52 protein-coding genes and 1 tRNA gene (1 of these 53 only partly in view) are annotated in these 56,499 nt (G+C 58.1%); 35 read left to right on the top strand and 18 right to left on the bottom strand.

Annotated elements, in window-relative coordinates; genetic code table 11:
- The 4 genes from mpl to GJV78_RS16780 form a co-directional block, all read left to right on the top strand.
- On the top strand, window positions 1-253 hold the final stretch of the coding sequence (gene mpl, locus GJV78_RS16795; protein WP_155109419.1) for a UDP-N-acetylmuramate:L-alanyl-gamma-D-glutamyl-meso-diaminopimelate ligase. The gene continues 1,115 nt to the left of window position 1, outside the view; only the last 253 of its 1,368 coding nucleotides appear in the window; its start codon lies off the left edge, out of view; the stop codon is at window positions 251-253.
- A gap of 128 nt (window positions 254-381) precedes the next feature.
- Complete coding sequence (locus tag GJV78_RS16790; RefSeq protein WP_155109418.1) at window positions 382-2,127, top strand: amidohydrolase; 1,746 nt, start codon at window positions 382-384, stop codon at window positions 2,125-2,127.
- A 392-nt stretch (window positions 2,128-2,519) separates the two neighbouring features.
- Window positions 2,520-3,863 (top strand): APC family permease, encoded by a 1,344-nt coding sequence (locus GJV78_RS16785; RefSeq protein WP_155109417.1) that lies wholly within the window; start codon window positions 2,520-2,522, stop codon window positions 3,861-3,863.
- Window positions 3,864-3,905: 42 nt separating this feature from the next.
- Entirely contained in the window at window positions 3,906-4,430 is a 525-nt protein-coding gene (locus GJV78_RS16780; protein ID WP_155109416.1) for a GNAT family N-acetyltransferase, read from the top strand.
- A 119-nt stretch (window positions 4,431-4,549) separates the two neighbouring features.
- On the opposite strand, the gene yjgA is transcribed toward GJV78_RS16780, so the two are convergent.
- Entirely contained in the window at window positions 4,550-5,101 is a 552-nt protein-coding gene (yjgA, locus tag GJV78_RS16775; protein ID WP_155109415.1) for a ribosome biogenesis factor YjgA, read from the bottom strand.
- A 94-nt stretch (window positions 5,102-5,195) separates the two neighbouring features.
- Between yjgA and pmbA the strand changes: the two genes are divergently transcribed.
- The 10 genes from pmbA (at window position 5,196) to GJV78_RS16725 (ending at window position 14,273) form a co-directional block, all read left to right on the top strand.
- Window positions 5,196-6,548, top strand: coding sequence for a metalloprotease PmbA (gene pmbA, locus GJV78_RS16770; RefSeq protein ID WP_155109414.1), 1,353 nt, complete (start codon window positions 5,196-5,198; stop codon window positions 6,546-6,548).
- Between the two features lie 293 nt (window positions 6,549-6,841).
- Window positions 6,842-7,180: a glycine dehydrogenase gene (locus GJV78_RS16765; protein WP_167519614.1), complete on the top strand. Its 339-nt coding sequence runs from the start codon at window positions 6,842-6,844 to the stop codon at window positions 7,178-7,180.
- A gap of 10 nt (window positions 7,181-7,190) precedes the next feature.
- On the top strand, window positions 7,191-7,553 hold the full coding sequence (locus tag GJV78_RS16760) for an SFCGS family glycine-rich protein (RefSeq protein ID WP_155109413.1): 363 nt from the start codon (window positions 7,191-7,193) through the stop codon (window positions 7,551-7,553).
- A gap of 2 nt (window positions 7,554-7,555) precedes the next feature.
- Window positions 7,556-7,855: a DUF4312 family protein gene (locus GJV78_RS16755; RefSeq protein ID WP_155109412.1), complete on the top strand. Its 300-nt coding sequence runs from the start codon at window positions 7,556-7,558 to the stop codon at window positions 7,853-7,855.
- A 22-nt stretch (window positions 7,856-7,877) separates the two neighbouring features.
- Complete coding sequence (locus GJV78_RS16750) at window positions 7,878-8,654, top strand: DUF4311 domain-containing protein (RefSeq protein ID WP_155109411.1); 777 nt, start codon at window positions 7,878-7,880, stop codon at window positions 8,652-8,654.
- Between the two features lie 11 nt (window positions 8,655-8,665).
- Window positions 8,666-9,310 carry a DUF4310 family protein gene (locus GJV78_RS16745; protein ID WP_155109410.1) on the top strand — a complete coding sequence of 215 codons (645 nt, stop codon included), beginning with the start codon at window positions 8,666-8,668 and terminating at the stop codon, window positions 9,308-9,310.
- A 16-nt stretch (window positions 9,311-9,326) separates the two neighbouring features.
- Window positions 9,327-10,460 carry an amidohydrolase/deacetylase family metallohydrolase gene (locus GJV78_RS16740; RefSeq protein WP_155109409.1) on the top strand — a complete coding sequence of 378 codons (1,134 nt, stop codon included), beginning with the start codon at window positions 9,327-9,329 and terminating at the stop codon, window positions 10,458-10,460.
- A complete protein-coding gene (locus GJV78_RS16735; protein WP_155109408.1) occupies window positions 10,444-11,568 on the top strand; it encodes a DgaE family pyridoxal phosphate-dependent ammonia lyase in 1,125 nt (374 codons plus the stop codon). Before GJV78_RS16740 ends, GJV78_RS16735 begins: the two co-directional genes overlap by 17 nt.
- Window positions 11,559-12,299, top strand: a complete 741-nt coding sequence (gene dagF, locus GJV78_RS16730) for a 2-dehydro-3-deoxy-phosphogluconate aldolase (protein ID WP_155109407.1) — start codon at window positions 11,559-11,561, stop codon at window positions 12,297-12,299. Before GJV78_RS16735 ends, dagF begins: the two co-directional genes overlap by 10 nt.
- A gap of 63 nt (window positions 12,300-12,362) precedes the next feature.
- A complete protein-coding gene (locus GJV78_RS16725; protein ID WP_167519613.1) occupies window positions 12,363-14,273 on the top strand; it encodes a BglG family transcription antiterminator in 1,911 nt (636 codons plus the stop codon).
- Here the strand turns inward: GJV78_RS16725 and nrdG are convergent.
- Together nrdG and nrdD are read right to left on the bottom strand one after the other, a co-directional pair.
- Window positions 14,270-14,746, bottom strand: coding sequence for an anaerobic ribonucleoside-triphosphate reductase-activating protein (nrdG, locus tag GJV78_RS16720; protein WP_155109405.1), 477 nt, complete (start codon window positions 14,744-14,746; stop codon window positions 14,270-14,272). The two genes, GJV78_RS16725 and nrdG, sit on opposite strands and share 4 nt — an antisense overlap.
- A gap of 902 nt (window positions 14,747-15,648) precedes the next feature.
- The gene (gene nrdD / locus GJV78_RS16715) at window positions 15,649-17,787 is read right to left on the bottom strand and encodes an anaerobic ribonucleoside-triphosphate reductase (RefSeq protein ID WP_155109404.1); all 2,139 of its coding nucleotides are present in this window, start codon (window positions 17,785-17,787) and stop codon (window positions 15,649-15,651) included.
- Window positions 17,788-19,209: 1,422 nt separating this feature from the next.
- Here nrdD and GJV78_RS16710 point away from each other — a divergent pair.
- Window positions 19,210-19,719 (top strand): TRAP transporter small permease, encoded by a 510-nt coding sequence (locus tag GJV78_RS16710; RefSeq protein WP_155109403.1) that lies wholly within the window; start codon window positions 19,210-19,212, stop codon window positions 19,717-19,719.
- Between the two features lie 30 nt (window positions 19,720-19,749).
- The gene (locus tag GJV78_RS16705; protein WP_155109402.1) at window positions 19,750-21,036 is read left to right on the top strand and encodes a TRAP transporter large permease; all 1,287 of its coding nucleotides are present in this window, start codon (window positions 19,750-19,752) and stop codon (window positions 21,034-21,036) included.
- Between the two features lie 50 nt (window positions 21,037-21,086).
- On the opposite strand, the gene ridA is transcribed toward GJV78_RS16705, so the two are convergent.
- From ridA to pyrL, 4 genes are all read right to left on the bottom strand, one after another.
- Window positions 21,087-21,473: a 2-iminobutanoate/2-iminopropanoate deaminase gene (gene ridA / locus GJV78_RS16700; RefSeq protein ID WP_155109401.1), complete on the bottom strand. Its 387-nt coding sequence runs from the start codon at window positions 21,471-21,473 to the stop codon at window positions 21,087-21,089.
- A gap of 163 nt (window positions 21,474-21,636) precedes the next feature.
- Entirely contained in the window at window positions 21,637-22,098 is a 462-nt protein-coding gene (pyrI, locus tag GJV78_RS16695) for an aspartate carbamoyltransferase regulatory subunit (protein WP_155109400.1), read from the bottom strand.
- Between the two features lie 15 nt (window positions 22,099-22,113).
- On the bottom strand, window positions 22,114-23,049 hold the full coding sequence (gene pyrB, locus GJV78_RS16690; protein ID WP_155109399.1) for an aspartate carbamoyltransferase: 936 nt from the start codon (window positions 23,047-23,049) through the stop codon (window positions 22,114-22,116).
- 2 nt (window positions 23,050-23,051) lie between these two features.
- Entirely contained in the window at window positions 23,052-23,186 is a 135-nt protein-coding gene (gene pyrL, locus GJV78_RS16685) for a pyr operon leader peptide (protein ID WP_155109398.1), read from the bottom strand.
- 601 nt (window positions 23,187-23,787) lie between these two features.
- On the opposite strand from pyrL, the gene GJV78_RS16680 reads away from it, so the two are divergent.
- Complete coding sequence (locus GJV78_RS16680) at window positions 23,788-24,240, top strand: YhcH/YjgK/YiaL family protein (protein ID WP_155109397.1); 453 nt, start codon at window positions 23,788-23,790, stop codon at window positions 24,238-24,240.
- Between the two features lie 46 nt (window positions 24,241-24,286).
- Here GJV78_RS16680 and argF read toward each other — a convergent pair whose 3' ends face one another.
- Window positions 24,287-25,291, bottom strand: a complete 1,005-nt coding sequence (gene argF, locus GJV78_RS16675) for an ornithine carbamoyltransferase (RefSeq protein ID WP_155109396.1) — start codon at window positions 25,289-25,291, stop codon at window positions 24,287-24,289.
- Window positions 25,292-25,453: 162 nt separating this feature from the next.
- Between argF and rraB the strand changes: the two genes are divergently transcribed.
- Window positions 25,454-25,870: a ribonuclease E inhibitor RraB gene (gene rraB, locus GJV78_RS16670; RefSeq protein ID WP_155109395.1), complete on the top strand. Its 417-nt coding sequence runs from the start codon at window positions 25,454-25,456 to the stop codon at window positions 25,868-25,870.
- Between the two features lie 202 nt (window positions 25,871-26,072).
- Here the strand turns inward: rraB and GJV78_RS16665 are convergent, their stop codons facing one another.
- Window positions 26,073-26,573 (bottom strand): GNAT family N-acetyltransferase, encoded by a 501-nt coding sequence (locus tag GJV78_RS16665; protein ID WP_155109394.1) that lies wholly within the window; start codon window positions 26,571-26,573, stop codon window positions 26,073-26,075.
- A gap of 389 nt (window positions 26,574-26,962) precedes the next feature.
- Between GJV78_RS16665 and GJV78_RS16660 the strand changes: the two genes are divergently transcribed.
- Window positions 26,963-28,141 carry a YjgN family protein gene (locus GJV78_RS16660; RefSeq protein ID WP_167519612.1) on the top strand — a complete coding sequence of 393 codons (1,179 nt, stop codon included), beginning with the start codon at window positions 26,963-26,965 and terminating at the stop codon, window positions 28,139-28,141.
- Window positions 28,142-28,215: 74 nt separating this feature from the next.
- Here the strand turns inward: GJV78_RS16660 and GJV78_RS16655 are convergent, their stop codons facing one another.
- From GJV78_RS16655 to pepA, 3 genes are all read right to left on the bottom strand, one after another.
- Entirely contained in the window at window positions 28,216-31,071 is a 2,856-nt protein-coding gene (locus tag GJV78_RS16655; protein ID WP_155109392.1) for a valine--tRNA ligase, read from the bottom strand.
- A complete protein-coding gene (gene holC, locus GJV78_RS16650; RefSeq protein WP_155109391.1) occupies window positions 31,055-31,513 on the bottom strand; it encodes a DNA polymerase III subunit chi in 459 nt (152 codons plus the stop codon). Before holC ends, GJV78_RS16655 begins: the two co-directional genes overlap by 17 nt.
- Window positions 31,514-31,707: 194 nt before the next feature.
- The gene (gene pepA, locus GJV78_RS16645) at window positions 31,708-33,219 is read right to left on the bottom strand and encodes a leucyl aminopeptidase (protein ID WP_155109390.1); all 1,512 of its coding nucleotides are present in this window, start codon (window positions 33,217-33,219) and stop codon (window positions 31,708-31,710) included.
- Between the two features lie 278 nt (window positions 33,220-33,497).
- Between pepA and GJV78_RS23680 the strand changes: the two genes are divergently transcribed.
- From GJV78_RS23680 to GJV78_RS16630, 4 genes are all read left to right on the top strand, one after another.
- Entirely contained in the window at window positions 33,498-33,548 is a 51-nt protein-coding gene (locus GJV78_RS23680) for a hypothetical protein (RefSeq protein ID WP_230979170.1), read from the top strand.
- Between the two features lie 62 nt (window positions 33,549-33,610).
- Window positions 33,611-34,711: an LPS export ABC transporter permease LptF gene (gene lptF / locus GJV78_RS16640; RefSeq protein ID WP_167519611.1), complete on the top strand. Its 1,101-nt coding sequence runs from the start codon at window positions 33,611-33,613 to the stop codon at window positions 34,709-34,711.
- The gene (gene lptG / locus GJV78_RS16635; RefSeq protein ID WP_155109389.1) at window positions 34,711-35,796 is read left to right on the top strand and encodes an LPS export ABC transporter permease LptG; all 1,086 of its coding nucleotides are present in this window, start codon (window positions 34,711-34,713) and stop codon (window positions 35,794-35,796) included. The genes lptF and lptG overlap by 1 nt, the downstream gene beginning before the upstream one ends.
- Before the next feature lie 105 nt (window positions 35,797-35,901).
- A complete protein-coding gene (locus GJV78_RS16630; protein ID WP_155109388.1) occupies window positions 35,902-36,054 on the top strand; it encodes a fimbria/pilus outer membrane usher protein in 153 nt (50 codons plus the stop codon).
- 24 nt (window positions 36,055-36,078) lie between these two features.
- Here GJV78_RS16630 and GJV78_RS16625 read toward each other — a convergent pair whose 3' ends face one another.
- Complete coding sequence (locus tag GJV78_RS16625) at window positions 36,079-37,575, bottom strand: helicase HerA-like C-terminal domain-containing protein (protein ID WP_155109387.1); 1,497 nt, start codon at window positions 37,573-37,575, stop codon at window positions 36,079-36,081.
- 85 nt (window positions 37,576-37,660) lie between these two features.
- Window positions 37,661-38,482 (bottom strand): TIM barrel protein, encoded by an 822-nt coding sequence (locus GJV78_RS16620; RefSeq protein WP_155109386.1) that lies wholly within the window; start codon window positions 38,480-38,482, stop codon window positions 37,661-37,663.
- Window positions 38,483-38,828: 346 nt separating this feature from the next.
- Between GJV78_RS16620 and GJV78_RS16615 the strand changes: the two genes are divergently transcribed.
- Together GJV78_RS16615 and iolB are read left to right on the top strand one after the other, a co-directional pair.
- Entirely contained in the window at window positions 38,829-40,334 is a 1,506-nt protein-coding gene (locus tag GJV78_RS16615) for a CoA-acylating methylmalonate-semialdehyde dehydrogenase (RefSeq protein ID WP_155109385.1), read from the top strand.
- A gap of 17 nt (window positions 40,335-40,351) precedes the next feature.
- Window positions 40,352-41,161: a 5-deoxy-glucuronate isomerase gene (iolB, locus tag GJV78_RS16610; RefSeq protein WP_155109384.1), complete on the top strand. Its 810-nt coding sequence runs from the start codon at window positions 40,352-40,354 to the stop codon at window positions 41,159-41,161.
- Between the two features lie 97 nt (window positions 41,162-41,258).
- Here the strand turns inward: iolB and GJV78_RS16605 are convergent, their stop codons facing one another.
- Both GJV78_RS16605 and GJV78_RS16600 read right to left on the bottom strand, forming a co-directional pair.
- Entirely contained in the window at window positions 41,259-42,110 is an 852-nt protein-coding gene (locus tag GJV78_RS16605; RefSeq protein WP_155109383.1) for a MurR/RpiR family transcriptional regulator, read from the bottom strand.
- A 132-nt stretch (window positions 42,111-42,242) separates the two neighbouring features.
- On the bottom strand, window positions 42,243-44,156 hold the full coding sequence (locus GJV78_RS16600; protein ID WP_155109382.1) for a bifunctional 5-dehydro-2-deoxygluconokinase/5-dehydro-2-deoxyphosphogluconate aldolase: 1,914 nt from the start codon (window positions 44,154-44,156) through the stop codon (window positions 42,243-42,245).
- Window positions 44,157-44,685: 529 nt separating this feature from the next.
- Between GJV78_RS16600 and iolD the strand changes: the two genes are divergently transcribed.
- The 5 genes from iolD to GJV78_RS16575 all read left to right on the top strand — a co-directional run bounded on the left by iolD (window position 44,686) and on the right by GJV78_RS16575 (window position 51,184).
- Window positions 44,686-46,626: a 3D-(3,5/4)-trihydroxycyclohexane-1,2-dione acylhydrolase (decyclizing) gene (gene iolD, locus GJV78_RS16595; RefSeq protein WP_155109381.1), complete on the top strand. Its 1,941-nt coding sequence runs from the start codon at window positions 44,686-44,688 to the stop codon at window positions 46,624-46,626.
- A gap of 38 nt (window positions 46,627-46,664) precedes the next feature.
- Complete coding sequence (locus tag GJV78_RS16590) at window positions 46,665-47,678, top strand: Gfo/Idh/MocA family oxidoreductase (protein WP_155109380.1); 1,014 nt, start codon at window positions 46,665-46,667, stop codon at window positions 47,676-47,678.
- 42 nt (window positions 47,679-47,720) lie between these two features.
- Window positions 47,721-48,605 (top strand): sugar phosphate isomerase/epimerase family protein, encoded by an 885-nt coding sequence (locus GJV78_RS16585; RefSeq protein ID WP_155109379.1) that lies wholly within the window; start codon window positions 47,721-47,723, stop codon window positions 48,603-48,605.
- A gap of 23 nt (window positions 48,606-48,628) precedes the next feature.
- A complete protein-coding gene (iolE, locus tag GJV78_RS16580) occupies window positions 48,629-49,528 on the top strand; it encodes a myo-inosose-2 dehydratase (protein WP_155109426.1) in 900 nt (299 codons plus the stop codon).
- A gap of 156 nt (window positions 49,529-49,684) precedes the next feature.
- Complete coding sequence (locus tag GJV78_RS16575; RefSeq protein WP_155109378.1) at window positions 49,685-51,184, top strand: sugar porter family MFS transporter; 1,500 nt, start codon at window positions 49,685-49,687, stop codon at window positions 51,182-51,184.
- Window positions 51,185-51,268: 84 nt separating this feature from the next.
- On the opposite strand, the gene ahr is transcribed toward GJV78_RS16575, so the two are convergent.
- On the bottom strand, window positions 51,269-52,288 hold the full coding sequence (ahr, locus tag GJV78_RS16570; RefSeq protein WP_155109377.1) for an NADPH-dependent aldehyde reductase Ahr: 1,020 nt from the start codon (window positions 52,286-52,288) through the stop codon (window positions 51,269-51,271).
- Between the two features lie 197 nt (window positions 52,289-52,485).
- Between ahr and GJV78_RS16565 the strand changes: the two genes are divergently transcribed.
- From GJV78_RS16565 to GJV78_RS16555, 3 genes are all read left to right on the top strand, one after another.
- Window positions 52,486-52,570 (top strand) — tRNA-Leu (locus GJV78_RS16565).
- Between the two features lie 218 nt (window positions 52,571-52,788).
- Entirely contained in the window at window positions 52,789-54,048 is a 1,260-nt protein-coding gene (locus GJV78_RS16560) for a tyrosine-type recombinase/integrase (RefSeq protein ID WP_155109376.1), read from the top strand.
- 14 nt (window positions 54,049-54,062) lie between these two features.
- Window positions 54,063-55,343: a hypothetical protein gene (locus tag GJV78_RS16555; protein WP_155109375.1), complete on the top strand. Its 1,281-nt coding sequence runs from the start codon at window positions 54,063-54,065 to the stop codon at window positions 55,341-55,343.
- 139 nt (window positions 55,344-55,482) lie between these two features.
- On the opposite strand, the gene GJV78_RS16550 is transcribed toward GJV78_RS16555, so the two are convergent.
- Window positions 55,483-55,737, bottom strand: coding sequence for a helix-turn-helix transcriptional regulator (locus tag GJV78_RS16550; protein ID WP_154777802.1), 255 nt, complete (start codon window positions 55,735-55,737; stop codon window positions 55,483-55,485).
- A gap of 118 nt (window positions 55,738-55,855) precedes the next feature.
- Here GJV78_RS16550 and GJV78_RS16545 point away from each other — a divergent pair, with 118 nt between their 5' ends.
- Window positions 55,856-56,143 (top strand): helix-turn-helix domain-containing protein, encoded by a 288-nt coding sequence (locus tag GJV78_RS16545; RefSeq protein WP_155109374.1) that lies wholly within the window; start codon window positions 55,856-55,858, stop codon window positions 56,141-56,143.
- A complete protein-coding gene (locus tag GJV78_RS16540; RefSeq protein WP_155109373.1) occupies window positions 56,115-56,381 on the top strand; it encodes a DUF2442 domain-containing protein in 267 nt (88 codons plus the stop codon). Before GJV78_RS16545 ends, GJV78_RS16540 begins: the two co-directional genes overlap by 29 nt.
- Window positions 56,382-56,499 lie beyond the last annotated feature (118 nt).

Below are 56,499 nucleotides of genomic sequence, written 5' to 3'. Positions count from 1 at the left end.
CGATCTGGCACCGTCGTTAGGACGGGCCGATGAGGTATTTCTGCTGCAGCCCCAGCACATCCCGTGGCAGGTTTCCGAGGTGGCCGACGCCTGCGTACAGCCCGCCCACTGGAGCAGCGATGTGGATGCGCTGGCGGATATGGTGGTGAAAACCGCCCAGCCGGGCGATCACATTCTGGTGATGAGCAACGGCGGCTTCGGCGGCATCCATCAGAAGCTGCTGGATAAACTTGCAGCAAAAGCTCAACGATAAGCCAAAAATTTGTTTTACTATGCGGCCAGACGGCGATCCGTCTGGCCTTTTTTATTCCCTTGTCCCGGCGGCAAGGATTTATTTTCAATACCTTATGGATGAACAGCGTTTCCAGGAACCTACTTGCTATGACTGACTCCCTGAATCCTGATGTGATTTACCACCACGGTAAAATTTATACGGCGGATCGAAACGATTCGTTCTGTGAAGCCATCGCTTTCAAAAATGGCTATATCACCGCCACCGGAGCCAGCCGCGAGCTACTGAAGCTGGCGGGGCCGCTGACGGAGATCGTCGATCTCAACCAGCGGGTAGCCCTCCCCGGCCTTATCGACAGCCATATGCATCCTTTTTGGGGCGGTAAGCAGCTGCGGGGCTGCCATCTTGACTACGCGGCGCTGACCGTGGAAGAGACCCTTGCGCGCATCCAGAAACACCTGGACGCCGATCCGCTGAAAGAGCAGGACGACTGGCTTACGGTACGCGCCTGGCAGCGTCAGGCGATGGTGCCCGCCGGGGCGGACATGAGCCGCAGGGCGCTGGATACCCTGAACACCCGTCGGCCGGTGGTGCTGTTCTCCAATGACTGCCATACCCTGGCGGCCAACAGCCGTGCCCTGCAAATGCTGGGTATTGACGAGAGCACGCCGGTGCCGGCGGACGGCAAGATCGGCCGGGATGCGGATGGCCGCCTGAACGGCATTCTGGAGGATGCGCCCGCGATGCGGGCTTTCGACAGTATTCCGACCGGCACGCCGGCCCAGTGCGCGCTCATTGCCCGCCATGTGCAGCAGGTGCTTAACCAGCAGGGGGTAACAACGGTCATGGACACCAGGGTTGATGAAGAGCCGCTGCGGGCGTTTGCGGCGCTGCGCGATGGCGGTGAGCTGACGATTCGCCTGTGCGGAGCGCGCGAAATTACCCCGGACAGCGTCAGCGGGCCGGAGGACGCGCGGCGGGCGCTGGAGGAGATCGTGGCGTTTAACCAGCGCTGGAACGATCCGGTCTGGCAGCCTGCGCCGGGCTTTGGCCTCAGCCACGTGAAGTTCTTCGTCGACGGGGTGCTGCAACCGCCGACCATGACGGCGTCGCTGCTGGAGCCGTACCGTAAAAATCAGGGCACCCACGCGCGGCCGGACTGGCAGCCAACGGCAACGGACAGCTACGGCGATCTCTACTTTTCCCGCGAGGTGCTTAACGCGCTGATTCACGAGTGCGGGCGCGCGGGCGTGCATCCGCATCTGCATACGGTGGCGGAAGGGGCTATTGAAATGGCCCTCGACGCGCTAAGCGCGATGCGCCAGGCCTGGCCGGAAAAAGACGTTCGTCCCGGCCTGGCGCACAATGAGCTGGTGGCGGCGCATCAGTACGCGCGCTTCGCCGCGCTGGGGGCCGCGGCGGTGCTTTCCTACCAGTGGGCCGGGCTACCGGCGGTGCTGATCGACGAGGAGCGGGCGATGCTCGGGGAAGCGCGTTTTCAGCATCTGGAGCCGCAGGGGCGCTTCCTTGATGCCGGCGTGCGGCTGGCCTACGGCAGCGACTGGCCTATCGATCGGCTTGACGAGTGGTACAACCTGCAGGTCGCCATGACGCGCCGCGCCTGGGACAGCGAAGGCCAGCCCGCCGGGCCGCGGCTGGATAACGATCGCAACCTGACGCTGACGGAAGCGCTGCGCTCCGCCACCATCGACGCGGCCTGGATGATTGCCCGCGACGGTGAAATCGGCTCCCTGGAGCCGGGCAAGCTGGCCGATATGATTATCCTGCAGGACGATATTTTCAGTCGCCCGCCGGAGACGCTGTTCAGCACCCGCGTGGCCTGTACGATCGTCGGCGGTAAGGTTGTCTGGCAGGCCCGGGCCGCGACCCTCTGATTATTTCCGATAACCTGCTGTCCGGCACATCCTGGCCAGTAATAAGGGCTTCGGCAGGCCTGGGCCTGCCGCTTCGCCGCGCCTGTAAACGGCTTCACACTTTTTTTCCGGTGCCGCTGAATTTATTTTTTATTTAGCCGATGTATGTTTTTAGCGGGAATTTAATAAACGTAACTTATATATATCCTAAATAATTTGGGTTGCATGAAGGCGGTAAGCGAGCGCAGCCAACGCATATGCAGCCTGAAGTATGACGGGGATAAAAGCGATAGCGTTTAGGGGGGGCTTTTGTTCTTTCAAAACGCCGCGCCATATGTAAAAATTCGCGGTCTTTTTCACGATGATAAATACTTTTTAACGGTGCCAGAGCTGCGCCAGGAGATGATAAGGGAATGCCACAAACACATCAGTTACGAAGAGTGCTTAAAACGCCTGCGCTGGTCGCTTTTGGCCTGGCTTATATGGTTCCGCTGGGTGTCTTCACCACCTATGGCCAGGTTACCGTTCTGAGTAAAGGCCATTTACCCATTGCCTATCTTGTCACTATTGTGACCATTCTTTTTACCGCCTTAAGCTATTGTCGGATGACCAGCACGCTGCCGCTGGCGGGGTCCGCTTATTCATATGTACAGCGCTGTTTTGGCGGCAAAATGGGTTTTCTGGTTGGCTGGGCGCAAATTCTGGACTATTTATTCCTGCCCATCCTCAACTATCTTGTTTTAGGCATTTTTCTGCATGAGGCATTTCCGGCTATCCCGGCATCCGTCTTTGTGCTGGCGTCAATTATATCGGTAAGTATGCTGAATATACTTGGCGTACGGCTAATGACCTCCGTTAACGTTACGCTGATTACGGCGCAGTTTATTTTTATTGCGCTGTTTATTGCGCTCTCATTTAGCCAGGCGGATTTAAGCCCCGACGCGCTGCTGCGTCCGCTGCTGGTGAACGGCGAACATCTGAGCGGCCTGCTGGCCGGCGCGGCGGTGCTGTGCCTGGCGTTTCTCGGCTTCGATGCCATCGCCACCATGGCGGAAGAGGCGGACGACGCCAAACGCACGCTGCCGCGCGCCATTATCATCACCGTCCTGCTGGCCGGGGTGATTTTTATCGCCGTCTCCTACGCCGCGCATCTGGTCTATCCGGACTGGCAGTCGCTGATCCCGGTGCAGGATACCGCCAGCCTGGTGGTATCGGAAAAGGTGGGCGGCCGCTGGATGTATAACTTCTTTATGGCGGCCTACCTGACCGGCGTATATGCCTCGGCGATGACCGCCCAGACCGGCGTATCGCGTATCTTCTATGCGATGGGGCGCGAAGGCGTGCTGCCGCGTAAGGTCTTTTTCCATCTGCATTCGCGCTTTCATACGCCGTACCGGGCGATTCTCTTCGTGGCGGCGATTTCGCTGACCGCCCTGGAGCTGAGCCTGGAGCTGGTGGTGTCGATGATTAGCTTCGGCGCGCTGGTGGCGTTTACCTTCGTCAACCTCAGCGTGATCAAACACTTCCTGATTAACGAAGGGCGGCGCGGCCCGCGGGCGCTGTTCCACTATGGCCTGCTGCCGCTGGTGGGGGTAGGCATGTCGATATGGCTGTGGACCCACCTTGCCCCGGACGCGCTGAAGGTGGGGCTGGTGTGGCTGGCCATCGGCTTTGTCTGGCTGCTGTATATGACGCGCGGCCTGCGCCGGTCTCCGCCGGCGGTGGACTATGACGAAATTGCCCATCTCATTAAATAAGGACGCGGCCTGCGGGCCGTTTTTCCAGGTCGGTATCGAAATATGCTTGTTCAGGAAAAAATCATAACTTTAGATTCTGCGCTTTTCCGCCGGGTGGACGCGCTGTACGCCGGGGCGTTTCCCTGGCACGAGCAGCGGGAAACGCCCGCCAAAATCCGGGCGTTAAGCCACCCCGACTACGCGCTGGAGGCCTGGTCTGACGGCGAGATCTTTGTTGGCCTGAGCGGCAGCTGGACCTTTGACGGATACGTCTATATTGAGCATCTGGCCATTGATGGCGCGCTGCGCTCGCGGGGCTACGGCCGGGCGGTGCTGGAGCGGATTCTGGCGCGCTCGCCCCTTACCGTGCTGGAGATCGATCCTTTGACCAGCGAGATCGCGCGTCGGCGGCTGCGCTTTTATGAATCGATGGGCTTCCACGCGAACCCCTGGCCGCATACGCATCCGGCGTATCATCAGGGAATGGACGCTCATCGGCTGATTGTACTGAGCTATCCGCAGCCCATCGACGCCGGGTGCTATCGGCGTTTTAGTGAGGATCTGCGTCGTCAGGTGATGGGAGAGTAAAGTGGGGGGCGGGGCGCTCCTGCGCCGTTCCGGCAACCCCTGATTGCGTGGCGCTGCCCGCGCAGCGCTTGCGGTAAAAACGCCCGGCCAGCCCTCGGGCGGCTGGTCCGCAGAGCTGGCTACGCTTCGTTTTCCGCCAGTTCGCGCAGATACTGGAAAATCTGCCGCGCCGACTTTGGCGCTTTGTTGCCCTCTTTCTCTTTCCTGGCGTTGCGGATCAGCGAGCGAAGCTGCTGACGGTCGGCCTCTGGCCATAGCCTGAGCACGTCCGCGATGGCGTCATCCCCGTCGGTAATCAGGCGGTCGCGCAGCAGCTCCAGCTTGTGAAACAGCACCACCTGCTGGTTGTGGCGGTTTTTCAGCTTGTCCAGCGCCTGGCGAATCGGCTCCACGTCGCGGCTGCGCAGCATTTTGCCAATCAGCTGCAGCTGGCGGCGGCGGCCTTCCATCTTAATGCGCTGCGCCAGCTCCACGGCGCTACGCAGGTCGGCATCGAGCGGGATCTTATCCAGCGCGTTTTTTCCCAGATCGACAATTTCCGCGCCCAGGCGTTTCAGCTCCTCGGCGTCGCGTTTAATTTCGCTCTTGCTGACCCAGATAATTTCATCGTCTTCGTCTTCGATGTCATCACCGGGAACGTCGTCGAGCCAGTCTTCGGGCTGCTTTGTCATATCAGGCTCCTTAAAAAAGAGGCTAATGTTACCAGTTAAGATGCGCACTGAAAAACGGTTCTCTGTTAGACTTCAGAGAATCTTTTTTTACAGTATGGCATTTGCGATGAAAGTAATCTCACAAGTTGAAGCGCAGCGTAAGATTCTGGAAGAGGCGGTCTCGACGGCGCTGTCGTTAGCCTCCGGCAAGTCGGACGGGGCGGAAGTGGCCGTCAGCAAAACCACCGGCATCAGCGTCAGCACCCGCTATGGCGAAGTAGAAAACGTCGAATTCAATAGCGATGGCGCGCTGGGGATTACCGTTTACCACCAGAATCGTAAAGGTAGCGCCTCTTCCACCGATCTCAGCCCACAGGCCATCGCCCGCACCGTACAGGCGGCGCTGGACATTGCCCGCTACACCTCCGAAGATCCGTGCGCGGGCGTCGCCGATAAAGAGCTGCTGGCCTTTGACGCGCCGGATCTCGATCTGTTCCACCCCTCTGAGATTACCCCCGACGAGGCCATTGAGCTGGCGGCGCGCGCCGAACAGACCTCCCTGCAGGCGGATAAGCGCATCACCAACACCGAAGGCGGCAGCTTTAACAGCCATTACGGCATCAAGGTATTCGGCAACAGCCACGGTATGCTGCAGGGCTACTGCTCGACCCGCCACTCGCTCTCCAGCTGCGCGATCGCCGAAGAGAACGGCGATATGGAGCGCGATTACGCTTATACCATCGGACGCCGCTTAAGCGATCTGCAGACCCCGGAATGGGTCGGCGCTGAGTGCGCGCGACGCACCTTATCCCGCCTGGCACCGCGTAAGCTCTCCACCATGAAGGCACCGGTAATTTTTGCCAACGAGGTGGCGACCGGGCTGTTTGGCCATCTGGTCGGGGCGATCGCCGGCGGCTCGGTGTACCGTAAATCCACCTTCCTGCTCGATGCGCTGGGCACGCAGATCCTGCCGGCGTGGCTGACCATTGAAGAACATCCGCACCTGCTGCAGGGGCTGGCCTCTTCGCCGTTTGACGGTGAAGGCGTGCGCACCGAGCGTCGCGATATCGTGAAGGACGGGGTGCTGACCCAGTGGCTGCTGACCAGCTACTCCGCGCGCCGGCTGGGGCTAAAAAGCACCGGCCACGCGGGAGGCATTCACAACTGGCGCATTGCCGGGCGGGGGCTGAGCTTTGCGCAGATGCTTAAAGAGATGGGCACCGGACTGGTAGTGACGGAGCTGATGGGCCAGGGCGTGAGCGGCATCACCGGCGACTACTCGCGCGGGGCGGCGGGCTTCTGGGTGGAGAACGGCGAGATCCAGTATCCGGTCAGCGAAATCACTATCGCCGGCAATCTGAAGGAGATGTGGCGCAATATCGTCACCGTGGGTGACGATATTGAAACGCGCAGCAATATACAGTGTGGCTCAGTGCTGCTGCCGGAGATGAAAATCGCCGGGCAATAGCCATCGTTCGCGCCTGGCGGCTTTTTTCCGTCAGGCCGCCGCTGCATAATCCTGCCTGCATCACATTTTCGCGCTTTTTTACCGCCGCGACCGCCCGGTTTTTTCCCTCCTTTTTCAAAAAATTGCGCGATTTGTATCACGTTTTTTAGCCGATAAAGTGCGCAGCTGGCCTTTTTTGTGGTGTCGATCGTCGGCGTCGCCCGCCTTTCCGCTTCTAAGTGGCAAATAATTCGCTACAAACTTCCCCCCCTCATCGTTAGCTTTATCCTGGAACTATGAATGGGGTGAGATGAGTGAATAACGAAGCAGTAATCAACGATACGGAAGAGCAGACGGCGCGGATAGCAGAGCTGGCCGGGCGTATGCTGGCGCAGGTTTTCACCCTGCTTCGCGCTCGCCGCATCGTACCCAACGCCGTGCAGGAGAAGATGCTGACCTCCCACGTTCGCGCGATGGCGCACCGCTCGGTGACCGGGGAGCCTTTGCCGGAGGTGGAGGCCAGCCTGTTTGATGAGATCTCCGCCGAATCGATGGCCCTTGCCCGCGAGGTGGTGGCGGCCTTCGGCAACCTGCCGGAAGAGGAGGCATGGCTGCTGTCGGTACATTTCGAAGTCGCGAAAGACAACCTTTAAGGAGCAACGAATGGAACAGATTACCGTGGTGATTGGCGATCGCCTGGGGAAAGGCCAGAAGGTGGCCGCAGGCGTGAAGAAGGCCGGCGGACGCGCGGTTGTCGTGCCCGGCGTGGCGGCGGATATGAAGCTCGGTGATGTGATGAAGGCCGAAAACGCCGATTTCGGCATCTCGTTCTGCGGCAGCGGCGGCGCGGGCGCTATCACCGCCCAGAATAAGTATGGCTATAAGGCCAAACACGGGATGCGTTCGATCGATGAGGGCGTGACCGCCATCGGCGAAGGCTGCAATGTGCTGGGATTCGGCTTTATGGATAAAGAGGAGCTTGGCGAACGTCTGGTGCAGGCGTGGCAGAAAAAGTACGGCGCTTAAGTATGAAAACGCAGCTTACCACGACGGTAAGGGTTCGCGGTAAAGGCGAGGCCAAAGCTCAGGCCTTTGCCGACGCCCTGAGCCGCGTTCAGGCGGCGGTGATGACCGGTTCGCCGCATGTACTGCTGCGCATTGAGCCGCAGGATGTGCGGGTCGTTCAGGCGCGTGAAGCGGTACGTGAAGAGGCTTTTCTGCTCCTTTTTCTGCGCCGGGAGAGGCGCATCTACAGCGTGGAACTGGACGTCACCGTCAGCGTAACCGCCATCAATCCGGACGAGGTGGCGTTTGTCGTACAGCGCTGACTGGATCTAATAAGGCATAACTATGTTTATGATTATTTTAATAAAATCACTGATTATCGGCGGGCTGGTCGGCGTCGGCGTCGGTGCGGGCGCGGCGCGGATGTTCCATGCTCCCGATAGCCAGGGGATGGGGGCATTTCGTACGCTGGGGGAGCTGAACGCCTGCGAAGGCGATCCGGCCTCGCACTTCTCCTTCGGTCTGGGCTTCTTCTTTAACGCCTGGGCCTCCTCCGTGGCGGCGGGCGCATTCACTCAGGATGTCGATCATCGCATCATTCCGAACTGGGGGGCGGCGGCGCTGATGATCAAAAACCGCCGCCTCGGCGAGACGCTGCACGATCCGCGCAGAATGGCGTTTGCCTGCGGCGCTATCGGAGCGATCGTCGTCGCCTTTCTTAACCTGACCGCCTCGTCGGTGCCGGAGGCGCTGCAGGTTACCGCCGTGAAGGTGCTGGTGCCGGCGGCCAACCTGCTGGTCAATACCGTGATGCCGGTGATCTTCTGGCTGGCAGCCATCGACGCCGGGAAACGTTCGGGATTCTGGGCCACCGTCTTCGGCGGCGCGGCGCAGCTGATTATGGGCAACGCCGTTCCCGGACTGGTGCTGGGCATCCTGATTGGCAAAGGGGTGGAGGAGAGCGGCTGGAACCACGTCACGAAGGTGATGATGGCGGCCATCGTCGCGCTGTTCATCCTGAGCGGCTTCTTCCGCGGCTTTGACATGCAGATGATCCAGTCCTTCCACTTAAGCGTACCGGACTGGCTCGAGGCGATCCACAGCTCGCTCAGCGGTAAATAACGGAGGCCATAATGGAGCAAAATAGAGGGTTTTGGTACGCCGACTGGTCGTTTCCGATCTTTGTTGGCCTGCTCTCCGCCGGCGTGTTCGCCGGAACCCATATGTATTACCTGTACGGCATCGGCGCGTTTAACGAGGTGGCCTTTGTTTCTATGCTGCGGGCGGGAATGGACAGCGGGGTTTACGGCGCGGTGGCGGCGTTTGGTGCCAGCTTTCTGTTCGCCCGAATCATCGAAGGTTCGCTGGTGGGGATCCTTGATATCGGCGGCGCAATACAGACCGGCGTAGGCCTCGGCGTTCCGGCGCTGCTGCTGGGGGCGGGCATCTATTTTCCGGTGACCAACTTTATCGCCTCGCTGTTGACCGGCCTGATCCTCGGCCTGGGGATTGGTTACATCATTATTCTGGCGCGCAGATTCACTATCAGCCAGAGCAACTCCACCTACGGGGCGGATGTAATGATGGGGGCCGGCAACGCCTCCGGCCGCTTCCTTGGCCCGCTGATCGTTCTTAGCGCGATGGGCGCTTCCATTCCCATCGGCGTCGGTTCTCTGCTCGGGGCCCTACTTTTTTACCTGTGGCAGAAGCCGATCACCGGCGGCGCGATCCTCGGCGCGATGGTTTTAGGCGCAATCTTTCCGATTGCTATCAGCTAACCCTGCGGAGAGAAAGATGTTCGATTTACTCCTGCGTCGTGCGCGGCTGGTCGATGACACGGTGACCGACATCGCCCTGCGGGGGGGAAAAATTGCCGCCCTCGGCGAGCTGTCAGCCCCGGCCGCCAGGACTATCGATTTGCGCGGAAAATACTACGCCAGCGCCGGCTGGATTGATTGTCACGTTCACTGCTATCCCAACTCGCCGATATACCATGACGAGCCGGACAGCGTCGGTATCGCCGCCGGTGTGACCACCGTTATCGATGCGGGCAGCGTCGGTGCCGACGATATTGACGACTTTTACGCCCTGGCCCGCCGGGCGACCACCGACGTCTACGCCCTGCTGAATATCTCCCGCGTCGGGCTGATCGCCCAGAACGAGCTGGCGGAAATGGCCAATATCGACGCCGGGGCGGTAAAAGAGGCGGTGAAACGCCATCCTGATTTTATTGTCGGTCTGAAGGCGCGGATGAGCGGCAGCGTGGTGGGAGAAAACGGCATTGCGCCGCTGGAGCGCGCCAGGGTGATGCAGAAAGAGAACGGCGGCCTGCCGCTGATGGTGCACATCGGCAATTGTCCGCCGGATCTCGACGAGATCGCCACCCGCCTGACGGCGGGCGATATTATCACCCACTGCTATAACGGCAAGCCCAACCGCATACTGACCCCGACGGGGAAGCTGCGGACCTCGGTCAGCCGGGCGCTGGCGCGCGGGGTTCGCCTCGATGTCGGCCACGGCACCGCCAGCCTGAGCTTTGCGGTGGCGAAACGCGCCATTGCCGCGGGGGTTCTGCCCTGGACCATCAGCTCGGATATCTACTGCCGCAATCGTATCAGCGGCCCGGTGCATTCGCTGGCTAACGTGATGGCGAAATTTCTCGCCATCGGCATGACGCTGCCGCAGGTCATTGCCTGCGTGACGTCTCACGCCGCCGCCGCCCTGAACCTGAAAAGTAAAGGTCGCCTGCTGCCGGGGCTGGACGCCGACTTAACCCTCTTTACGCTGAAGCCTCAGCCCGCGGTGCTGGTGGATGCCGAACATAACACTCTGCAGGCGAATACCCTGCTGGTGCCGCTGGCCGCTATTCGGGCGGGCAGGGGTTATATGACCGAACAAGGGAGCGCGGAACATGCCTTCAATTTTTGAGAAATACAATCTGAAACAGGTAATTAATACCTCAGGGCGCATGACGGCGCTCGGCGTTTCCACCCCGCGCCCGGAGGTGGTTCAGGCGGCAATGGCCGGCATGAGCCAGTACTTTGAAATGAGAACGTTGATTAACCATACCGGCGAATACATTGCAAAGCTGCTGGACGTGGAGGGGGCGACTATCGTCTCCTGCGCCTCGGCGGGAATCGCCCAGTCGGTGGCGGCAGTGCTGGTGAAGGAGAGCGACTGGCTGCTGGAAAACCTGCACATGACGGCGATTGAAAACAACGAAATCGTGCTGGCGAAGGGCCACAACGTCAACTTTGGCGCGCCGGTCGGCGCGATGGTCGCGCTGGGGGGAGGCAGGCCGGTCGAGGCGGGCTATGCCAACGAATGTTCGGCGGCGCAGCTGGCGGCGGCGATTACCCCGCGCACGGCGGCGCTCCTCTATATTCAGTCGCACCACTGCGTGCAGAAAAGTATGCTCAGCGTGGAGCAGGCGGCGGAGGTGGCGCGTAAGCACGACCTGCCGCTGATCGTCGACGCCGCGGCGGAAGAGGATCTGCAGCGCTATTATCGCGCTGGCGCGGATCTGACGATCTACAGCGGTGCCAAGGCCATCGAGGGGCCGACCAGTGGGCTGGTGATTGGCAAAGCCCGCTACGTGGAGTGGGTGAAGCGGCAGTCGGCGGGCATCGGCCGGGCGATGAAGGTTGGCAAAGAGGGTATTCTCGGCCTCACCTGCGCCATTGAGCTTTATCTGCAGACGAAAAAAGAGAGCGGAGCGGAGATGGTGGAAAAAATGACGCCGTTTATCAGCGCGCTGAACCGGCTTGACGGCGTCAGCGCCCGGGTGGTCTGGGACAGCGCCGGCCGCGACATCGCCAGGGCGGAGATTAAATTTGATGAAGCCGTCACCGGTATTGCCGCCAGCGAGCTGGTGGAGGCGCTTAAGCAGGGTGAGTACGCCATCTACTTTCGCGGCTATAAGGCCAATGAAGGGATCGTTGAGGCGGATGTGCGCAGCGTGGACCGCCCGCAGCTGGACATTGTGGCGCGTCGTATTGGCGAGCTGCTTAATCAGGAGAAAAAGATATGCGGCTGACGCCAAATTTTTATCGCGATCGCGTTTGCCTGAACGTGCTGGCAGGCTCGAAGGAGAACGCCCGCGCCGTTTACGAGGCGGCGGAGGGGCATGTGCTGGTGGGCGTGCTCTCAAAGAATTACCCGGACGTCGCCAGCGCGGCGGCGGATATGCGCGACTATGCGGCGCTTATTGATAACGCGCTCTCCGTCGGGCTGGGGGCGGGCGATCCGAACCAGTCGGCGATGGTCAGCGAAATCTCCCGGCTGGTGCAGCCGCAGCACGTCAACCAGGTGTTTACCGGCGTGGCGGCCAGCCGCGCGCTGCTGGGGCAAAATGAGACGCTGGTCAACGGGCTGGTGTCGCCAACCGGCGTCGCGGGGTGGGTGAAAATCTCCACCGGCCCGCTGAGCAGCCGGGCACCGGACGCCATCGTGCCGGTCGATAGCGCCATTGCGTTACTGAAGGATATGGGCGGCAGCTCAATCAAATATTTTCCGATGGGCGGCCTGAGCTGCCGGGAAGAGTTGCAGGCGGTAGCGGAGGCCTGCGCCCGCCACGACTTCTGGCTTGAGCCTACCGGCGGTATTGATCCTGAGAATTTTGCGGCGATTCTGCAGATTGCTCTTGACGCCGGGGTGAGCAAAATTATCCCGCATATTTACAGTTCGATTATCGATAAATCCAGCGGCGAGACCCGTCCGGCGGATGTGCGCGCGCTGCTGGCCGTGACCAAGAGGTTGCTCAAGTAGAACGTCGCCCTCCCGCTCGCGAGAGGGCAGAGAGAATGCCCCGAAGCGTAAGAGGATAACGACGTGCGATTTCCGACCCCACGTTTAACGCGGTTATTTGAGATGCTGCAAAACGAACCGCTACCCCAGGACGAGCTGGCGCGGCGGCTGTCGGTCTCCACGCGCACCGTTCGGGCGGATATTGCCGCGCTGAACGCGCTGCTGATCCGACACGGCGCGCAGTTTGTTCTCAGCCGCAATGACGGTTACCGGCTCAAAATCGACGATCCGGACAGCTATCGGTTGTTCTCTGTTCGCCAGGGGGCCGTGCCGGAGATCCCGCGCACCAGCGAAGAACGGATGCACTGCCTGATGGTGCGCTTTCTGACCTCCGCCTTCTCTCTTAAGCTGGAGGCGCTGGCTGACGAATGGTTTGTTAGCCGTGCGACGCTGCAAAACGATATGGCGGAAGTGCGCGAGCGGCTGGGTCGCTACCAGCTGACGCTGGAAACCCGCCCGCGGCACGGCATAAAGCTGTTTGGTCGGGAAACGGCGATTCGCACCTGTCTGACCGATCTTCTCTGGACGATGAGCTGGCAGGCACCGGGCAGCCCGCTGGCGTTCCGGGAGGCGCTCAGCGCCGGAGCGCTGGAGCTGCTCCAGCCGATACTTGAGGAGATTTTCAGCCGTTGTCAGATCCAGCTTACCGACGAAGGGGCGCTGTTTTTACGTCTCTACTGCGCGGTGGCGGTGCGGCGTATCGGCGAAGGGTATCCGCTTTCGGAGGCCATAAGCGAAGCGGTGGGGGAGTCCGTCAGCCGGGCGGCGCGCGAGATCGCCCGCGCGCTGCAGCGTCTGACGGAGAAGCCGCTCTCCGCCGCCGAAGAGAGCTGGCTACAGGTGCTGATTGCCGCGCGACAGGTCGAGGAGCGGACGCCCGGCACCATAAACGCCGACGACGGAGAGGCGTTGGTCAACTACCTCCTTACCTTTGTCAATACGCGGTATAACTACAACCTGCTCACCGATCGCCAGCTGCGCGCCGATCTGCTGACCCACGTTAAGACCATGATCACCCGGGTGCGCTATCAGATCATGATCCCCAATCCGCTGCTGGAGAATATTAAGCAGCACTACCCGATGGCCTGGGATATCACGCTGGCCGCCGTCGCCGGCTGGGAGAAGTATACTCCGTACGCCATTAGCGAAAATGAGATCGGCTTTCTGGCGCTGCATATCGGGGTGGGGCTGGAGCGTAATTATGACATCGGATACCGGCGGCGGCCCAGCGTGGCGCTGGTGTGTGATGCCGGAAACGCGATGGTGCGGATGATCGAGGCGGTATTGAGGCGAAAATACCCGCAGATTAAGCTTGTGCGCGCCCTGAGACTGCGCGACTACGAGCGGCGGGAGAGCATCGCTGAAGATTTTGTCATCTCCACCGCCCGTATCGCTGAAAAAGACAAGCCGGTGGTGACCATCGGGCCGTTTCCCACCGACTACCAGCTGGAGCAGATTGGCAGGCTGGTGCTGGTGGATCGAACCCGTCCGTGGATGCTGAACAACTATTTCGACGCAGAGCATTTTCTGATCGTGGAGGAGGAGATGGACCGGACGACGCTGTTTGAAAAACTGTGCGGGCAGCTGCAGCGTGAAGGGTTTGTCGATGCGCAATTTCTTCCTTCGGTGATCGAGCGCGAGGCCATCGTCAGCACGATGTTCGGCGATGGAATTGCTCTGCCTCACGCTCTGGGCCTGCTGGCGAAGAAAACGGTAGTGTATACCGTGCTGGCCCCGCAGGGGATCGCCTGGGGCAACGAAACGGCGCGGGTGATATTTTTACTCGCCATCAGTAAAAATCAGTATGAAGAGGCGATGGCGATTTATGATATTTTCGTCGCCTTTCTGCGCGATCGCGCCGTCTCCCGGCTGTACGCCTGTCGCAGCTTTGAGGCGTTTCAGGCGACGGCGCTGGCGTGCGTGAGCCGTTTTTAAGAGGTGACCTGGCGCAGATAGTGTACGACCTGATTGCTGCTGCCGCGCCAGATCAGCATTGGATCTTTCAGATCCTGCACAAACTTGCCGTCAACCAGCACGTTGATTAGGTCCACCACCTGCATCTGCGCGGCGTTCAGCTCATCCATTTTATAACCGGTCCAGACCCAGATATCTTTGCCAGGGCACTCCGCGCGGATGCGCCGCACCAGTTGCAGGATATCCGGTACGTTTTGCGGGTGCAGCGGATCGCCGCCGGACAGCGAAATCCCCTGACGCCGAATGCGCGTGTCGTTGAGATCGCGCACAATCCGATCTGCCATCTCTGGAGTAAACGGCTTGCCTGAATTCAGCCGCCAGGTGCTTTTGTTATAGCATCCGGGGCACTCGTGGATGCAGCCCGCCACAAACAGCGTGCAGCGGGTTCCGGGGCCGTTGACGATATCGACGGGGTAGTACTGGTGATAATTCATTTTCGCTTCTCAATTGACGCCATTACTGCGTTGGCTGCGCTCGCTCACCCGGGTCACTTACTATTGTAAGCTCCCCGGGATTCACTTACTTGCCGCCTTGTCCTGGCGCCAGTTGCTTTGCGAAAAGCGTCGCTCTGCCGGGCAATAATAGTGCCTGCTTAACCGATCTGCCCGTTGCCTAAGTGCTTCACGCGGCGCTTTGACGCCATTACTGCGTTGGCTGCGCTCGCTCACCCGGGTCACTTACTATTGTAAGCTCCCCGGGATTCACTTACTTGCCGCCTTGTCCTGGCGCCAGTTGCTTTGCGAAAAGCGTCGCTCTGCCGGGCAATAATAGTGCCTGCTTAACCGATCTGCCCGTTGCCTAAGTGCTTCACGCGGCGCTTTGACGCCATTACTGCGTTGGCTGCGCTCGCTCACCCGGGTCACTTACTATTGTAAGCTCCCCGGGATTCACTTACTTGCCGCCTTGTCCTGGCGCCAGTTGCTTTGCGAAAAGCGTCGCTCTGCCGGGCAATAATAGTGCCTGCTTAACCGATCTGCCCGTTGCCTAAGTGCTTCACGCGGCGCTTTGACGCCATTACTGCGTTGGCTGCGCTCGCTCACCCGGGTCACTTACTATTGTAAGCTCCCCGGGATTCACTTACTTGCCGCCTTGTCCTGGCGCCAGTTGCTTTGCGAAAAGCGTCGCTCTGCCGGGCAATAATAGTGCCTGCTTAACCGATCTGCCCGTTGCCTAAGTGCTTCACGCGGCGCTTTGACGCCATTACTGCGTTGGCTGCGCTCGCTCACCCGGGTCTCTTACTATTGTAAGCTCCCCGGGATTCACTTACTTGCCGCCTTGTCCTGGCGCCAGTTGCTTTGCGAAAAGCGTCGCTCTGCCGGGCAATAATAGTGCCTGCTTAACCGATCTGCCCGTTGCCTAAGTGCTTCACGCGGCGCTTTACCTCTTCCTGCTTGCCGGCGTTGAACGGACGGGCGTCCGGACTGCCTAAATAGCCGCACACGCGGCGGGTCACCGAGACGCGGGAGGCGTCGTGGTTGCCGCATTTCGGGCAGGTGAAGCCTTTGCTGGTGCACTCGAACTCGCCGGTAAAGCCGCATTCGTAGCACTCGTCGATAGGCGTGTTGGTGCCGTAGTAGGGCACGTGCTGGTAGCTATAGTCCCAGACGTCTTCCAGCGCCTTCAGGTTGTGCTGGATGTTCGGGTACTCGCCGTAGCAGATAAAGCCGCCGCTCGCCAGCGGTGGATAGGGCGCTTCGAAATCGATCTTGTCGTACGGGTTCACCTTCTTCTCCACGTCGAGGTGGAAGCTGTTGGTGTAGTAGCCTTTGTCGGTTACGCCGGGCACCACGCCGAACTCGGCGGTATCCAGGCGGCAGAAGCGGTCGCACAGGTTTTCGCTTGGCGTGCTGTACAGGCTGAAGCCGTAGCCGGTCTCCTCTTTCCACTGCTCCACCGCCTCACGCAGGCGGCTGACGATCGCCACGCCCTTCGCGCGCAGCGCTTCGCTATCGTACATATGCGTTTCGCCAAACAGCGCGTTGATGGTTTCGTGGATGCCGATATAGCCCAGCGAGATCGACGCGCGGCCGTTTTTGAAAATTTCCGCCACGTCGTCGTCCGCCTGCAGACGCACGCCGCAGGCACCTTCCATATAAAGGATCGGCGCAACGCGGGCTTTTACCCCTTCCAGACGCGCGATGCGGGTCATCAGCGCTTTCCGCGCCAGCGCCAGGCGATCGTCCAGCAGCGCCCAGAAAGCCGCCTCATCACCCTTCGCCTCCAGCGCGATACGCGGCAGGTTGAGGCTGATCACGCCGAGGTTGTTACGGCCGTCGTGTACCTGCTCGCCGTTTTCGTTCTCCCAGACGCCGAGGAAGCTGCGGCAGCCCATCGGCGTCTTAAAGGAGCCGGTCACCTTCACCACCTGATCGTAGTTGAGAATATCCGGATACATACGCTTGCTCGCACACTCCAGCGCCAGCTGCTTGATGTCGTAGTTTGGATCGCCGAACTTGTGGTTCAGGCCGTCGCGAATGGCGAATACCAGCTTCGGGAACACGGCGGTTTTACGATTCTTGCCCAGCCCCGCGATGCGGTTGCGCAGGATCGACTGCTGGATCAGCCGCGATTCCCAGCTGGTGCCGAGGCCAAAGCCGAAGGTCACAAACGGCGTCTGGCCGTTGGCGGTGTGCAGGGTGTTTACCTCGTACTCCAGCGACTGGAAGGCGTCGTAGCACTCTTTCTCCGTGCGGGAGCGCGCGTAGCCGTCGGCGTCCGGAATCTGCCACTCGTCCGCCGTTTTGCGGTGCTTCTGATAGCTGGCGGCGACGAAAGGTGCCAGCACTTCATCAATGCGGTTAATGGTGGTGCCGCCGTAAATATGGCTGGCGACCTGGGCGATAATCTGCGCGGTTACCGCGGTGGCGGTGGAGATCGACTTCGGCGGCTCGATTTCCGCGTTCCCCATCTTGAAGCCCTGCGTCAGCATACCTTTCAGGTCGATCAGCATGCAGTTGAACATCGGGAAGAAGGGGGAGTAGTCGAGATCGTGATAGTGGATTTCGCCGCGTTCGTGGGCCTGCACCACGTCCCGCGGCAGCAGGTGCTGGCGGGCGTAGTGCTTCGCCACGATCCCGGCCAGCAGATCGCGCTGGGTGGGGATCACTTTGCTGTCTTTATTGGCGTTTTCGTTCAGCAGGGCGGAGTTAGTCTGCTCCACCAGGCCGCGGATCTCCTGGTTCAGGCGGCCCCGCTTTTCGCGCTGAATATCGCGATCGTGGCGATACTCGATATAGGCGCGCGCCAGCTGTTTATAGGGGCCGGACATTAGCTGATTCTCAACCGCGGTCTGGATATCGTTGATATCCACCTGGCTGCGCTCGTTCATCTGGTTGCTGACGATCTCTGCGACGGTGGCACAGTAATCTGTGTCATCGACTCCCGCTGCTTTAGCTGCACGCAGAATGGCTTCCTTAATGCGCTCTGATTTAAACGGCACTTTGCAGCCGTCTCGTTTCATCACATGCGGTGTCATGATCACTCCATATTTATAAGAACAGGTTATCCACAAAGGCAGGGAAGGCAGGCACTGGCCTATTCATCTCTGTATCCAATGACTTCCCGCAACCCTAACCCATGTTATCCACACATTCGCCCCCTGGTGGAAGCGTGGTGGTTGTTGTAATGTTAGTCGATAAATACAACATATTGGGGCGGGCGGCATTTTAATATCTATATATAGTGCTTTGCATCAAGGATGTTAGCGATTTTTTTGACGCAGCGCAAAGCAAAAAAGTGAGAGCACAGATGGCGGGCGCTGCGGTATGTGAGAAAATCTCCCAGGAGAAATCTGATTATTTATTGCACAATGACGACAGGGTGGCGCACCGTTCATCCGGACGGATAGCCCTCCTGCCGTAGCCGTATTCACCTGCTCCGGACGGAGGCGGCAGCGCCAGAAAGAGCGCCCGGTCCTCTGAGCGACGAAGGTAACGGTAGCAGCCTGCTGAGGAAGCGATTTGTCGCCGTTGCGACGGCTGCGGATCATTTATGCGATGTGGTCAGCCGCGGGCGGCTGTAAAACTTTTTAAACGTTAAAAATATATACCCTAAATAATTCGAGTTGCAGGACAAAACGCAGCGCGTTTTGAACAGCCCCCGGGCTGGCCCCGAAGGGGTGAGGCCCTCAGGCCGAATCACGCGGCGACCCAGTGACAAATTCGTCAGGAACGAATTTGAACAGCCGCAGGCTGCCTCTGGTGAGAGACAGGGATGTCTCTCATTAATCCCCGGGAGCTTACTGGAGTAAGTGACTGGGGTGAGCGAGGACAAATCGGCTTAGCCTATTTGAACGCCGCTGGCGGCGGCCCTTCAGGGTGAGGCCCCAGGGCCGAATAAAGCCAACGCACATGCAACTTGAAGTATGACGGGTATATTCTCTATTCTATTTTTATTGAACGTTAAATAGCGTAGCCGATCGCAAATTCGGCCCGCTTTTAGCGCTTTTTTTTTTCAGGAAATCGACCTTCATTGCAAAAATGAAACAGTGTGCTGAAATTTTTTTGCCCTTTTGTTTTTTATGAACATACTCTGCATAACATCCCTGAATAATCGAATGACATGACAAAGCGCGGCGGTGGGCGACGCTAATGCCCCCGCAGCCTGCCGCTCTTTTTTAGCCCGCGGTTCGAACCGCGCCAGTGGGATAAGTGTACCGGGGCTATTTTTTAAAGCCACGCGGGCAGTGGGGAATAAACGGGACAAAGAGCGTCAGGTTTTAATTTAAAAAAATGGAAGTTGTATACCTTAAATAATTCGAGTTGCAGGACAAAACGCCAAACGTTTTGCCCGGCCGCAGGCGGCGGGTTCCACTTTCGCCTGCGTAGATACCGCGCAAAGCATAACGGGGCTCGCGTCATAAAACAGGCGAGCTGTGAATATTTCGAGGGGCTTAAAGATGGGTGAAGGTTATTCTGCGGTAATGGATGTGCTTTATCGGATCGCCATGTGGGTGGCCGGGGTGGCGCTATTGGTGATGGTGGCGGTAATCCCGGTGGGGATATTTGCGCGCTACGTCATGAACAGCGCCCTGTCGTGGCCGGAGCCAATCGCCATACTGTGTATGGTGACGTTCACCTTTATCGGCGCGGCGGTGAGCTATCGCGCCGGTTCGCATATTGCGGTCAGCATGGTCACCGATCGCCTTGGCGAGGGCGCGCGGCGGTTCTGCGCGATCCTGGCCGATATAATGCTGATGGCCATCAGCCTCTTTATTCTCTGGTACGGCACCACCCTCTGCTACGAGCTGTGGGAGCAGCCCGTTGCCGAATTCCCGCTGTTGAGCGCCGGGGAAAACTACCTGCCGTTGCCGATTGGCTCGGCCATTACCCTGCTCTTTATTCTCGAAAAGATCTGCCGTGGTCCCCAGAATCAGCGTTCCGTGGTCATGCCAGGATCGACCAGCTAATCGCCGTACCGACTTTACAGAGGAAAGCAGATGGACGCCTTTATTCTCATCTTTACCCTCGCCATTATGCTGGCGATTGGGGTGCCGGTGGCCTACGCGGTGGGCATCAGCGCCATCGTCGGCGCGTGGTACATTGATATTCCGCTGGAGGCGGTGATGATTCAGCTGACCAACGGCGTGAATAAATTCTCGCTGTTGGCGATCCCGTTCTTTATTCTCGCCGGGGCCATTATGGCCGAAGGGGGGATTGCGCGCCGGCTGGTCAACTTTGCCTATATCTTCGTCGGCTTTATTCGCGGCGGCCTGTCGCTGGTGAATATCGTGGCTTCTACCTTCTTTGGCGCTATTTCGGGGTCGTCGGTGGCGGACACCGCCTCTATCGGTTCGGTGATGATCCCGGAGATGGATAAAAAGGGCTACCCGCGAGACTTCGCGGCGGCGGTCACCGCCAGCGGCTCGGTGCAGGCGATCCTGACGCCGCCCAGCCATAACTCGGTGATCTACTCGCTGGCGACCGGCGGGACGGTCTCTATTGCCGCGCTGTTCATCGCCGGGATCCTGCCGGGCCTGCTGCTGAGCTTTGCCCTGATGGTTATGTGCGTGGTCTTTGCCCGCCGCCGCGGCTATCCGAAAGGCGAGCGCGTGCCGTTTCGCCAGGCGCTGAAGATCTTCGTGGATACCCTGTGGGGGCTGATGACGGTGGTGATTATTATGGGCGGTATACTGTCGGGGATCTTCACCGCCACCGAGTCGGCGGCGATTGCCTGCCTGTGGGCCTTCTTCGTCACCATGTTTATCTACCGCGACTATACGTGGGCGGAGCTGCCGACGCTGATGTACCGCACGGTGAAAACTGTCACCATCGTGATGATCCTTATCGGCTTTGCCGCCGCGTTCGGCGCTATTATGACCTACATGCAGCTGCCGATGCGCATCACCGAAGCCTTTACCCGGATCTCAGATAATAAGTACGTTATTTTGATGTGCATTAACATCATGCTGCTGCTGATCGGCACCCTGATGGATATGGCTCCGCTAATCCTGATCCTGACCCCGGTGCTGCTGCCGGTCACCAATGCCCTGGGCATCGATCCGGTGCACTTCGGCATGATTATGCTGGTTAACCTTGGGATTGGCCTGATTACGCCGCCGGTTGGCTCGGTGCTGTTCGTCGCCAGCGCGGTGAGTAAACAAAAAATAGAGCAGGTGGTGAAAGCGATGCTGCCGTTCTATGCGGTGCTGTTCCTGGTGCTGATGCTGGTGACTTACATTCCGGCGATTTCGCTGACCCTGCCGAAGCTGTTCGGGGTGATGTAAAGCCGCCCGACAGGGCGCAAATCCGGGCGGCACAGCCCGGATTTCATCGTTTAGCGACGAACGGCAATCGCTTCAATCTCAATTTTTACGTCTTTCGGCAGACGGGCCACTTCCACGCAGGAGCGCGCCGGGAAGATGGCGTTATGCTCAGTAAAGAACGCTTCATAGGTGGCGTTAACGGTGGCGAAGTCGTTAAGATCCTTAACAAACACGGTGGTTTTTACGATGTCACCCACCTTCAGGCCCGCGGCTTCTACGATAGCCCTGACGTTTTCCAGCGACTGGCGCGCCTGTGCGGATACCTCTTCCGGCACGCTGCCGGTTTTCGGATCCACGGGGATCTGACCGGAAGTGATGATCATGCTGCCCAGATCCACGCCCTGAACGTACGGACCGATAGCTGCGGGTGCATTTTCCGTGGCGATAGTTTTGCTCATGATTTCTCCTGAATTACAGCGGTATGTTAAGGCTGCATCCATTGGATTTCGGGACGCAGCCCTCTGTTCCCGGCCATTATACACATCATCATCGGCGCTGCCTCCTCGTTGGCCGCGTTATACGACCTGGTTCAAGGAGTTAACCGACGACGGGCGGGCGCGGCTAGCCGGCCAGCACCGCGTGGTGGGAGAACTCTTTCTCGCAGTATTTGCACTTCAGGGCGATATCGCCCTCACGTTTTTTAATCGCGAAGCTGGAGGCGACCGGTTCAGCGTGGCTGATGCAGTTGCTGTTCGGGCAGACCAGCACGCTGTCAATGTGCTCCGGCAGGCTGGGGCAGGATTTGCCCACCACTTCGTAATTGTCAATGCGGTTGACCGTGGCCTGCGGGGCGTACAGGGCGAGCTGGTTAACCTGCGCGGCGGTCAGAAAGGTGTTCTCAATCTTGATCAGATCCTTGCGGCCCATCTCGCCGGACGGCAGGTTCAGGCCGATGGTGATGCGCTGATCGGTCTCGGTGAGTTTAAACAGCGTCAGCAGCTTAAAGCCCACCTGGGCGGGGATGTGGTCAATGACGGTGCCGCGCTTAATGGCTTCAACCTGCAGTTTATTATCATGAGTCATAGTGGTTTCCTCCCCTTACAGAGCTAAATCGCGATTCAGAACCAGCGCCAGCAGCGCCTGGCGAGCGAAAATACCGTTGCCGGCCTGCTGGAAGTACCAGGCGTGCGGCGTTTTATCCACGTCGGTGGCGATCTCATCGATGCGCGGCAGCGGATGCAGCACCTTCATGTTTTCCCGCGCCCCGTTCAGGTCGCTGGCGCGCAGCACGAACTGCGCCTTAACGTTGGCGTATTCGGAAGGATCGAGGCGCTCTTTCTGCACCCGGGTCATATAAAGGATATCCACCTCCGCCATCACCTCTTCGATAGCGCCGTGCAGGCTCCAGGCGATGCCCTTCTCGTCGAGCATATCGAGGATGTACTGCGGCATCGCCAGCGCGCCAGGGGCGATAAAGTAGAAGCGGTTACCGTCGAATTTCGCCAGCGCCTGGGCCAGCGAGTGTACGGTGCGGCCATATTTCAGATCGCCGACCATCGCCACCCGCAGGTTGTCCAGGCGGCCCTGGGTTTCCTTAATGGTGAACAGATCCAGCAGCGTCTGGGTGGGATGTTGGTTCGAGCCGTCGCCGGCGTTCAGCACCGGCACGCCGCCGGAGAACTCCGTTGCCAGGCGCGCCGCGCCCTCCTGCGGGTGGCGCATGACGATGGCGTCCACGTAGGTGCTGATGACTGAAATGGTGTCGGCCAGCGTTTCGCCTTTCTTGCCAAGCGACGTATTGGCGCTGTCCGAAAAGCCCACCACGCTGGCCCCCAGGCGGTGCATTGAGGTTTCAAACGACAGGCGGGTGCGGGTGGACGCTTCAAAGAAGCAGCTGGCGATCACCTTATGCTTCAGCAGCTCCGGCTGCGGGTTCGCTTTCAGGCTCGCCGCCGTCGCCAGCACCAGATTGAGGTCGTCGCGGCTGAGGTCGTTTATGGAAATGATGTGTTTTTGATATAGCGGATTAGCCATGTTTAACTCCTGACGCCAGGGCAAAAAAAAGCCCCTCGATTGAGGGGCTGTGAGCGGGTAAGCAACGGAAAGAAGAACGGCAGGTCAGCGCCTGCTATCAGACGCGGTGAGACAAACTGTCGAACACACTGGATCATGCTTCCTCCCGGCAAATTGTCCGCGATTATACTCAGCTCTGTTCCGCGATCAAGGGGTTAATGCAAAATTCCCGCCTGGCAAACGGTTATTATGAATAAACATTCGTTTTTAATGTTTTGTTAATCATGTTGCCGCCCGGTTTCATAAGGCGCGCAGGGCGGGAATGTTAAACATGCGCTGACGCAAGAGTTGGATAAATAAGAGTGGTAGAGCGGCCATTTTTTTCGTATAACCATTAAAATGAAACGGCGTTTTATACACTAAATAATTCGAGTTGCATGACAAAACGCAGCGCGTTTTGAACAGCCCCTGGGCTGGCCCCGAAGGGGTGAGGCCCTCAGGCCGAATCACGCGGCAACGCAGTGACAAATTCATCAGGAACGAATTTGAACAGCCGCAGGCTGCCTCTGGTGAGAGACAGGGATGTCTCTCATTAATCCCCGGGAGCTTACTGGAGTAAGTGACCGGGGTGAGCGAGGACAAATCGGCTTAGCCTATTTGAACGCCGCTGGCGGCGGCCCTTCAGGGTGAGGCCCCAGGGCCGAATAAAGCCAACGCACATGCAGCTTGAAGTATGACGGGTATATTTAGGGGAAGGTAATGATCGTAGGTAACATTCATAATTTGCAGTCCTGGCTGCCGGAAGAGCTGCGTCAGGCTATTGAGCACGTCAAGGCAAACGTCTCTGAGACAACGGAAAAGGGCCGCCATGATATTGACGGTGACCGCCTGTTCTATCTCGTATCTGAGGATATGACCGAGCCGTTTGAGCAGCGCCGCGCCGAGTATCATGCGCGCTACCTGGATATCCAGATCGTCCTGAAAGGCCAGGAGGGAATGACCTTCAGCACCCGCCCTGCGGGCGCGCCGGAAACCGACTGGCTGGCGGATAAAGACATCGCCTTTTTGCCGGCAGGCGCAGACGAGAAAACGCTGATCCTCAACGAGGGCGACTTCGTGGTGTTCTATCCGCAGGAGGTGCATAAGCCGCTGTGCGCGACAGGTGCGCCGGCGCAGGTGCGCAAAGTGGTGGTTAAGCTGCTGATGGCGTAAACCTTTTGCGCGTGCCGGGCAGGGTAAAACGCTGCCCGGCACAGATCTACTTCGTCAGGGTCGCCACCATCACCGCCTTAATGGTGTGCATCCGGTTTTCCGCCTGGTCGAAGACGATGCTGGCCGGCGATTCAAACACCTCGTTGGTCACCTCCATGCCGCCGTGCAGGCCAAACTCCAGGGCCATCTTTTTGCCGAGCGTCGTGCGATCGTCGTGGAACGCGGGCAGGCAGTGAAGAAATTTTACCTGCGGGTTGCCGGTCAGCGCCATCATCGCGCTGTTTACCTGATAATCGCGCAGCAGCGCAATACGCTCCGCCCACTTCTCTTTTGGTTCGCCCATCGATACCCAGACGTCGGTATAGATAAAATCGGCTCCTTTTACCCCCGCCGCGATATCTTCGGTGAGGGTGATGCTGCCGCCGTTTTGCTGCGCCATTGCGCGACACTCCGCCACCAGCGAAGCCTCCGGCCAGCAGGCCTTCGGAGCCACCAGGCGCAGATCCAGGCCGGTCAGCGCCGCCGCTTCCAGCATGGAGTTGCCCATATTGTTGCGCGCGTCGCCGGCGTAAGCCAGGGTCATCTCGTTAAAGGCTTTGCCCGGCAGGTGCTCGCGCATGGTCAGCAGATCCGCCAGCAGCTGGGTGGGGTGGAATTCATCGGTTAAGCCGTTCCACACCGGCACGCCCGCCCAGGCGGCCAGCGTTTCAACCACCTCCTGGCCGTAGCCGCGGTACTGAATGCCGTCATACATCCGTCCCAGTACCCTGGCGGTGTCCTTAATGGATTCTTTATGGCCAATCTGGCTACCGCTGGAGCCAAGATACGTGACGTTGGCCCCCTGATCCCCGGCGGCAACTTCGAAAGAGCATCGTGTCCGGGTCGAGTCTTTTTCGAAGATGAGCGCGATATTTTTGCCGGTCAGCTTCGGCTGCTCTTTACCGCTCTTTTTATCGGCCTTGAGCTGAGCGGAAAGCTGCAGCAGGGCTGCCAGCTCAGCAGAGGTAAAATCGAGCAGCTTTAAAAAATGCTTCTGGTAAAAACCTGACATAGTTCCTCCCATGGTACAGCTTATATAGTGAATTAAAATTCAATTTATCTGTATGTTTATTCATTTGCAACCCCGGAAAACAGATCTTTCCACGAAAGGTGGTGGCAACGTCGGCGGTATGTGACAATAAGAGCATCGGCAGAACATTATGAGGAATAAACCATGGCAAACCCGGAACTACTGGCAGAGCAGCGTGAAGAGACGCGGCTGATCATTGAAGAATTACTGGAAGACGGCAGCGATCCGGACGCGCTGTACACCATCGAACACCATCTCTCTGCGGATGATTTCGAAACCCTGGAAAAAGCGGCGGTGGAAGCCTTTAAGCTCGGCTATGAGGTTACCGAACCGGAGGAGCTGGAAGTGGAAGAGGGCGATACCGTCATCTGCTGCGATATCCTCAGCGAGTGCGCGCTGAATGCCGATCTGATTGACGCCCAGGTCGAACAGCTGATGAACCTGGCGGAAAAGTTTGCCATCGAATATGACGGCTGGGGCACCTATTTTGAAGATCCGAACGGCGAAGAGGGCGACGACGAAGATTACGTCGATGAGGATGACAACGGCGTACGCCACTAAACCCGACGGCCTGTGGCGCTTTTGCGGCCACGGGCCACTCCCGTCACGCCCGTAAGCGGCCTGCTTTTTGCCCGGTTCTCTGGCAGTTAGCCACTAACTCGCACCGCAGGGCCAGCGGCAGGCGTTTAAAAAAGCCGCCTGCGCGGGGCTGAAGGAGGGCGGCCTGTGGCTGGCCCGGACGGCAGGAAAATCAGCGCGTTTTTTATTTCAGCGCCCTGAGCATCCGCACTTCGCAGTCGACGTGGCCGGTGCAGCCCAGCGGCTCACTGATGTATGTAAAGCCTAAGCGCTCATACAGGCCGATTGCCTCGCGTAAAAAGGCGGTGGTTTCCAGATAGCAGCGCGTAAATCCCAGCTCGCGGGCGTGTTCCAGCGCCATCAGCGCCAGCTTTTTCGCCATGCCTTTGCCGCGAACCGAAGGCAAAAAGTACATTTTCTGTAGCTCGCAAATGTCCGGCTCGCTGCAGGAGAGCGGCGCAATGCCGCCGCCGCCCGCGACCGCGCCGTTGAGTTCAATGACCCAGTAGGCGTGCCCCGGCTGCGAGTAGACCTGATACAGTTCGTCGAGATTAGGATCGGCAACGGTATAACCCTTGTCGGCGGTAAGGCCATATTCAGCGGAAACCCGGCGGATAACCGAGGCGATGGCCTGGTTATCGTCGGCCGTCAGGCGACGTAAGGTGAGTGACTCAACAGCGCTCATGTAGAATCCCGTTCAGCTGCGCAAATAAACGGATGTAATAGCACCCTCCTTCGGGCAGTGCAAGCGACACAGACGCGCGCCGCCTCAGAGGTTATCCTATAAGGCTCTTATTTTCGTCGAGGAGATATTCAGGTAATATTCTCTGGCAGGTATTATTTATTCGCCTGTCACTCATCAAAAGTTTAAGGAAACATGCCCTGAATTATTCGGGCTGTATGCAGACGACGGGCGAGCGACAAATTCCACAGCAATACATTTGTTCAGCCGCAGTCTGCCTTCGTCGGGGGATAACATCACCTCCGGAAGCAGGGGAGCCGGCGTCGCCAACGTCTATGCAGCCTGGCGTATGACGGGTATAAAATCAGGGATATCTTATGCAAGAAACGATTATGGAACGAGAAGCTCCGGCCCATACCTTTACCTTTAAAGGCGACGGCGGAGGCTATTTTTTAATATGTCTGGTGAATACATTACTTTGTATTATTACCCTGGGTGTCTATTTTCCCTGGGCGTTAATGAAGTGCCGCCGTTATATTTATTCTAATATGTACCTGAACGGCCAGTCGTTTAGCTATAAGGTAACGGGAGGAGATATTTTCTTAAGCTGGTTTTTGCTGATGGTGATTTATATCACCGGACTTGTTACTACGATAAAATATCCGGTTATCGGCCTTGCTATTCTCGGCGCGCTGCTCCTCTCGGTGCCGGTGCTGTTTACGAAAAGCCTGCAGTATCAGGCGATCCAGACCTCCCTTAACGGCGTTCGTTTCGGCTTTCGCTGCGGCGCGCTGCGCGCCTTCTGGAATTTACTGGCGCTGCCGGGGCTGCTGGTCGTTGCGTTCGGGGGGGTGATGGTTGCCCTGGCGCTGCTCCTTATAGAGGGGAGCGGCAACGTTATCTTCTTAGCTGTGGCGCTTGCTCTGACATGGCTGATCGGCCTGATAGTGATTAGCGGGCTGGCATGGCATCGGCTAATGCTGATTGTCGGCGAAGGCGGCAGCTTTGGCATTCACCGTTTTAGGGTGCAGGTGAGCCTTCGCTACTGCATTAAAACGATGATGATCGGGGCAGGGATACTTGTTCCGTTTTTCGCGCTAATGGGCTATATGACCTTCTCGCTATGTCAAAGCATTATCGGCGAGTCTGACGCAGGTCTCTCGTCGGAACAGGTGGAAATGTTAATCTATACGCGCTATTACGGGAAGTATCTGCTGATCCAACTGGTCTATATTTTTGGCGTCGCGGTGATGTCAAGCTATCTGGCCGTGGCGTTTCGCAACCACTTCCTTAATAACCTGCAGCTGGCCGACGGGCAAATCCGCTTCCGCTCAACCCTCACCTGGCACGGTATGGTTTACCGTCTGGGGGCCCTGCTTGTTATTTCCGCGATCTCCTGCGGGCTGGCCTGGCCGCTGCTGCGGGTCTGGCTTATCGGATGGGTAGCGGAGAATACCAGCGTAGTGGGCGATCTGGACGCGCTGGAGCTGACCGACAGCGACGAAGTCGTGGATAACGGCCTGCTGTCGCGCCTCTCCCGTGGGGTGATGCCTGGCCTGATTTTTATATAAAAAAACAGGCCGGAGCGCGCTCCGGCCTGCGATCTGCTCTGGATTTCCGCAGGCGTCGCCTCCGGACCTGAGGTCTACAGCGCGGCGATGACCGCCTGCTGCTCAAGCAGCTTCGCTTTCGCTTCCGCATAACCTTCCAGTTTTTCGCGCTCTTTGGCGATCACCGCCTCCGGCGCGCGCGCCACGAAGCCTTCGTTCGCCAGCTTGCTCTCGACGCGACCAATCTCCGCTTCAACTTTCGCCACTTCCTTCGCCAGACGCGCCAGTTCGGCCTCTTTGTCGATAAGACCGGCCATCGGGATCAGCAGTTCGGCACCGTCAATGATTTTCGTCACCGAGACCGGGCCTTTATCTCCGGCCGGCAGTACGGTGATGCTTTCCAGGCGCGCCAGGGTCTGCAGGAAGCCGTGGTTATCGTTCACCCGCCGCGTCGCCTCTTCGCGGCAGCCGCGCAGCAGCAGCGCCAGCGGTTTGCCCGGCGCGATGTTCATCTCCGCCCGGATGTTGCGCACCGCGACGATCGCCTGCTTCAGCCACTCGGTGTCGGAAACCGCCGCGGCGTCAACCTGCGCCGCGTCGTAGTCCGGGAAGGGCTGCAGCATAATGGTGTCGGCGGTAATGCCACACAGCACCTTCACGCGCTGCCAGATGGTTTCGGTGATGAACGGAATAATCGGATGCGCCAGGCGTAGCAGACCTTCCAGCACCGTGACCAGCGTGTGGCGAGTGCCGCGCAGCTCAGACTCAGAGCCGCCGTTCATTACCGGCTTGGTCAGCTCCAGATACCAGTCGCAGAACTGGTTCCAGGTGAACTCATACAGAATGCCGGCGGCGATATCAAAGCGGAAGCTGTCCAGCGCCTCGCGGTAGGCCTTGACGGTCTGGTTGAACTCCGCGACGATCCACCTGTCCGCCAGCGACAGGGTCATTTCGCCGCCGCTGAAGCCGCAGTCCCGATCTTCGGTATTCATCAGCACAAAGCGGCTGGCGTTCCACAGCTTGTTACAGAAGTTGCGGTAGCCCTCCAGGCGCTTCATGTCCCAGTTAATGTCGCGGCCGGTGGAGGCCAGCGCCGCCAGGGTGAAGCGCAGGGCGTCGGTGCCGTGCGGCTCAATGCCGTCCGGGAACTGCTTCTCGGTGCGCTTGCGGATTTTTTCCGCCAGCTGCGGCTGCATCATGTTGCCGGTGCGCTTGGCGAGCAGCTCCGGCAGGGAGATACCGTCCACCATATCCAGCGGGTCAATGACGTTACCCTTGGATTTGGACATCTTCTGCCCTTCGTCGTCGCGGATAAGCCCGGTCATGTAGACGGTATGGAACGGCACCTGCGGCTTGCCGTTTTCATCCTTGATAAAGTGCATGGTCATCATGATCATGCGGGCGATCCAGAAGAAGATGATGTCGAAGCCGGAAACCATCACGCTGGTCGGGTGGAACTGACGCAGGGCGTCGGTGTTTTCCGGCCAGCCGAGAGTAGAGAAGGTCCACAGGGCGGAGGAGAACCAGGTATCCAGCACATCCTCGTCCTGGCGCAGGGCGACGTCGGCACCGAGGCCGTTCTCCTTGCGTACCTCGTCTTCGCTGCGGCCCACGTAGACGTTGCCGTTGTTGTCGTACCAGGCCGGGATGCGGTGCCCCCACCACAGCTGGCGGGAGATACACCAGTCCTGAATATCGCGCATCCAGGAGAAATACATGTTTTCGTACTGCTTCGGCACGAACTGAATGTCGCCGTTTTCTACCGCTTCTACCGCCGGTTTGGCCAGCACGTCGGCGCGCACGTACCACTGGTCGGTCAGCATCGGCTCGATCACCACCCCGCCGCGGTCGCCGTACGGCACCGTCAGATCGTGCGGTTTAATCTCTTCCAGCAGGCCGAGGGCCTCCACGGCGGCAACCATCGCCTTACGCGCGGCAAAACGCTCCAGTTTCTGGAATTCGGGCGGGATGTCGTTTGCGTAAACGTCAGACTCATTGCCCCTGGTGTCGTAGACCTTCGCGCTTTCGCGGATATCGCCGTCAAAGGTCAGAATGTTGATCATCGGCAGCTGATGACGTTTACCCACCTCATAGTCGTTAAAGTCGTGGGCCGGGGTGATCTTCACGCAGCCGGTGCCTTTTTCCATATCGGCGTGCTCGTCGCCGACGATGGGAATACGGCGGTTGACCAGCGGCAGCATCACGAATTTGCCGATCAGATCTTTGTAGCGCGGATCGGCGGGGTTAACGGCCACGCCGGTGTCGCCCAGCAGGGTTTCCGGACGGGTGGTGGCGACCACCAGGTAATCTTTACCGTCGGCGGTTTTTGCACCGTCGGCCAGCGGATAGCGAATATGCCACATGGAGCCTTTCGACTCGCGGTTTTCTACTTCCAGATCGGAAATCGCGGTGCGCAGCTTCGGATCCCAGTTGACCAGACGCTTGCCGCGGTAAATCAGATCTTCTTTATACAGGCGAACGAACACCTCTTTTACGGCGTTGGAAAGGCCTTCGTCCATGGTGAAGCGCTCGCGCTCCCAGTCCACGGAGTTGCCGAGGCGGCGCATCTGGCGGGTAATGGTGCCGCCGGACTCCGCTTTCCACTGCCAGATCTTGTCAATAAAGGCGTCCCGGCCATAGTCGTGGCGGGTTTTTCCCTCTTCGGCGGCAATCTTGCGCTCAACCACCATCTGGGTGGCGATACCCGCGTGGTCGGTGCCCACCTGCCACAGGGTGTTTTTCCCCTGCATACGCTGATAGCGGATCAGGGTATCCATGATGGTTTGCTGGAAAGCATGGCCCATATGCAAACTGCCGGTAACGTTCGGCGGCGGGATCATGACGCAGAAGGACTCTTTGCTTTCATCACCGTTGGGTTTGAAATAGCCCTGCTTTTCCCAGTGCTCGTAAAGCGGCTGTTCGATATCTTGCGGGTTATATGTCTTTTCCATTATTCCAGGTTGCCGTATTCAGGTTAAAACCGGCCACGCGGTAGGCCTTATAGCGTTCGCGCGCCGATTGTTTCAGAGATTCTTCGTAAGGGACGAAGTCTATCACTTCTGTGAAAGCGGTGGCAAAATCTGCAAAGCCTACCCGCAGGCTGATAAGAATATCCCGCGGGCTGCTGTTGCGTTTCTGCGGCCAGGCGATTTCCACCGGCGCGCCGCCGCGCGGGCCTTCGCCCGCCAGGTTGTGCGGGACAAAGCGCTCCGCCGGCCTGGCCCACAGCGCCTCGTCCAGGCGCACCGCCTGCTTTTCGTCTTCGCAGGCGATCAGCACGCGCTTGCCGCTGCGCCAACGTTCTGCGGCAATCTCACACACTAACTGCTCGACGGCGCTAAGGCCGTCGACGGCGGTGTCGTTGTCCAGAAGATAAAAGGTCGCATTTTTCATATCTATACCCGTCGTCTTTCAAGTTGCCTCTTTGTTGGCTGCCTTCGCGCACCCCAGTCACATAGTAAACTATGCTCCTGGGGATTTGCTCAGTTGCCGCCGCGATGCAACTCGAAATCCATAGGGTATAGAATTCTTATTGCCCGAGCTTGCAGGCCAGACCCGGCGTTTTGGTCGCCATTCGGTAAACAAACTTACTCGTCGCCGTTAAAGCCGGCGCGGTTGAGCAGGAACTGCGACAGCATCGCCACCGGGCGGCCGGTAGCGCCTTTGGCTTTTCCGGAGCGCCAGGCGGTGCCGGCAATGTCCAGGTGCGCCCAGTTGTAGCGGCGGGTAAAGCGCGACAGGAAGCAGCCGGCGGTGATCGCCCCGCCGGGACGCCCGCCGATGTTGGCCATATCGGCGAAGTTAGACTCCAGCTGCTCCTGGAACTCGTCGCCCAGCGGCAGTCGCCATGCGCGGTCGCCCGCCTGCTCGGAGGCACCGATCAGCTCGTGCGCCAGCGGGTTGTGGTTCGCCATCAGGCCGGTAATGTGGTGGCCAAGCGCAATCACGCAGGCACCGGTCAGGGTGGCCACGTCGATCACCGCTTCCGGCTCAAAGCGCTCAACGTAGGTTAAGACGTCGCATAGCACCAGGCGGCCCTCGGCGTCGGTGTTCAGCACCTCCACGGTCTGTCCGGACATGGTGGTCAGCACGTCGCCCGGACGATAGGCGCGGCCGCCGGGCATATTTTCACAGCCCGCCAGCACGCCGATGACGTTGATCGGCAGCTGCAGCTCGGCCACCATGCGCATCACCCCGTAGACCGCCGCCGCACCGCACATGTCGTACTTCATTTCGTCCATGCCCTCGGCGGGCTTGATAGAGATGCCGCCGGAGTCAAAGGTCAGCCCCTTGCCAACCAGCACGATCGGCCGCGCCTCTTCGGAGGGATTGCCCTTGTACTCAATCACCGACATCAGGGATTCGTTCTGGGAGCCGTGGCCCACGGCGAGATAGGCGTGCATCCCCAGCTCGCGCATCTGCTGCTCGCCGATCACGCGGGTGACCACGTTCTGGCTGTAGCTGTCCGCCAGCTGGCGCGCCTGGGAGGCGAGGTAGGCGGCGTTGCAGATATTGGGCGGCATATTGCCGAGATCCTTCGCCGCCTTGATCCCGGCGGCGATGGCCAGACCGTGTTGAATGGCGCGCTCGCCGCTGGTCAGCTCCCGGCGGGTCGGCACGTTGAACACCATTTTGCGCAGCGGACGCCGCGGTTCGCTCTTGGTGGTTTTAAGCTGATCGAAGCTGTAGAGCGTCTCCTTGGCCGTTTCAACGGCCTGACGCACCTTCCAGTAGTTGTTACGTCCCTTAACGTGCAGCTCGGTCAGAAAGCAGACCGCCTCCATCGAGCCGGTATCATTCAGTGTATTTATTGTTTTCTGAATAACCTGCTTGTACTGGCGCTCATCCAGCTCGCGCTCTTTGCCGCAGCCGATAAGGAGAATACGCTCGGAAAGCACGTTTGGCACATGGTGCAGCAACAGGGTTTGCCCCGGTTTTCCTTCCAGTTCGCCGCGACGCAGCAGGGCGCTGATGTAGCCGTCGCTAATCTTATCGAGCTGCTCTGCGATCGGAGAAAGGCGGCGCGGTTCAAAGACGCCCACGACGATGCAGGCACTCCGCTGTTTCTCCGGGCTACCGCTTTTTACACTGAACTCCATGCACTATGCTCCTGAATCTTAAAGACAACAGCGGGGGCTATAGCTATACTCGTTGTCTTTCCAGTTGCAGAGGCGCTGGCTGCGCCTGGCCGCCTCAACTGCTTACCGGACGTAAGCGCCGGGGTTTTACAGTTTTGCCGTCCTGCTACAACTCGAAATCTATACAGTATAGAATTGCAAGCTTTCGTAACTCATAGCCGCTGTTGCGGTGACTTCGTGTTAATCTTAACGTTATTACGACGCTGATACCTCAGAACGGATTCTGACTGGCGGATCCGCTGAGTATAATAAACTTAGCGACGATTTCGACGACTCAAGAGAATAAATGACGTTTAAGCCATGAAACAAGCTAAATTCCTGCAAAAAACGAGTTTTTACGGGCCTATTTAAAGTGATAATCATAAGATATCTGGTGCGGGAGACGCTCAAAAGCCAGCTGGCGATACTCTTCATCCTGCTTTTGATCTTTTTTTGTCAAAAGCTAGTGAGGATACTCGGGGCGGCGGTTGACGGCGATATTCCGTCGAATCTGGTATTCTCGCTGCTGGGACTGGGCGTACCTGAGATGGCGCAGCTGATCCTGCCGTTAAGCCTGTTCCTCGGGCTGCTGATGACGCTGGGTAAACTGTATACCGAAAGCGAAATTACGGTGATGCACGCCTGCGGCCTTAGCAAGGGCGTGCTGGTGAAGGCGGCGATGATCCTGGCGCTGTTTACCGGCCTTATCGCTGCGGCCAACGTCATGTGGGCCGGGCCGTGGTCCTCCCGGCATCAGGACGAGGTGCTGGCGGAGGCGAAGGCCAATCCCGGCATGGCGGCGCTGGCGCAGGGGCAGTTCCAGCAGGCCACAGACGGCGGCTCGGTGCTGTTTATTGAAAGCGTTGACGGCAGCCGCTTCCACGACGTGTTCCTTGCGCAGATCCGCCCGAAGGGCAACGCCCGCCCCTCCGTCGTGGTGGCTGATTCCGGACATTTAACTCAGCTACGGGACGGCACCCAGGTGGTGACGCTGAACAAAGGCACCCGCTTTGAGGGCACCGCCCTGCTGCGCGATTTCCGTATTACCGACTTCCTTAACTATCAGGCCATTATCGGCCACCAGGCGGTGGCGCTCGATCCCAACGATACCGATCAGATGGATATGCGCACCCTGTGGGCCGCCGACGGCGATCGCGCCCGCGCGGAGCTGCACTGGCGGATCACGCTGATATTTACCGTCTTTATGATGGCGCTGATGGTGGTGCCGTTGAGCGTGGTCAATCCGCGGCAGGGGCGCGTGCTGTCGATGCTGCCGGCGATGCTGCTCTACCTGGTGTTCTTCCTGATCCAGACCTCCCTCAAATCTAACGGCGGCAAAGGCAAGCTGGATCCGGCCCTCTGGATGTGGGTGGTTAACCTGCTTTATCTGGCGCTGGCGCTGGGTCTGAACCTGTGGGATACGGTGCCGGTTCGCCGCCTGCGCGCCCGTTTTATGCGTAAAGGAGCGGCATAATGCAGCCATTCGGAGTCCTTGACCGCTATATCGGTAAAACCATTTTTACCACCATCATGATGACGCTGTTCATGCTGGTGTCGCTCTCCGGCATTATTAAGTTCGTTGACGAACTGAAAAGGGCCGGCAGGGGAAGCTATGACGCGATGAGCGCGGGGCTGTACACGCTGCTCAGCGTGCCGAAAGATGTGCAAACCTTCTTCCCGATGGCGGCGCTGCTTGGCGCGCTGCTGGGCTTAGGAATGCTGGCCCAGCGCAGCGAGCTGGTGGTGATGCAGGCTTCGGGGTTCACCCGGATGCAGGTGGCGCTGTCGGTGATGAAAACCGCCATTCCGCTGGTGCTGCTGACCATGGCCATCGGCGAATGGGTCGCTCCGCAGGGCGAGCAGATGGCGCGCAACTATCGTGCCCAGCAGATGTACGGCGGCTCGCTGCTCTCTACCCAGCAGGGGCTGTGGGCGAAGGATGGCAACAGCTTTGTCTATATTGAGCGGGTGAAGGGCGACAGAGAGTTAGGGGGCATCAGTATCTACACCTTTAACGACCAGCGCCGCCTGCAGTCGGTGCGCTACGCCGCCTCGGCGCAGTTTGACACGGATAACAAGGTGTGGCGTCTGTCGCAGGTGGATGAGTCTGACCTGCAGGATCCGCAGCAGATTGCCGGCTCGCAGCGGGTCAGCGGCACCTGGAAGACCAACCTCACCCCGGATAAGCTGGGCGTGGTGGCGCTGGACCCGGATGCGCTCTCTATCAGCGGCCTGCACAACTATGTAAAATATCTGAAACTGAGCGGCCAGGACCCCGGACGCTATCAGCTCAACATGTGGAGCAAAATCTTCCAGCCGCTCTCCGTGGCGGTGATGATGCTGATGGCGCTGTCGTTTATCTTTGGACCGCTGCGCAGCGTACCGATGGGCGTGCGCGTGGTGGCGGGCATCAGCTGCGGCTTTGTCTTCTACATGCTCGATCAAATCTTTGGCAAGCTGACGACGCTCTCCTACGGCATCCCGCCGATAATCGGCGCGCTGCTGCCAAGCGCGCTGTTTTTGCTGATCAGCCTCTGGCTGATGATGAGGCGCAGCTAGCCCTCCTGAAAGGCAGCCGTGCAGGCTGCCTTTTTTATCCTCGCCGGAACCCTTTCTGTTTTTAATATCTGTTAAAACCAGTTTGTTGCCAGCGCCAGCGGCGATATGCGGGTCAGCTACCTGACGCCGTGGCGGGTGAACCGCACCGCCGCCGACAGCTTCGCCCTGCCGGAGCAGATGAAGCTGGACGTTGATGGGCTGGAGACTGTGCCAACGGAGGGGGCGATTATCCGGCTGCGCTTTCCGACGGGGAGCTAGAGGCCCTGCGCCGCCGGTGGGAAATCAGCGCTTTCTGCCGCCCAGCAGGCTGCCCAGCACGCCGCGAATTATCTGCCGGGTCACCTGACGCGCCGCGCTTTTGGCGGCGCTCTGCACGACGCCGTCGCGCCTGCCGCCGCGCGGGCCGGTGCTGCCGAACAGGATCTCCTTCAGCCCGCCGAAGAGGCCGTCGTCGGCCGCTTCGGGCTTCACCGGCGGCGTATTCTGCCGTTCGGCGCTGGCCTGGACGGACTTCTGCAGCATTTCAAAGGCCGATTCGCGATCTATCTCGTCCTCGTATTTGCCGTACAGGGACGAATGATTAATCAGCCCGTTGCGCTCGTCATCGGTTACCGGCCCCATCCGCGAGCACGGGGCGATCACCATCGCCTGCTCGACCATCGACGGGCTGCCTTTGGCATCAAGAAAGGAGATCAGCGCCTCGCCGGTGCCCAGCGCCTGGATCGCTTTTTCCGTATCGAAGGCCGGATTGGCGCGCATGGTCTGCGCCGCCGCTCTTACCGCCTTCTGATCCTTCGGGGTAAAGGCGCGCAGGGCGTGCTGTACGCGGTTGCCCAGCTGGCCGAGCACGCTGTCCGGCACGTCGGACGGATTCTGCGAGACGAACCAGACGCCGACCCCCTTTGAGCGGATCAGGCGAACGACCTGCTCAATTTTATCGAGCAGGACCGGCGGCGCGTCGTTGAACAGCAGATGCGCCTCATCGAAGAAGAAGACCAGCTTTGGTTTCTCCGGATCGCCCGCTTCCGGCAACTGTTCATAAAGCTCGGAGAGCATCCACAGCAGGGTGGCGGCGTAGAGCTTCGGCATCTGATAAAGCTTTTCCGCGCTGAGGATGTTAATGACACCCCTGCCGCTGGCGTCGGTGCGCATCCAGTCCTTGATATCCAGCATCGGCTCGCCGAAGAAGTGCGTTGCGCCCTGCTGCTCCAGCGACAGCAGCCCGCGCTGAATGGCCCCCACCGACGCGCTGCTGATATTGCCGTACTGGTTGCGGAAGGATTTCGCGTTATCGCCGATGTAGCGGGTAATGGCCCGCAGATCCTTAAAGTCGAGCAGCAGCAGCCCCTGGTCGTCGGCGATGCGAAAGATAATGTCCAGCACGCCTGACTGCACCTCGTTGAGGTTAAGCAGGCGCGCCAGCAGCAGCGGCCCGAGATCGGAGACCGTCGCCCGCAGCGGATGGCCCTTTTCGCCAAAGATATCCCACAGCACCACCGGATTGTCGTGGGGCTGCCAGTCGCCGGCACCGATGGCGTTCAGCCGCGCGAGCAGCTTTTCGGATGCCTGCCCCTCCTGTGCCACGCCGGTCAGGTCGCCTTTAACGTCTGCCATAAACACCGGCACGCCGATTTCAGAGAAGGATTCGGCCAGCTTTTGCAGGGTGACGGTTTTCCCGGTCCCGGTTGCGCCGGTAATAAGGCCGTGGCGGTTGGCCATGGCCGGTAACAGATGCAGCGGCTTGTCCGGCGTGCGTGCAATCAGCAGGGGTGAGCTCATGTTTGATTCCTCCATTTATCCTGCGTCGATTATAAGCAAGCCGGAGCGAAAAAGCGGAAAAAAACATCAGCCGAAGCGCCTGAGCTCAGGCGCAGCCCTGCTGAATCAACGCGATGCTCTGGCTGATTTCGCGGCGGATCTGCGCTTCGCTCCACGACGCCAGCTGCGGTGCGAACGGCTCGAAGGCGTACACCCCCTGATAGCCTCGGGCTTCCAGCCGGGCTACCTGTTCGCCGGTGCGCAGCCGGTCGTCGGCGGTCAGCATGATGCGCTCATTGTCGGTCAGTTGCTCCCTGGGGCGGGGATCGTCCACGCCGGAAAGATGCACCAGGCCAATATCATTAACGTCGACCCGGCTTAACGCCTCGTCGGCCTGCGGGTAAAGATGATGGTGGAACGTATCGATCAGCAGCTTAAAGGGCGCGTGCGCCTGGCGGATCAGCGTCATCGCCTCGTCCGCCGAGCGCAGCGAGCTTTGCGGAAAGCCCAGCGGCTCCACCAGCCCCTGAACGCCATAGCGGGCGAACAGCGGTGCCAGCTCCTGCAGCGCGCTTTGCGTCTCTTCCGGGGCAATCTCGCTGCCGTCGTTCAGCGGGCACAGCACCAGCGCCCGTGCGCCGATGGCCCTGGCCTCTTCCAGCAGGGATTCCGTCAGGTCGCGCACCTGCCGGGTGCGGCGGTTAAAGGGATAAACGGCGTTGATGGTCAGAATGTCAATCTGATAGCGCCCGGCCAGCTCCCGCACCTGCTGATGGCTCAGGCCATCGGTGACTTTACCGCCGGGCATGTCATTGCGTAGCTCAATTTTGTTAAGCCCCAGCTCGCTGACCAGGCGAAAGAAGGACTCAATACTGAGCGATGGCGCGATTTTACGATTAATGCAGAAACGCTGGAGTGAGATAGCCATGATGATGCTCCTGACAAAAGAGTGACTGAACGGATTCGCTGTCCTGTTATTTAAAATTTTTATTTCATTGTTAGCAATGGTTGAAATGGTGATTGTTTGAGCTGCTTCGCAAATAGCACCCAGAGATGTAGTCGGTATTGACGATTAAATCGGCTAACTACGCCGTATAAAAGCGTTTTTTCACTGAGGACGCCATAAGGCATCGGGAAAAATGCGATGCTTATCACCAAAGTGATATTTCACTTTATATGATTATTGAAATATAAATTTCATATCACTACGGTTATAGCACGACAGGATCGGAAACAGGGGCAGCGTATCGCCCCCTACACTATGAGGCGAGAAGATGTCTATCACTGGAAACTTTATTGCTGGCAGAACCGTCATCAGCCGCAGCGGTGAGACGCTGCCGGTGTTCGACCCGGCCACGGGCGAGGTCGCCCGGGAGGTTGCGCTATCAACCGCGCAGGAGGTGTCTGAGGCCATTGAGGTCGCCTGCGATGCCTTCGAAGGCTGGTCGCGCACCACGCCGCTGCGCCGCGCCCGGGTGCTGTTTAACTTCAAGGCGCTGCTGGCGCAGCACGCCGAAGAGCTGGCGGGCATCATCGTCAGCGAGCACGGAAAGGTCTGGTCAGACGCGCTGGGGGAGCTGACCCGCGGTATGGAGGTGGTGGAGTTTGCCTGCGGTATACCGCACCTGATTAAAGGTGAATTTTCCCCGGATGTTGGCTCCGGCGTCGACAGTTATTCATTGATGCAGCCGCTGGGCGTGGTGGCGGGGATTACGCCATTTAATTTTCCGGCAATGGTGCCGATGTGGATGTTTCCGCTGGCGCTGGCCTGCGGCAACAGCTTCGTGCTGAAACCGCCGGCGCTGGCTCCCTCCGCGGCCGTGCGCCTGGCGGAGCTGCTGAAAGAAGCCGGCCTGCCGGACGGCGTTTTTAACGTGGTGCACTGCGGCAATGAGGCGGCGGAGCGGCTCTATACCGACCCGCGTATTGCCGCCGTGAGTTTTGTCGGCTCCTCCGGCGTGGCGGAGCATATCTATAAAACCGCCAGCGCGCATGGCAAACGGGTGCAGGCGTTCGGCGCGGCGAAAAACCACGCGATCGTTATGCCGGATGCGGATCTGGAGGCGACGGTCAGCGCGATTATGGGCGGTGCCTACGGCTCAGCGGGGGAGCGCTGTATGGCGCTGCCGGTAGTGGTGGCCGTTGGCGACGAGACGGCGGAGCGGCTGATTGCCCGCCTGAAACCGCTGGTGGAGGCGCTGAAGGTGGGGCCGGGCTGCCTGCGCGGTGGGGAAGAGAACGAAATGGGGCCGCTGGTCTCGGCGGCGCAGCGGAAAAAGGTGCTTGGCTACATTGATAAGGGCGTCAGTGAAGGGGCGACGCTGGTGGTTGACGGTCGCAGGCTGCGCGTTCCCGGCTATGAGGCGGGATACTACGTCGGCGGTACTCTGTTTGATAACGTCACTCCCGATATGACCATCTGGCGGGAAGAGATTTTTGGCCCGGTGCTGGGCATCGTGCGGGTTGCGGACTATCAAAGCGCGCTGGCGCTGGTGAATCGTCATGAGTTTGGCAACGGCAGCGCTATTTTTACCCGCAGCGGCCACGCCGCGCGCCAGTTTGTGCATGACGTGCAGGCCGGAATGGTTGGCGTCAACGTGCCGGTGCCGGTGCCGATGGCGTTCCATAGCTTTGGCGGCTGGAAACGCTCCGTCTTTGGCGCGCTGAACGTTCACGGACCGGACGGCGTGCGCTTCTATACCCGAATGAAGACCGCCACCGTGCGCTGGCCGCAGGGCGAGCGAACCGCTACGGAATTCAGTATGCCGACGCTAGGTTAACTATCAAGGAGTGCGCCATGTCTTTACTGGTTAAAGCGCAGAAAGGGGAGCATATCCAGCATATTACGCCGCAGATCGCGGGCTGGCACCATATCGGTTTTGATGTCTGCATAATAAAGCAGGGGCAAAACATTACCATCGAAAGCGGCGATCGCGAGCTTTGTCTGGTGCTGGTCTCCGGGCTGGCCTCGATAAGCACGCGCGAGGCCGATTTTCCCGGTCTGGGGCAGCGCCTGTCGCCGTTCGAACGTACGCCTCCGTGGTCGGTTTACGTGCCGCCGCAGGATAACGCCATAATAACGGCGGACGCTGATTTAGAGCTGGCGATCTGCAGCGCGCCGGGCAGGGGGACGTTTCCGGCCAGGGTTATTCGCCCGGAGGAGGTGGGCGTTGAGCGGCGCGGCGCGGGGCGTAATCAGCGGCTGGTGCATAACATTCTGCCGGACAGCGCGCCGGCGGAGTGCCTGCTGGTGGTGGAGGTGTATACCGAAGAGGGGGCGACCAGCTCGTGGCCTTCCCACAAGCATGATACCGCGCTGCCGGGTCAGGAAACCCAGCTGGAAGAGACCTATTACCACCGTTTCGATCCGCCGCAGGGTTTCGCTTTCCAGCGGGTCTATACCGACGATCGCAGCCTGGACGTCTGTATGGCTCCCTATAACCACGATGTGGTGATGGTGCCGCGCGGCTATCATCCGGTGGCGACGATTGCCGGCTACAGCAGCTACTACCTGAACGTAATGGCCGGTCCGGAGCGTAAATGGCTGTTTAGCTGGGAAGAGGACCATGCCTGGATCAACGGCGGCGGCTATCCTCGCCGCGAGTGAGGGCAGCGGCCGAATATCTCTTCTCACTAACTCAGGCGGCGGGAATAGCGTTGAAAAACCGGCCGCCCTTATCGGGCGGTCGGCGACTGAAAGGGGATCAGTGGCCTGTCTGCGGATCTTTGCTGTTGTTTAACGCCAGCGAGACGGCCAGCGTCTGGGCCAGGCACAGGGAGGCGACCTGAGAGCGAAAGCCGTCAACCTGCGCTTCGCGCAGCACGAAGCAGACGTCGCTGAACGCGGCGAGCGGGCTGACCCGGCTGTCGGTGATCGCTATCTGCCGGGCCTTACGCTGGGCTCCCAGCTCCACCAGCTCTACCACCTCGCGGGCGTACGGCGAGAAGCTGATCGCCACCACCACGTCCTTCGGCCCCACCAGACTGAGCTGTTCGGTGAACATTCCGCCCAGACCGTCGATCAGCAGCGCCTTGCGATCCAGATGGCGTAGCGCATAGGTCAGGTACGAGGCGACGCTGAAGGAGCGGCGCAGCCCGATCACGTAGATATTTTCGGCCGCCGCCAGCAGCGCCACCGCACGCTCCAGATCGTCACCGGGAGTTTGAATAGCCAACTGCTGCAGCGCCTGGCTATTGACCAGCGTGAACATATTGAGGATCTCCGTCGGCGTTTCCGGCGGCGGCGCTTCATTGCCGGCCGTCTGCCGGAACAGGCGGGCGCGTTCGGTATAGTTGGCGGTCTCTTCCATCAGGTGCTGTCTGAACATCTGTTTCATTTCATTAAAGCCGCTGAAGCCGAAAGCATTAGCGAAGCGAATCAGGGTTGAGGGCGGCACGTCCGCCTGACGGGCGATAGAGGCCACGGTGTCGAAAGCCACGCTGTTGCTGTTGTCGAGGATATAGCGGGCAACCTGTTTCAGGCGTTTGCTTAAGGTATCGTAGCGACGCCGGATTTCATCCTGCAGGATGGTCAGTTGGGTTGGATTGTTAGCCATGGATGTGCTCTGAGGAAATGAAAAAGATAGGGTTGTAGTGTACCAAATGAAGCGACATTTGAAATATACGATTCATTCTACGACGAAACAGAAAGCCCGCCTTTTTTGAAAACGGCGGGCTGAAGCGGAGGGCTAGCGGCGCGCTTCGCGCCAGTAGTCAATCAGGGCCAGGTAGTTGCGCTTCACCTCTTCAACCAGCGCCTCATCGCTGAGCTCCCCCTGCATCCAGCGGCGTGCCGGCTGGCCGAAAATAGTGCGCCCGACGGCAAAGCCTTTAATTATCGGGTGCCTGGCCGCTTCGGCGAAGCCGGCGCGCAGGCGATCCGAAGGCGCGTCCAGCCCCAGCAGCAGGATACCCCGACACCACTCATCCTCACGCGCGATAAGCGCGGAGATTTGCACCCAGCTGGCGTCGGAAAGCGGCGGCAGCTTCCACCAATCCGGGCGGATGCCGAGCCGATAAACGTGTTCGAGTACCCGGCAATAATGCCGTTCGTCCCTGTCCGGGCAGCTTGCCGGCAGTATCACCTCCAGCAGCAGCTCGTGACCCGATGTGTTACAGGCCTGCCAGATTTCCAGCAGCAGCGCGTCCTGCTCCGCGCGCAGCGCGACCGGATCGTCCGGATGATAGAAGACCAGGCACTTTACCACCTGCTCCAGCGGCCAGTTGATAAGCTGCGAGCCGATATTGCCGTGCTCCAGGCGCAGCGGGCGCGAGCCGGGCAGTTCGATGGGGCGGCCGATCCACCAGCCCTTGCCGGTGATAGCGTTAAGCGAACGCTGGCCCCAGGTATCATCGATAAGCACCCCGCTGCGCCCGTTGAGCCCCGCCTCTTTGGCCGCGGTTTCGGCAGCGGACAGCAGCAGCAGCTTCAACTGCGGAATACAGACCGTATCGCGCCCGGTCTCCCGCGCCAGCTCCGTCAGCTGTTTGCGATGATCGAAAGCGAAAATACACAGCTCGGGCCACCGTTGACGGCGGCTGGTTACCCGGTGCAGATGATTAAGGCGTGCGTCGATGTCCGGCCGCGGAACGGACTGCGCCCGTGACAGGTAATCGTCCAGTTCGATCCTCGTCGGCATGGCCGGAGCGCAGCCGTGGCGCGACACTACCAGCGCGCCGCAGGCGTTGGCATAGCGACAGGCCTGCTCCCAGCCCTCGTCGTTCAGCCAGCCGCGCAACAGCCCGGACATAAAAGCGTCGCCGGCACCGAGAACGTTAAGTACGTCAACGTTCACCCCCTGCTGCAGCGGAATGTGCTGCCAGTCGTCCGGGATCTCCCCTTCCAGCACCACGCAGCCCATCGGGCCGCGTTTGCAGACCAGCGTTGCCCCCGTGGCGTGGCGTACGTTCTTCAGCGCGGTAAGCGTATCGGTGCTGCCGCCGGCGATATGGAACTCCTCTTCGGTGCCAACGATCAAATCAAACAGGTGCAGTACCTCCTGTAGCTGCCGGGTCACCCGATCGGAGGCGATAAAGCGCGTTTCGCCGTCGCCCGGAGAGGTCAACCCCCAGAGCACCGGCCGGTAGTCGATGTCCAGCGCCGTTCGCAGGCCGTGGCGGCGTGCGTAGCCCAGCGCCGTCAACACCGCATCGCGCGTTCTGGCGTGCGACAGGTGAGTGCCGGTCACCGCCAGCGCACGGGAAGAGGCGATGTACTCTTCGTTTATATCCTCTGCGGTCAGCGCCATATCCGCGCAGTTGTCGCGGTAGAAGATCAGCGGAAAGGTCTCCTGATCTTTAATTCCCAACATAACCAGCGCGGTCAGGCGCTGCTTATCGGTAAGCAGATATTGGGTATCGACGCCCGCGCGGCTTAAGGTTTCACGCAGGAAGCGGCCGTTGTGTTCATCGCCCACCCGCGCCAGCATTGCCGATTTTAGCCCCTGAATAGCCGTGCCGTAGGCGACATTGCCAGAGGAGCCTCCCAGATATTTGGCGAAACTGCCCGCATCTTCCAGCCTGGCACCGATCTGCTGGGCGTAGAGATCGACGGCCACCCGGCCAATGCAGATAACGTCGAGGCGCTTAACTGCTCTGTTCATCGTTAACGTTTCCTTTTGCCTGCCTGCTGTCTGGTCAGGATCGCCACGGCGATCGGCTTCCGCGAACAGCCTGATGGTTATTACTATTTTTTAGTTTGAGAAATAAAAATTTCATTTTCAAACATATTTGGAATTTAAAAATCAAAACTGTGAAGGATCTACCACTCTATGGCGTCGACAGGCACTTTAACGACACGGAGTTTGATCCGGTTGTCGGGGTCTTTTACAACCATACTTAATAATATATTTTATTTGTTTATTAATGAGTTAGTTGTTTTGGGTGCGCCGTAAAAACATAGCGGAGCGGCCCATAAATGTAAGCGAAAGGTGTGGGATCTGTAGAGAGTTTGATCCTTCTCGCAAAATGAAATATTTCTTTTGTATTTATGTTTTATGAAAAAAATGTTTGCTTATAATCGCCAGATATTCCAGCGGGCGTTAGCGGCTTTCCTCGACCCCGGCCAGCCACGCTGGCGGCGTAACAACGCGAACCCGCGCGGCAGATACTGAACGATTAAGGATTGTGCATATGGGCAAACTGAGACTGACAATGGCGCAGGCGCTGGTTAAGTTCCTCGATAACCAGTATCTGGAGATGGATGGCGAAACATACAAATTTGTGAAGGGAATTTTCGCTATTTTCGGCCATGGCAACGTGCTGGGGCTGGGGCAGGCGCTGGAGCAGGACAGCGGTGACATGCAGGTTTATCAGGGGCGCAATGAGCAGGGGATGGCTCATGCGGCGACCGGTTTCGCCAGGCACTCTCTGCGCCGTCAGATTATCGCCTGCACCTCCTCCGTCGGTCCGGGCGCGGCAAACATGATTACCGCCGCCGCAACGGCGACCGCCAACCGCATTCCGCTGCTGTTACTCCCCGGCGATGTCTTCGCTACCCGCCAGCCGGACCCGGTTTTGCAGCAGATCGAGCAGAGCCACGATCTCAGCATTACCACCAACGACGCCTTTCGCGCGGTCAGTAAATACTGGGACCGCATTATGCGGCCGGAGCAGCTGATGAGCGCCTGCGTTAATGCGATGCGCGTGCTGACGGACCCGGCGGAAACCGGCGCGGTCACGCTGTGCCTGCCGCAGGACGTGCAGGGGGAGGCCTGGGATTATCCGGCGTCATTTTTTACCCGTCGGGTTCATCGCCCCGATCGGCGTCCGGCCAGCGCCGCGCAGCTGGCGGCGGCGGTAGACGCCATAAAAGCCAGCCGCAGACCGCTGATCGTCTGCGGCGGCGGGGTGAAATACGCCGCGGCCGGCGACGCGCTGGCCCGCTTTGCCGGGCGCTACGGCGTTCCGTTTGCGGAGACCCAGGCGGGCAAGGGTGCCATTGTTTCGTCCCATCCGCTTAACGTCGGCGGGGTGGGGGAAACCGGCTGCCTGGCCGCTAACCAGCTGGCCAAAGAGGCGGACCTGGTTATCGGCCTGGGGACGCGCTTCAGCGATTTTACCACCTCATCGAAATGGATTTTTCAGCACCCTGGCGTCCGTTTTCTGAACGTTAACGTCAGCAATTTCGACGCCTGGAAGCTGGACGGCATACCGCTGCTGGCGGACGCGCGCGAAGCCTTAGCCGCGCTGGACGCGGCGCTGGACGCCGAAAGCTGGCGGGCGCAGTGGGGGGAGCGGCTCGAGAGCGCGCAGAACCGTCAGATGAAAGAGACCCGGCGCGTTTACCAGGCGGTATGGCGGGAAAGCGATTTCGTGCCGGAAATCGACGATAGCCTGGATCGGCAAGCGGTGTTTCGTGAATTCCGCCAGCTTACCGGCTCCACCCTGACCCAAAGCAGCGTGCTTGGCGTATTGAATGAAACGCTGCCTGCAGACGCAACGATCGTCGCAGCGGCGGGCAGCCTGCCCGGCGATCTGCAGCGTATCTGGCGCAACCGGGTGCCGAATACCTATCACGTTGAGTATGGCTACTCCTGCATGGGTTACGAAATCAACGCCGCCCTCGGCGTGAAGCTGGCGCAGCCGCAGAGCGAGGTTTATTCACTGGTTGGCGACGGCTCTTTCATGATGCTGCACTCTGAGCTGATTACCTCTCTGCAGGAGGGGGCCAAGATTAACGTCGTGCTGTTCGACAATATGGCCAACGGCTGTATCAACAATCTGCAGATGGAGCACGGAATGGGCAGTTTCGCCACGGAGTTCCGCTACCGCCAGGCCGGGCGCGGCGCGCTGAAGGGCGGTCTGATACCGGTAGATTTTGCGGCTATCGCCGCCGGCTACGGCTGTAAAAGCTGGCGCGTCACCAGCCTTGATGAGCTGCGCCAGGCGCTGGCGGCCGCCCGCGGTGAAACCGTCAGCACGCTGATCGACATAAAAGTGCTGCCTAAAACGATGGTACATAAGTACGGCAGTTGGTGGAACGTTGGCGTTGCCCAGACGGCGCTGTCAGAACGCATACGCCGCGTGGCGGAGCAGATGAATAAAACGCGCGCGCAGGCGCGGGATTACTAACGATACCTGAACCCTACATAACCACGGAGACACTCTCTATGACACTCAAATTAGGCGTCATCGGCGCGGGCGCTATCGGTAAAGAACATATCCGCCGCTGCACCCAGGTATTACAGGGGGCCACGGTAGTGGCCGTTTCAGATATTAATCCAGACAGCGCGTGGGCGGCGGCGGCGCTGCCGGGCGTGTGTGCGGAAGTCTACGCCGACGGCCATGACGTGATTCGTTCCACCGACGTCGAAGCCGTGCTGATCGCCTCCTGGGACCCAACCCATGAGGAGTATACGCTGGCCGCGATAGCCGCCGGCAAGCCGGTGTTCTGCGAAAAGCCGCTGGCGATGAGCGCCGAGGGATGTCGACGCATTGTCGATGCGGAAATAGAGGCCGGCCGCCGTCTGGTGCAGGTTGGTTTTATGCGGCCTTATGACGAAGGCTATCGGGCGCTGAAGAAAGCGATTGACGACGGCGCTATCGGCGCGCCGCTGCTGCTGCGCTGCGCCCATCGCAATCCGAAGGTTGACGAGAGTTACACCACCGACATGGCGATTACCAATACCCTGATCCACGAGCTGGACGTGCTGCGCTGGCTGTTAAATGACGACTACCGCTCCGTTCAGGTGCGTTTCCCACGCTCTACTTCTCATACCCATGGGCGGCTTAAGGACCCGCAGATCGTCTCCTTTGAGACCCGGAAGGGAACCCTGATCGACGTTGAAATTTTTGTGAACTGCCAGTACGGCTACGACATCCAGTGCGAGGTGGTGGGAGAAACGGGCGTTGCCCGCCTGCCGGAGCCGTCGGCGGTACAAATGCGTCGGGACGCCAGCCTGTCGACCGCAATCCTTACCGACTGGAAAGATCGCTTTATCACCGCCTATGACGCCGAGCTGCAGGCGTTTATCAACGACGTCGCTGCCGGTCGGCTGCGGGGGCCGTCGGCCTGGGACGGCTACGCAGCCTCCGTCGCGGCCGACGCCTGCCTGAAGGCGCAGAAGAACGGCGGGTCCGTTGCCATAGCGCTGCCGGAGCGCCCGTCTTTCTACGCTTGCTGAAGCGATCTCCGACGATAACCCGTATTCAGACAGGTAACGACCATGAAAATAGCTTTCGATGTCGATGTGATTAAGGACCTCGGTATCACGCGGATGGTCCATCAGGTGGCGGAGTGGGGCTACAGGTACATTGAGCAATCGCCGCACCCGCAGATTAATCCGTTTTATAAGCACCCCCGCGCCAGCCGGGAGATTATGGCCGAGTACCGGCAGGCGCTGCGCGATACCGGCCTGGCGATCTCCTCTTTGATTTGCGTTTATCGCTGGTCCGGCCCGGATGAGCTGCGGCGTCAGGCGGCGGTAAAGAACTGGAAACGGCTGATCGAAATTGCCGTTGAGATGGACGTACAGGTGATTAACAGCGAATTTTCCGGCGATCCGAATCAGCCGGAAATTTGCGAAGAGATGTTTTACCGCTCTATGGACGAGCTGCTGCCCATCTTTGAACGCGAAGGTATCCGCGTGGAAATTCAGGCGCATCCGTGGGATTTCTGCGAAGAGAACAACGAGACGGTCGATATCGTGAAGTCGTTTCGCAGCGAGCACGTGAAGTATGTCTACAGCGTTCCGCACACCTTCTTTTATGACAAAGGAAAAGGCGATGTGGAGAAAATGCTGCGCTATGCGGGTCAGGATCTCTCTCACGTGCTGATTGCGGATACCCGCAATCACACCCGCCACTGCCGCTACATCGTCAATCCGCCGGGCGTTGACGCCGCGGTCCATCAGCACGTGGGGGTAGGGGAAGGGGACGTCGATTTTGACACGCTGTTCAGCACGTTACGCGATATGGACTTTGCCGGGCGAACCTTTAGCGTTGGCGGCGAGCCGATTATATGTACCTCGCTGTTTGGCTATCCGGAAAAGATGAAATACCAGGCCGTGGAAACCCGCGAACTTATCGAACGTGAACTGCTGCGCCGTTAAGGCGCGGCGACAGGAGCGGAATGATGAATAAAGATAACGTGAAACTGGCGATAGCCCCCATCGGCTGGACGAATGACGATATGCCGGAGCTGGGCTGTGAAAATACGTTTCAACAGACGGTCAGCGAAATGGCGCTGGCGGGCTTCAGCGGTAGCGAAGTTGGCAGCAAATATCCGCGCGATCCGGCGGTGCTCGCGCCCATGCTGGCGATTCGCGGAATAGAGATCTGCAACGCCTGGTTCAGCACCTTTTTTGCCGACGGGCAGCGGGACAGAACCCTTGATGAGTTTGTCAATCATATGAACTTTCTTCACGCCATGGGCGCGAAGGTCATTGGCTGTTCCGAGCAGAGCGGAAGTATTCAGGGGCAAAACAGGCCGATTCTGGGCGGTGAAAAGCCCTGCTTCAGCGACGAGGCGTGGCAGCGGGTTGCCGAGGGCTATAACACCCTGGGACGCCTGGCCGCGGAAAAAGGTATGCAGGTGTGTTTACACCACCATATGGGGACCGGCATCCAGACCGCGGCGGAGATCGACAGATTTATGTCGCTGGTGGATGAGCGCGTCTATCTGCTGTACGACACCGGTCACGCCTGGTATGCCGAAGGCGGAGAGGAGCCAATGCTGGCGATCCTCAGGAAGTATTTGCCGCGAATCAATCACGTCCATCTGAAGGACGTGCGACCGGCGGTAATTGACCAGGTGCGTCGTGAAGGTCTGTCGTTTCTGGACGGCGTAAGGAAAGGCACCTTCACGGTTCCTGGCGACGGCGCGATAGATTTTCGTCCGGTATTCAGGGCGCTGGAGGAAGCTGACTATCGGGGCTGGATGGTCGTTGAGGCAGAGCAGGACCCGGCGCGGGCAAATCCATTCGAGTATGCGCTAAAAGCGCGCAAATACATTTACGAAACGGCGGGTATCTGATCGTCGGTCGTCTCAGGTTACGCAGCGGCGTAGCCTGTTCTTACTTACTTATCACTACATCACAGATGAGCGTCATCCGCGTCTGTGGGGCAGGAAGCCTCTGCGTTCAGACAAAAGCATATCTTCCCTCTATAAGGCAGGTTACTGGAGTCTACTATGTCAAAGGAACACTATCTCACACTCAATAAAGCGTCGGGACCAAACAGCGATGTTCCGACAACGCCTTTCGTTAAGGTCGTGGCCCTGATTGCAACCCTGGGGGGGCTGCTGTTTGGTTATGATACCGGCGTCATTTCCGGCGCATTGCTGTTTATGGGCAAAGAGCTGCAGCTTACCCCCCTGACCACTGGTCTGGTGACCAGCTCCCTGCTGTTCGGTGCCGCCTTTGGCGCGCTGCTCTCCGGGCATCTGGCCGATGCCGCAGGCAGAAAGAAAATCATCCTCGGACTGGCGGTGATTTTCGCCGTCGGCGCGATGGGCACCGCGATGGCGCCGGACGTCAACTGGATGATTTTCTTCCGCCTGGTACTCGGCGTGGCGGTGGGCGGGGCGGCGGCGACAGTGCCGGTTTATATTGCCGAAATCGCGCCGGCCAACAGGCGCGGGCAGTTGGTTACGCTGCAGGAGCTAATGATTGTCTCCGGACAACTGCTGGCCTATATCTCTAACGCGGCGTTTCATGAGCTGTGGGGAGGAGAGAATACCTGGCGCTGGATGCTGGCGGTCGCCACGCTGCCCGCGGTGCTGCTGTGGTTTGGCATGATGTTTATGCCGGATTCACCGCGCTGGTACGCGATGAAAGGGCGGCTGGCGGAGGCCAGGCGCGTGCTGGAACGCACTCGCCGTCAGGAGGACGTCGAGTGGGAGCTGATGGAAATTAGCGAAACGCTGGAAGAGCAGCGTGGTGAGGGCAAACCGCGGGTGCGTGAAATCATGACGCCGTGGCTGTTTAAGCTGTTTTCGATCGGCGTCGGCATTGCGGTTATCCAGCAGATGACCGGTGTGAACACCATTATGTACTACGCGCCGACGGTGTTGACGACGGTTGGGATGACCGATAACGCGGCGCTGTTCGCCACCGTCGCCAACGGCGTTGTTTCGGTACTGATGACCTTCGTCGGCATCTGGATGCTGGGAAAAATGGGACGCCGCCCGATGACCATGATTGGCCAGTTTGGCTGCACCCTTTGTCTGGTATTTATTGGCGCGGTGAGCTGGCTGCTTCCGGAGACGGTGAACGGCCAGCCGGACGCGCTGCGCGCCTATATGGTGCTGATTGGGATGCTCTTGTTTCTGAGCTTTCAGCAGGGGGCGCTATCGCCGGTGACCTGGCTGCTGTTATCAGAAATTTTTCCAATCCGGCTGCGCGGGATCTTTATGGGCGGAGCGGTATTTTCGATGTGGATCGCTAACTTTATTATCTCGCTGTGTTTCCCGGTTCTGCTGGCGTGGCTGGGCCTTTCCGGTACGTTCTTTATTTTCGCCGCTATCGGCCTGGCCGGCGCGCTGTTTGTGATTAAATGCGTGCCGGAAACCCGCAATCGTAGTCTGGAGCAGATAGAGCACTATCTGCGGGATACACTCCGCTCCGACCGGGAAGAACCCGACCGCAGCGCCAACCAGGCCTGGGGTTCTGCGCAGAAGGATGAGGCGTAGCGCAAGCTGCGGAGCGACGCTCCGGCCATCTTTCCGGTGTGCGCGCTCCGGGGCCGGTACGGGAGCGGCCGCCGCCCGATGACGTCAGAAGTCGGCCTTCAGCACTACGCGATAGCGGGCCTTACCGTCGCGAACGTGGCGGATAGCCTCGTTAATTTGCGACATAGGATAGAGCTCAACGGTCGGGGCGATCCCGCAGCGTCCGGCAAATTTCATCAGCTTGCGCAGCTCGAAGGGGGTGCCGGTTGCCGAGCCGGAGATGCTGCGATCGCCGGCAATCAGGGTGAACGCCGGCACCGGCAGCGGCTTCATCACCGCGCCGACGGTATGAAAATTGCCGCCATAAGCCAACGCTTCGAACCAGGGCTGCCAGTCGAGATCGACGTTAACGGTATTTACGATCAGATCGAACTGGCCCGCCAGCGCCTTCAGCGCCTGTGGATCGCGGCTGTTAACCACCTTATCGGCCCCCATCGCCCGTACTTCCTGCTCCTTTGCCGGATTAGAGCTGAAGGCGGTTACCTCGCAGCCCATCGCGTGGAGCAGCTTGATGGCGATATGTCCGAGACCGCCGATACCGATCACCCCGACGCGGCTGGTGGCGGTGATATGGTGCATCAGCAGCGGTTTAAAGACCGTGATGCCGCCGCACAGCAGAGGCCCGGCGGATTCAATGTCGATATTATCCGGCAGCGGGATTATCCACTGCCAGCCCGCGCGCAGCTTCTCGGCAAAGCCGCCGTTGTTCAGGATCGTCGGCACCGCGCCTTCCAGGCAGTTGATGTGGTTGCCGCTGATGCAGGCGTCGCAGTGGCCGCAACTGCGCGCCGTCCAGCCGATGCCGACCCGCTGGCCTGGCTTCAGGCCTTTGTCCTGCGCCGCGCTGCCGAGGGCAACTATGCGGCCGATAACTTCATGTCCGGCGATCAGCGGATAGCGCGACATGCCCCATTCGTTATCGATCATCGACAGATCGGAGTGGCAGATCCCGCAGTATTCAACCTGCACTTCGACATCTTCCGGCCTGAGCTCGCCCGCATCATAGTCATAGCGTTCCAGTTCGCCGCCCGCCTCTTTTGCGGCATAGCTTTTTATCATGTTCATGGCATTCTCTTCGTGTGGTTTGGCTTTGGAAGTGTAGAGCATGCCGCGACCGGGCGCTTTGCGGGTGGAAGAAGGGGAAGAAGCGGGCGATAAGAAAGCGCCGATTTTTTCAACACTTAGCGAACCGGGAACAGGCTGCCGCTTGCATGGCTGCGCGTGACAGGTATAATCCACACGTTTTCCGCATCCCTTTCCGTGCCGGAGTGGCGAAATCGGTAGACGCAGTTGATTCAAAATCAACCGTAGAAATACGTGCCGGTTCGAGTCCGGCCTTCGGCACCATTGTGGAAAAATCAGTCACCTTAAGGTGGCTTTTTTTATATCCATAACCTTCCATAAACATCCATATCTTATTGTTTATTAAAAGATTAAATGTTATCTCCCTTCCTCCTGATCTGTTCATTTTATCCGCGCTGGTCTTTTTTTGTCCATTGACATCCAGATGATTTGGGGGTCAAGATGAGGGTCAATTCACTTCGATTAGGAGTTGACCCCCAATTATGGCCCTGACAGACGTTGTAGCCCGCACCGCCAAGCCTCGCGAGAAAGCCTATAAACTCGCTGATGCACATGGACTATACCTGCTGATAAGCCCTGGCGGCTCTAAGCGCTGGTATCTCAAGTATCGTTTCGAAGGCAAGGAAAGTCGCATCGCTTTTGGCGCTTATCCTCTAATCTCGTTAGCAAAGGCCCGTGAGAAGCGTGATGAGGTACGGCTGTTATTGGCTGAAGGTATCAACCCGGCAGAAAAACGGGGGAAAGAAAAGGAAGAAGCACAGGCCGCATTGATTACCTTTGAGAAAGTCGCGAGAGACTGGCATCGGTACATTAGTCAGAATCGCTGGTCAGAAACGCATGCCGGACGGGTATGGCGCGATATGGAACGTAATATTTTGCCGGCGATAGGCCATCGCCACATAGCGGACCTGAAGACTAAAGACTTGCTTGAGCCGCTGAAAGCCGTGGAGCAAAACGGCCATCTCGATTTGGCGTCACGGCTACGTCAGCGGGTGACCGATATTATGCGCTATGCGGTGCAGAACGATCTGATAGAGCGCAATCCTGCTCAGGATCTTTCTGGTGCGATAGCGCCGCCGAAGGCAACCCATCGCCCGGCGTTGAAGCTGGATAAGCTTCCGGATTTTCTGGCAAGGATCGAAAGTTATAAAGGGCGGGCATTAACCACCCTGGCCTTAAAGTTCACACTGTGCGTTTTTATCCGTTCCAGTGAACTGCGCTTTGCCCGCTGGGCCGAGATCGACTTTAAACGCGCTATGTGGACGATACCGGCTGAACGTGAAGCGATCCCCGGTGTAAAACATTCTCAGCGCGGGGCAAAAATGCGCACTGAACACTTAGTACCGTTATCCCGTCAGGCTTTGGCGCTGCTGAAAGAGATTAAGGCAATCAGTGGCGGTCACGAACTGATATTCCCGGGCGATCGTCGTCCAACTAAACCCATGAGTGAAAATACCGTCAATAATGCGTTGCGGGTCATGGGATATGACACCACGACCGAACTGTGCGGGCATGGTTTCCGCACAATGGCCTGTAGCGCTTTGGTTGAATCCGGGCTGTGGTCGCGGGATGCTGTCGAGCGGCAAATGAGCCACCAGGAGCGTAATAGCGTGCGGGCGGCCTATATCCATAAGGCCGAACATATCGAAGAACGGCGGCTGATGCTGCAATGGTGGGCGGATTATCTGGATGCGAATCGGGAAGGGTATGTGGTGCCGTATGAGTTTAAGGGAACGTACTAATAGGGAGGTCTTTTATGTTAAAAGATATACACTTTCGATTTATCGGATTTCACGGTAGCCGTGGTAGATGTCATATCAGGCTTATCAGGGCAGCTCGCGATAAACCTATGGTTATTGTGTGTAGTCAATATATGAGTTATTACGGCACTTCGGTAACAAATGCGGTTGAAATTATAGCAGAGAAATTGTTTTATGATATAGTCAATGAGAGAATTGAAGGTGAAAAAATAAACTTTCCCTTTTCTATCTATCGGCACTGGCACAGTGATGCTAATTTTTTTGATAAGTTCCTTTCTTTTCTTTTTCCCAGAAAGTATAGATCCAGGTTTTCTTCATTAAAGATTAATATTGTAGAGTCTTTTTCTAAAATAATTTGGGTAGAGAATTATCCTGAAAAATTCTCGGTGTATAGTAATAGAAAACATATATCGATTGTGGAAATGGGTAGGGATGGATCCCCCCGCTGGCTTAGCATTAATAGTGATTATTTTTTAAAGAAAACAGGACTTACTCTTACGGAAGCTTTACCTGATGATGATGTATTGGATTTAAATAAAATAGAAATAAAAATGGATTATTCCAAAGAGGATTTTGACGAACTGGGAAGTTTACATGGTTATAGCATTTCTCGTTGGACTAAAAAAATTGTAGAGCAATTACCGGAGAGGTTGTCTGCATTTAGACATGAGCATTCCATAAGCGAAGCAGACGATATTAATGAATTATCAATTCATGATCAAATTAGTAAGTTCTTTTGTGTCGAGTTACCGGTGTCCGAGCTGTTTGAAAGAGAGTTCAGATTTTCTAAAATATTAGATGCTAATCATAAAGGAAAAGAAAAGGCAGCAGATTTTGTTCTTTATAAACCAAATCGTGAGATAGATTCGGTTCTTGAAGTTAAACGTACCTCATGTTCTAATAATAACCTTGAATATGAAATAAAAAAAGATTTGGCCAGGCTTCTTCTTTTGTCTGAAAGATTAAGTTGTTATTGTTATTTTCTGTTGTATGGGAATGTTGATATATTGGAAGGGATATCTTCAAAACTCGATAAATACTTATCTTTCAATGATGATAGTTCTTTTATAACAAGAGAGTTCTTAATTAATCAGAATGATTTTAAATCTGAGTATAGTGATCTTCTTTATGCTAATGGCATAAAATCAGGGGGGAGTATGTTACAAGGGAAAAATTTTGTACAAAAGAATGGGGTTTATCTTTGGCAGATAGCTGTTTACTCAGATATGTTAATGCAGCATAGAGGATATGAATTTATATTAAAAAAATACAAGTAAAGTGAATCGTATTTTAATCGTTTTTATAAAGCATTCATGAGTATTAAATTTTGCTGGGAATACTATTTAGCAAATATTCGTATGTTACAACGCTCCCGCCCCTTCCCAGGGGGGCGGGAGCTAATACGTCTTATAGGGCTTATTTTCCCTGCGATTCTGAATATCCAAGAATCATTTCTGCCAGATCGTCTTCCACCGCATAAAAATAACAAGCCGGAACGTGTAGTACCGATGCCAACCGACAGGCAAGTTCAAAGTCTGGTGTGTGAATACCGCGCTCATATTGATTCATTCGGGCACTGGCTGTTGCTTCATCGATTCCGGCAAGAATCCCTAACCGTTCCTGCGACAGGCCAGCCTTTAAACGTGCGGCTTTTAAGCGATGAGGTAGCATGAGAATCCTGATTTCTTGTGTGGCTTGTCGCGATTCTCATCTGTACGTCTTGAAAATATACTAAGTAATCCTTAGTATTTGATGCATACTATTACCCGAAGTTTTATTGGAGATAGGTATGGCATCACATCATGACTGGCATCCGGCAGATATCATCGCCGCCTTGCGCAAGAAAGGCACGACTCTGGCTGCGTTATCGCGCTCTGCGGGACTCAGTTCTTCAACGCTTGCCAATGTGCTTTCTCGTCCCTGGCCAAAAGGGGAATGGCTTGTGGCCACGGCGCTGGACGTTCATCCTGCGGAAATCTGGCCCAGCCGTTATTTTGATAGTTCTGGTACGCTACTGGACAGAAAAATGCGCATAAGGAGAAAATTGAATGAAGAAGGTAAACAGCCTGCTATTTGATCGATCGTCAGTCGTTGTTTATTTCTCAGATGAATACCTGCATGTACAGGTTAAGGGAAAAGCACGGTTAAATATCCCGCTCAAAAACTTCCCTCGCCTCGAACGCGCTACGGTAGAACAGAGAGAGCGCTTCACCCTTAACGCATGCGGGGGAATCCATTGGGCGGAAATTGATGAGGATATCAATATTGAGGCGCTTTATGCGGGGGCAATCAGGGATATGACTCATCGTAAATGATCATATGTGGTATGGGTACAAATATCGGTTAGATCCCGGACTGATGTTTATTCGCATATTCCAGTATTATCTCCGCCAGATCGAGAGCGTTCAGAATTCTGTGTCACGTTAAAAATGC

This window comes from Intestinirhabdus alba (assembly GCF_009711095.1).
Taxonomy (GTDB): Bacteria; Pseudomonadota; Gammaproteobacteria; order Enterobacterales; family Enterobacteriaceae; genus Intestinirhabdus; species Intestinirhabdus alba.
Note: the sequence above shows the minus strand (reverse complement) of the source record. Positions and strands in the feature narration are given on the sequence as shown.

Excerpts from the sequence above, each read along its gene's own strand:
- GJV78_RS16790 (WP_155109418.1), top strand. The coding sequence starts at position 382 with ATGACTGACTCCCTGAATCCTGATGTGATTTACCACCACGGTAAAATT.
- GJV78_RS16785 (WP_155109417.1), top strand. The coding sequence starts at position 2,520 with ATGCCACAAACACATCAGTTACGAAGAGTGCTTAAAACGCCTGCGCTG.
- GJV78_RS16780 (WP_155109416.1), top strand. The coding sequence starts at position 3,906 with ATGCTTGTTCAGGAAAAAATCATAACTTTAGATTCTGCGCTTTTCCGC.
- yjgA (WP_155109415.1), bottom strand. The coding sequence starts at position 5,101 with ATGACAAAGCAGCCCGAAGACTGGCTCGACGACGTTCCCGGTGATGAC.
- pmbA (WP_155109414.1), top strand. The coding sequence starts at position 5,196 with ATGGCATTTGCGATGAAAGTAATCTCACAAGTTGAAGCGCAGCGTAAG.
- GJV78_RS16760 (WP_155109413.1), top strand. The coding sequence starts at position 7,191 with ATGGAACAGATTACCGTGGTGATTGGCGATCGCCTGGGGAAAGGCCAG.
- GJV78_RS16755 (WP_155109412.1), top strand. The coding sequence starts at position 7,556 with ATGAAAACGCAGCTTACCACGACGGTAAGGGTTCGCGGTAAAGGCGAG.
- GJV78_RS16750 (WP_155109411.1), top strand. The coding sequence starts at position 7,878 with ATGTTTATGATTATTTTAATAAAATCACTGATTATCGGCGGGCTGGTC.
- GJV78_RS16745 (WP_155109410.1), top strand. The coding sequence starts at position 8,666 with ATGGAGCAAAATAGAGGGTTTTGGTACGCCGACTGGTCGTTTCCGATC.
- GJV78_RS16740 (WP_155109409.1), top strand. The coding sequence starts at position 9,327 with ATGTTCGATTTACTCCTGCGTCGTGCGCGGCTGGTCGATGACACGGTG.
- GJV78_RS16735 (WP_155109408.1), top strand. The coding sequence starts at position 10,444 with ATGCCTTCAATTTTTGAGAAATACAATCTGAAACAGGTAATTAATACC.
- dagF (WP_155109407.1), top strand. The coding sequence starts at position 11,559 with ATGCGGCTGACGCCAAATTTTTATCGCGATCGCGTTTGCCTGAACGTG.
- nrdG (WP_155109405.1), bottom strand. The coding sequence starts at position 14,746 with ATGAATTATCACCAGTACTACCCCGTCGATATCGTCAACGGCCCCGGA.
- nrdD (WP_155109404.1), bottom strand. The coding sequence starts at position 17,787 with ATGACACCGCATGTGATGAAACGAGACGGCTGCAAAGTGCCGTTTAAA.
- GJV78_RS16710 (WP_155109403.1), top strand. The coding sequence starts at position 19,210 with ATGGGTGAAGGTTATTCTGCGGTAATGGATGTGCTTTATCGGATCGCC.
- GJV78_RS16705 (WP_155109402.1), top strand. The coding sequence starts at position 19,750 with ATGGACGCCTTTATTCTCATCTTTACCCTCGCCATTATGCTGGCGATT.
- ridA (WP_155109401.1), bottom strand. The coding sequence starts at position 21,473 with ATGAGCAAAACTATCGCCACGGAAAATGCACCCGCAGCTATCGGTCCG.
- pyrI (WP_155109400.1), bottom strand. The coding sequence starts at position 22,098 with ATGACTCATGATAATAAACTGCAGGTTGAAGCCATTAAGCGCGGCACC.
- pyrB (WP_155109399.1), bottom strand. The coding sequence starts at position 23,049 with ATGGCTAATCCGCTATATCAAAAACACATCATTTCCATAAACGACCTC.
- pyrL (WP_155109398.1), bottom strand. The coding sequence starts at position 23,186 with ATGATCCAGTGTGTTCGACAGTTTGTCTCACCGCGTCTGATAGCAGGC.
- GJV78_RS16680 (WP_155109397.1), top strand. The coding sequence starts at position 23,788 with ATGATCGTAGGTAACATTCATAATTTGCAGTCCTGGCTGCCGGAAGAG.
- argF (WP_155109396.1), bottom strand. The coding sequence starts at position 25,291 with ATGTCAGGTTTTTACCAGAAGCATTTTTTAAAGCTGCTCGATTTTACC.
- rraB (WP_155109395.1), top strand. The coding sequence starts at position 25,454 with ATGGCAAACCCGGAACTACTGGCAGAGCAGCGTGAAGAGACGCGGCTG.
- GJV78_RS16665 (WP_155109394.1), bottom strand. The coding sequence starts at position 26,573 with ATGAGCGCTGTTGAGTCACTCACCTTACGTCGCCTGACGGCCGACGAT.
- GJV78_RS16660 (WP_167519612.1), top strand. The coding sequence starts at position 26,963 with ATGGAACGAGAAGCTCCGGCCCATACCTTTACCTTTAAAGGCGACGGC.
- GJV78_RS16655 (WP_155109392.1), bottom strand. The coding sequence starts at position 31,071 with ATGGAAAAGACATATAACCCGCAAGATATCGAACAGCCGCTTTACGAG.
- holC (WP_155109391.1), bottom strand. The coding sequence starts at position 31,513 with ATGAAAAATGCGACCTTTTATCTTCTGGACAACGACACCGCCGTCGAC.
- pepA (WP_155109390.1), bottom strand. The coding sequence starts at position 33,219 with ATGGAGTTCAGTGTAAAAAGCGGTAGCCCGGAGAAACAGCGGAGTGCC.
- lptG (WP_155109389.1), top strand. The coding sequence starts at position 34,711 with ATGCAGCCATTCGGAGTCCTTGACCGCTATATCGGTAAAACCATTTTT.
- GJV78_RS16630 (WP_155109388.1), top strand. The coding sequence starts at position 35,902 with ATGCGGGTCAGCTACCTGACGCCGTGGCGGGTGAACCGCACCGCCGCC.
- GJV78_RS16625 (WP_155109387.1), bottom strand. The coding sequence starts at position 37,575 with ATGAGCTCACCCCTGCTGATTGCACGCACGCCGGACAAGCCGCTGCAT.
- GJV78_RS16620 (WP_155109386.1), bottom strand. The coding sequence starts at position 38,482 with ATGGCTATCTCACTCCAGCGTTTCTGCATTAATCGTAAAATCGCGCCA.
- GJV78_RS16615 (WP_155109385.1), top strand. The coding sequence starts at position 38,829 with ATGTCTATCACTGGAAACTTTATTGCTGGCAGAACCGTCATCAGCCGC.
- iolB (WP_155109384.1), top strand. The coding sequence starts at position 40,352 with ATGTCTTTACTGGTTAAAGCGCAGAAAGGGGAGCATATCCAGCATATT.
- GJV78_RS16605 (WP_155109383.1), bottom strand. The coding sequence starts at position 42,110 with ATGGCTAACAATCCAACCCAACTGACCATCCTGCAGGATGAAATCCGG.
- GJV78_RS16600 (WP_155109382.1), bottom strand. The coding sequence starts at position 44,156 with ATGAACAGAGCAGTTAAGCGCCTCGACGTTATCTGCATTGGCCGGGTG.
- iolD (WP_155109381.1), top strand. The coding sequence starts at position 44,686 with ATGGGCAAACTGAGACTGACAATGGCGCAGGCGCTGGTTAAGTTCCTC.
- GJV78_RS16590 (WP_155109380.1), top strand. The coding sequence starts at position 46,665 with ATGACACTCAAATTAGGCGTCATCGGCGCGGGCGCTATCGGTAAAGAA.
- GJV78_RS16585 (WP_155109379.1), top strand. The coding sequence starts at position 47,721 with ATGAAAATAGCTTTCGATGTCGATGTGATTAAGGACCTCGGTATCACG.
- iolE (WP_155109426.1), top strand. The coding sequence starts at position 48,629 with ATGAATAAAGATAACGTGAAACTGGCGATAGCCCCCATCGGCTGGACG.
- GJV78_RS16575 (WP_155109378.1), top strand. The coding sequence starts at position 49,685 with ATGTCAAAGGAACACTATCTCACACTCAATAAAGCGTCGGGACCAAAC.
- ahr (WP_155109377.1), bottom strand. The coding sequence starts at position 52,288 with ATGAACATGATAAAAAGCTATGCCGCAAAAGAGGCGGGCGGCGAACTG.
- GJV78_RS16560 (WP_155109376.1), top strand. The coding sequence starts at position 52,789 with ATGGCCCTGACAGACGTTGTAGCCCGCACCGCCAAGCCTCGCGAGAAA.
- GJV78_RS16555 (WP_155109375.1), top strand. The coding sequence starts at position 54,063 with ATGTTAAAAGATATACACTTTCGATTTATCGGATTTCACGGTAGCCGT.
- GJV78_RS16550 (WP_154777802.1), bottom strand. The coding sequence starts at position 55,737 with ATGCTACCTCATCGCTTAAAAGCCGCACGTTTAAAGGCTGGCCTGTCG.
- GJV78_RS16545 (WP_155109374.1), top strand. The coding sequence starts at position 55,856 with ATGGCATCACATCATGACTGGCATCCGGCAGATATCATCGCCGCCTTG.
- GJV78_RS16540 (WP_155109373.1), top strand. The coding sequence starts at position 56,115 with ATGAAGAAGGTAAACAGCCTGCTATTTGATCGATCGTCAGTCGTTGTT.